We start from the raw sequence: 56,815 nt of genomic DNA, 5'->3' as shown, positions 1-56,815 counted from the left end.
TTGTCATTTATAATTGCCCTTACTTTTCCCCATTTTAAACCACTTACAAAAAAATCTCCTTTTTTAAGCATTCCAGTTGTTACAATTATACTTGCAACCGGTCCTCTACCTGTATCTATTTTTGACTCTAAAACAACACCGGTAGCTTTTGACTGAAAATCAGTTTTTAAATCTAATATTTCAGCTTGCAAAATTATTGACTCCACTAATTTGTCTAAATTTTTTTTTGTCTTGGTTGATATTTCAACCATTAAAGTATCTCCAGATAAATCTTCAGCTATTAATTCATGTTCTAATAATTGATTTTTAATTTTTTGCGGGTCAGCTTCTGGTAGATCACATTTGTTTATTGCTACTACAATTGGAACATTGGCTGCCTTAGCATGTTTAATTGATTCTACTGTTTGAGGTTTCACACCATCATCTGCTGCAACTACTAATACAACTAAATCAGTTAATTTTGATCCCCTTGCCCTCATTTCTGTAAAAGCTGCATGACCTGGAGTATCTATAAAAGTTAATTTATTTCCTTGGCTTTCTATTTGATAAGCTCCTATATGTTGAGTAATTCCACCAAATTCTCCTGAAACAACATTTGCACTTCTTAAAACATCTAGCACAGAAGTTTTTCCATGATCAACGTGTCCCATGACAGTAACAATTGGGGGTCTGTTTTTTAAATTCTCAGCCCTTGAAGCTTTTATTTTTTGAATTATTTCTTCTGCTCTTTCCTCTCTGATTGGGTTATGTCCAAATTCTTTTACTAAGTATTCAGCTGTGTCAGCCGCAAGCGTTTGATTAATCGTGACTGTAGCACCCATTTCAAACAAGTGCTTGATAACGTTGCTTGATTGTTCGGCCATTCTATTTGCTAATTCTCTTACTGTTATAGCTTCAGGTATATTAATATCTCTTTTTACAGGTTTAAGATTATCTTTACTTTGGTCTTTGTTTTGAATTTTATTTTCTTTTTCCCTTGCTCTTTTAACAGAAGCCAAGCTTCTCTCTCTAGCCTCAATCTCATCACTCAATGCTCTAGAAACTGTTAGCTTAACTTCCCTTTTTTTTGTACCTGATTTTAACTTTTTATCTTTCGTGCTTCCATCATCTTTAAGTCTTTTAGTAGCTCTTTGTTCTGCAAGTTTTCTTTTTTCAAAGTCATTAGGGTTGATTTGAAATTTCGTCGAAAGCTTTGGTTTATTGGGCCTGAATGAACTTCCTTTTTTAGAAAACTTATTTTGTGATTTTTCAATTACGACAGAATGTTTTCCTTGAGATCTTGATGTTTCAAAATTCTTAAAAGATTTTTTTGGTTTCCCAGAAATTGTTAATTTTAATTTTTTGTTTTCCATAAGTCATTACTCAATCTTTATAGGCTATTTCTCTAGCAGACATTATTAAATTATCAGCTTCCTCTTTTGATAATGCAAAGTCCTCAAGATAACCCTCTATTTTTACTTTTGAACCCCTAACAATATCATATCCACCAGTTAATTCGTCAGAAGCTAAATCAGCAAAATTCTCTAAAGTTAATATTTTCTTTTCACCTAATGTAACTAGCATTCCAGGTGTCATGCCCTTTAAGTTTATTAAAGACTCCTCAAGACCAAGTTCTTTTATTCTTTTTGAGATATCTTCTTGATCTCTCTCATAAAATTCTTTAGCTCTCTCAATTAGTGCTTTTGCTGTGTCTTCCTCAATACCTTCTATCTTGAGTAAGTTTTCAGTTGAACTATCTTTAATATCATCAATTGTTGAAAAACCTTCAGCAACAAGTAATTGTCCTAAAGTTTCATCTAACTCAAGATTTTTAACAAAATTTTCAGTTTTTTCTTTAAACTCAATCTGCCTTTTCTCTGAGTCCTCTTGATCAGTCATTATATTAATTTCGTAATTTAAAAGTTTTGTTGCCAAACGAACATTTTGACCTCTTCTTCCAATGGCTTTACTTAAATTTTCTTCAGTCAATATAACATCTAGTTTTTTCCTTTCTGTATCAACGTTGACTCTAATTACATCAGCTGGGGAAAGTGCATTTGAGACTAAAATTGCTGGATCTTCAGACCAATTCACAATATCAATTTTTTCACCTTGAAGTTCATTGACTACTGCTTGCACTCTTGAACCTCTCATTCCTACACATGCTCCAACAGGATCTAACGAGGTATCAACTGCTTTTACGCAGATTTTTGCTCTACTTCCTGGATCTCTTGAAGATGATTTTATCTCTATAAGTCCATCATATATTTCTGGGACTTCTTGTATAAATAATTTTTCCATGAACTTTGGGTGTGCTCTAGATAAAAATATTTGTTGTCCACGTTGTTCTCTTCTTACATCGAAACAATATGCTTTTACTCTATCTCCAGCTTTAATGATTTCTCTTGGAATGAGCTCACTTTTTTGAATAATAGCTTCTGTTCTTCCTAAATCGACTATAACATTGCCAAATTCCAATCTTTTTACTATTCCACTTAATATACTATCCTTTTTATCTATAAATTCATTAAATTGCCTGTCACGCTCAGCATCTCTAACATTTGAGCTAATTACCTGCTTTGCTATTTGAGCTGCTATACGACCAAAATCAAATGAGGGTAGTGGTTGTAATATTTCATCTCCAACTGATTTACCTTTGTTACTATCACTTAGGTTTACTGCATCTTCAAGTTTTATTTCAGTATTAGAATTTTCTGGATTTTCTGTAATTATTAATTTTCTAAAAATTTCTATGTTGCCACTATCTCTATCGATCAAGACTTTTATCTCATTTTCTTGACCAAATTTAGATTTTGCAGCTTTAGCAATTCCAATCTCCATTGAACTAATAATAAGTTCTTTATCAATCGACTTCTCTAATGCAACAGCTTCTGCAATCCTTAATAATTCAAGTTTATCAGCTCTTTTATTTAACATATTTTTGTTTACTCCAAAAAAAAATGGGCATGAGCCCATTTTGTAAAGATCAATAATGTAAGAGGAATATAGTAAAGTTTTTTTTTAATTCAACAAAAACTATTTTGAAAAAATGCTTGTTTTATCTGTTTTTTCCCAAGAAAATGAGCCATTACTTTCTGGTGCTCTACCAAAATGACCGTAAGCAGAAGTTTTTTCGTAAATGGGTTTGTTAAGATTTAACATCTCTCTAATACCTCTAGGACTTAAATCAAAACTCTCCTTAATTTTTCTCACAACAAAATTATTTTTTTCTAAACTGTTATCAAACAAGTTTACATAAATGGACAAAGGTTTCGATACTCCAATTGCATAAGCAAGCTGAATCAAACATTTATCTGCAATTTTTGATGCAACAATATTTTTTGCAATATATCTTGCTGCATAAGCGGCTGATCTATCAACTTTTGTTGGATCTTTTCCAGAAAAAGCACCACCACCATGAGGTGCTGCCCCACCATATGTATCAACTATAATTTTTCTACCTGTTAAACCACAATCACCATCTGGGCCACCAATAACAAAATTACCTGTTGGATTAACATAAAACTCATCCTCATTAAAATCATTAAGAAAATTTTCAGGTATAGATTTTAATAAATAAGGTCTAAGTAAATCTCTAACTTGTGATTGATTTATATCAGCTGAATGTTGAGAAGAAATAACAACTGATTTTACTTTTGAGGGTTTGCCATCAACATATTCAAATGTTACTTGACTCTTAGAATCTGGTTCAATATTTTTTAGTTTTCCTGATTTTCTATCCTCAGCCATTAATCTTAAAATCTTGTGAGAATAATGAATTGGTGCTGGCATTAATTCTTCAGTTTCATCACACGCATAACCAAACATAATACCCTGGTCTCCAGCTCCCTCATCTTTATTTCCGCTCGAGTCAACACCCATGGCAATATCAGCAGATTGAGAATGTAAATGACTTTCAATTTTAGTTGCTTCTCTCCAGGTAAACCCCTCTTGGTCATAACCAATATCTTTAATACAGGCTCTAACTTTTTCAATTAATTCATCTTTTTTAATTTCTGGTCCTCTAACCTCACCTGCTAAAACAACTTTATTAGTAGTGGTTAACGTTTCACAGGCTACTCTAGAATACGGATCTCCAGATATATAAGTATCAACAACCATATCTGAAATTCTATCAGATACTTTATCTGGGTGTCCTTCAGAAACAGATTCGCTAGTAAAAAGATAGTTTTTTGAATCACTCATTTCCAATTCTATTAAATGAAAATATTAAAAAAATATACAATAAAATTACTATTGCAAAAATTTTATTTCCATATTTTGAAAATATTGTTGGCTCTATTTTTTTTGTTTGAGATAAATCAGCAAAACCGGATTGATTTAAATCGACTTGTTTTTCAACAACTCCCAAGGGATTAACTATTGCGGCTATTCCGTTATTAGCAGATCTTAAAACATATTTGCCACTTTCAATGGCTCTATAAATACTATGCACAAAATGTTGATGGGGACCTATAGACTGACCAAACCAACCATCTTCGGAAATATTTACAATAAAATCAAAATCTCTATTATTAAAAATATTTCCGCTATAAATTATTTCATAACAAATAAGTGGTAATAGTCTTACCGAAAAATTAGTGTTATTAACTTCTATAATATTTCTTTTTTCTCCTTTTGAATAAGATTGATAATTATTAGTAATAGTCTTTAATCCTATAAGGCTCAGCATTTTTTCAAAGGGTAAAAACTCACCAAAGGGAACTAGATTAACTTTGTTGTATGAATTTAATATTTCAAAATTGTGATTATAAATTGTTAATGAATTATAATATCTAATAATTTGACCTTCTTTTTTGATATCATTGATCCCAATTGATAGTATATGATTTTGATTAAATTCATTCTCAAATAAAAATTTATATTCCCTTAGTTGGTTTTTTGAAATGTCTGGCAATATACCCTCAGGCCAAATAAAAATCGTTTTTTTATTTTTTTGTGGAGAACTGATTTTAATGAGATCATTGATTACTGAAATAGGATCGGTATCGTTATAAAATCTATCAATACTAACATTTGAGCTTATAACTCTTAGTTTGTAATCTAATTTATTAGCCTTAATATTATTGAAATTTTCTAATCGTTGAGATCCAAAGAAATAAAAAGATAAAGTTATTATGAAAAATAAAATACAAACAATAATTTCTTTTTTGTTATCTCTTAAAATTAAAAATGAAGTACTAGTAAAAAGAGAGATACAAAAAAGATTAAAACTATAAGTGCCAATAATCGAGTTAATACTTAAAATTTCAATATAATTAGAAAAACTATAAGCAATTAAATTCCATGGAAACCCAGTCAAAATAGTTCCTCTTATGAATTCAATTGTTCCAAATATTAAAGAAAAAAGAAAAAAAGAGCTTAAATTTTTCTTTGGCTTAAGGATTAAAAATAAAAATGAAGCTAAACCATAAAATAAAGCTAAAAAAGCTGGGACTAAAACTATACTAAAAGGGATCAAAAACTTAAAACTTTCATCAAAAGTTAATGATATCGAAATCCAGTAAAGATTACTTGTAAAATATCCAAGTCCAAATAACCAACCATAGAGGAAAAATAACTTTTTATTTTTACTTACCTCAAAGATTTTTATCAAAAGAATATAGAGTAAACTAAAAGTTAAAAAATTAATTAGTATATAATTAAATGGAGGTAAGCTTAATGACGAAAAGGAACCTAGTAAAATTAAAATAATTGATTCAATAAAAAGTTTTTTTTTCAAATTAATTTATTTTAGATTTTACATGCTTATATATAAAGTTTTCTTCTCTTAACATTTTAAAATAATCTTTATTCTTTTTGTGGTCAAATCCTAAAAGGTGAAGAAAACCATGAATAAAAATTTTAATGGTTTTTTGTTTAAATAACTCTAAATCCTGAGATTTAGGCTTATCTAAATAATTATAACTAATTATAATATCTCCCAAATACATATTTTTATTTTTTGGAAGTTTAATTTTTTTATTGAATGGAAAAGATAAAATATCGGTAGATTTATTTTTATTTCTAAAATTTTTATTTAATTTTTTAATATTTTTATTATTAGAAAGTAGTAAGCTAAATAATACTTTTTTGTTTGAAAATTGGTATTTCTTTGGAAAAGCCCTACATATTTTTTTGAAAAAAATATCTTTATTTTTCAGTCTTTTTGACCAAGCCTTCTCTTCAGAGAAGACACTAACTTTAATCATTATTTGAATATGCTTTTACTATTTTTGATACAAGTGGATGTCTAACAACATCTGAGTGATCAAAATCAACTATTGATATCTCTTTTAAATGTCCAAGTAATTCTTTTGATCTTACCAGTCCCGACATATTTTTGTTAGGTAGATCAATTTGGGTTGGATCTCCGTTAACTACAATTTTTGAATTTTCACCAATACGAGTAAGAAACATTTTGATCTGAGTATCGGTTGCATTTTGTGCTTCATCTAAAATTGCAAAGGAATTTTTAAGAGTTCGACCTCTCATAAAAGCTAATGGTGCTATTTCTATATCTCCAATTTCAATCATTCTTTGGATTTTTTCGAAATCAAACAAGTCATATAAAGAGTCATATAACGGTCTTAAATAAGGGTCTACTTTCTCTTTCATATCACCAGGCAAGAATCCTAAACGCTCTCCAGCTTCAACAGCAGGTCTTGATAAAATTATTCTTTCAATTTTTTTCTCCAAAAGCATAGTCAAACCAACTGCAACAGCTAAAAACGTTTTACCTGTTCCTGCTGGTCCAGCAGAAATTACAATATCACTTTGTCTTAAAGCTCTAACATAATTCTTTTGTTTCTCTGATCTAGGAATTATTGATTTTTTAGGAGTTTTAATTATATCAGTTACATTATTGTTTTTTATTTTTTCATTAATCATAAATTTGTCTACCGAAGAAAGTATATCTTTATTTTCGATATTACCATTATTAATAAATTGATTAACTAAAAATTGGATCGCATTCTTTACTTTTTCATTTGTTTCAGGGTCCGATTTTATAAGAATAGAATTTCCTCTTGAGTACAAACTACATTTTGTGATTTTCTCAAGTTCCTGTAAATTTTTATTAAATTCCCCAGCAATACCCATTAACAAATCGTTATCATGAAATATTACACTTAAAGAGTTATTATCCGAGTAAACAAACTTTATTGCCTGATCAATATTTTTTTTTGTTATTCCGCTCAAATTTATGCAACTTTCTGATTAGAATTATCTACAATTTCACCAAATAAAGTACTTCTGTTACTTTTACTAATTTTTACTTGCACAATTTTTCCAATATCACTTTTCTTACCATCAAAGATTACTGATGTCATGTGCTTAGATCTTCCAAATGTTTTAGTTTTATCTTCTGTGAAATTTTCAACTAATACTTCCACAATACTGTTTTCTAAAGACTTGTTTTTTTGGATCTGATTTTCAAACAATTCATTTTGAATTATTTCTAACCTTTCAAATGAAGTTTTTTTATCAATTAAATTTAGATTTTCTGAAACAGTTCCAGGTCTAGGGCTAAAAATATACGAGTAAGAGTTTATAAACTTTACTTTTTTTATAAGATTTAAAGTATCTTCAAAGTCCTGATTTTCTTCCCCAGGGTAAGCAATTATAAAATCACTTGAAAATTCTATTTTTGAATTAATTTCTTTAAGCTTATTAAATGTCTCGATGTAATTCTCAATAGTATGATTTCTATTCATCAATTTTAATATTCTATTCGATCCACTTTGCACTGGTAAATGTACAAGTGGCATAAGTTTATTTGAACTTTTATAAACTTCAATCAGGTCATTGGTCATATCCTTTGGATGAGATGTTGTGTATCTTACTCTTTTAATTTCATTTAATTTTTCAATACTTAATATTAAATCTGATAAACGAAACCCATTACTTTCATAAGCATTAACATTTTGGCCTAACAAAGTTATTTCTCTTACACCGTTGTCTGCTAAATATTTTGCTTCGTCCAAAATTTGACTAGGTGGCCTTGAATACTCTGGTCCTCTAGTGTAAGGAACTACACAAAAATGACAAAACTTATCACAGCCTTCTTGAATTGTTAAAAAAGATGAAACTTTTTCTACTTTAGTTTTTATTTTACTCAAGTATTCAAATTTTGTAACCGCATCAAACTCTGTTTCTTCAAGTTTCCTTTTTTTTTCAACATAATTTAAAATTGTATCATTAATTTTATGGTAAGCTTGAGGACCTATTACCAAATCAATGAAAGGCTCTCTTTTTAGCATTTCTTGATTTTCTGCTTGAGCAACGCATCCTACAATAATAACTAAAGGTTTTTTTTTAAATCTAAAAATTTTTTTTACTCTACCTATTTCAGAATAGACTTTTTCTTTAGCTTTATCCCTTATATGACATGTGTTTAACAAATAACAATTAGCATCCTCGTATTTTTCTGTCTTTTCATAACCAATTTTTTTAACAGTATCTAATATTCTATTAGAGTCATACTCATTCATTTGACATCCAAAAGTTTTAATGAAAATTTTTTGACTCATTTATTGAGGCTTTTTTTTAACCCCATATAATTCTAATTTATGATCTACTAATTTATAACCATATTTTTCAGCAACTTTTTTTTGAAGTTTCTCAATCTCATCATCAACAAATTCTATAATCTCACCTGTTTTGATATCTATCAAATGATCATGATGGCTCTCGATCATTGCTTCATATCTTGCCTTTCCACCTTTAAAATCGTGTTTTGTTAAGATACCAGCCTCTTCGAATAGTTTTACTGTTCTATAAACTGTAGCTATACTTATTTTTGGATCAACTTTCGAAACACGACTATAAAGTTCATCTACATCAGGATGATCTGACTCTCCATACTCTGACTTTGACTCCGAAATTATTTTTGCAATAATTTTTCTTTGTTCTGTTAGTTTAACACCTTTAGCTAAACACTTTTGTTCAATTGTATCTGCAGTGTCTGTCATACCTAATTTTAACTTATATAATAAGGTTTAATCAAATTTTTTTTGAGGCTAAATTTACTGCAAAGATGCGGTATATTTTCATACTTTATATTCGTTTCATTCTCAAAGTCCTCAAAACTAAAACAATAATAATCAATTTTTTTAATCATATGAATTGCTTTAATTGTCGATAAAGAATTTCTGATACCTGCAAAACTACCAGGGCCTCTATTTATATAAATTAATCCAATATCACTAATCTCTAAATTATTATTTTTTAAAAAATCAGTGAGTAAAACAAACAGTTTTTCATAATTATTTTTGCTATTTTCATGAGTAACACTATAATTATTATTATTAATGATCATAAAAAAAATATTATCCTTTGCAGCATCTATAATTAATTTATTCATTTTTTTAATTATATTGACTTTTAACTCAAACGCACAAGAAAATATTAAATATTTTTCTAATGATGAGGGTGTATTGTCAATTATGTATCATCGATTTAATGAGTTTAAATATCCATCAACTAATATATCAATGGATATTTTCAAGAAACATGTCGAACTTATTTTAGATGCTAATTTAAACTTTTATCATCCAAAAGATTTTGAAAATGAGTTTGATATTCCAAAAAAAGAAAAAAAGATTCTACTTACTATTGATGATGCATTTCAATCCTTTTACGATAATGCCTGGCCTTACTTGAAAAAAAATAAAATTCCATTTGTATTATTTGTCTCTACTGAACCTGTTGGAAATAATGGATACATGAATTGGGATCAAATTAAAGAAATTGAACGTAGTGAATTTGGTGTTATTGGACACCACTCGCACTCCCATGATTATTTAATCGATAAATCACAGGAGATTTTTTTAAATGATATAAAAACATCAAATCTTATTTTTAAAGAAAAATTAGGATATGTACCGACTTTATTTTCTTACCCATTTGGAGAATATTCAGGATTTATGAGAGATTATATATCTCAAAATTTCAAAATTGCATTTGGACAACATTCGGGAATTATCGACGTAAATAAAAATAAATTTGAACTTCCGAGGTTTCCAATTAATGAAAAATACGGAGAAATTAAAAGATTTAAATCGATAATAAATTATTATCCACTCGAATATAAAAAATTGGAGCCTGTGGAAAAAAAATTATCAAAAGAAAATAATCCACCTAAATTTAAAGTTAATTTTTTTGATGATCAAAAAAATATTGAAAATATTAATTGCTACTCAAATGAAGGAGATAAATGGATGAAATCAAATATTAAACTTGTTGAAAAAGAGCTTACAATAAAATTTAGGGAACCATTCTTGCCAAGAAGAGGTCGTATTAATTGTTCTGTAAATGATAATGGTAAATGGAGATGGTTTGGTACACAGTTTATTATTAGATAATAAATTTTAAATTAAACTTTCTAACTCAATACTTGAGGGTAACAATTTTGCATCATCAAAATCTTTTAAATTATTTTGTTGAATAATCTTTTGTAAAACTTTCACATACTCATTTCCTGTTTCAGCATATTTATCCAAATAACTTGACAAAATCATGCTGTCCAGTGGTTGTCCTAAATCTCTTAATTTAGCTCTGGCTAATCTAAAATCTTCATAACTGGAATGAGTATTTATATTTCTCTGATAAGCTCTTACAGATGCTTGCAAAACATTAAATTTCATCACCTTGTGGCCTTCACTTTTTTCAGCATCTTTTGGTTTTAATCCCTCGCCTGACCAAGTCCATTGACCAAATAATGCATTTCCTTGTTGAGCAAATCTTGAAGTTCCCCATCCTGTTTCCTTAGCAGCTTGAGCAAGTGCTAATGAAACTGGAACTATATCCATTCTTCTTTTTAATATTGATAAATCTTTTGAGGGTATACCATATTGTTTATATTTTTTTTCTAACCATCTTTTCTCTGAGCTCGAGTTATTATTCTTATTAATTATACTAAATAATCTTTTTCTATCTAATTTAATATTTTTATTTTCCTCTAAAATTAGTGGTAATACTATTTGTATAAAAAACTCTTTCCTCTTTTTAACGCTTTCGATCATTTTTATTTCAGCAGGAAGTAAAGTTAAAGCTATAGGCTTGACTAATTTTTTTTTTCTTACATCATCAAGCTTATAATCTGTATCTTCAAAAAGTTGTTTAATCGTTGAAGCATCTAATCTTACTGTATCTGTTTCTTGATCATTTAAACTATAAATATCGATTAATAGATCATCCTCATTAAGTGTTTGGGAATTTGATGAATTTGAGGATTTTTTATTAAGAGTGTATGCAAGTATTGCTTTTGAATTATTTTGAATTCCAGCCGAACTTTCAATTTTATTGCTGGTAAAATTAACAATAATCGGCAAAGAATAAAAAAATAAGATAACAAGTACACTACTTAGAATAATTCTTGGTAGCGAACTTAGGTTATTTTCATCAAAAACTCTAAATGGTTTTATTCTATTTTTTTTAAAGATTTTTCTCATATATTAAACAGCTTCAACTTTTTTAACCTCTGGCAAATAATGACATAAGAGATTTTGAACACCTTGTTTTAAAGTCATTGTTGAACTAGGACATCCAGAACAGCTCCCTTGTAATTGAACTTTAACAACTCCATCTTTAAACTCTTTAAATTTAATATCTCCTCCGTCTCTTGCAATTGCTGGACGAATTTTCTCCTCAAGTAATTGGATTATTCTTTTCTCAATTTCATCAAAACTATCATTTTGTTCGTTTAGATCTTTATTTATGACATATTCTTTTCCTGATGCATAAAATTCATTAATATGTGAAACCACTATATGCTTGATATCGTCCCAAGAATTTTCATCACGTTTATTAACTGAAATGAAATCTTTACTTAAAAAAATTCCCTCTACACCATTTACTGAAAGAATATTTCTAATTAGCTCATTATTTACATTGTCATTTTTATTTACTTCAAATGATCCTGCACTTGAAACAACCTTGCCTGGTATAAATTTTAAAGAATTAGGATTTGGTGTAATCTCAGTCTGAACAAACATAAATTATATATAAGCAATATTTTTAAAAATGGTACCGCTTTATGAAAATATCCTCAAAAACCTACGATTTCATGAATTTTTTTTATTTTTTTTGAGGCAATTTCATTAGCTTTCTCGTATCCATCTTTAAGTATTTTTTCTAAAAAAACTTTATCATCTAATAGCTCTTTAATTTTTAATGAGATTGGATTAATTTCATTAACAACTATTTCTGATAATTTTTCTTTAAATTCTGAAAAATTTTTTCCAGCAAATTCATCAATCGTTTTTTGGAGTGTATTATTCATCAAACTTGAATAAATACCAATTAAATTTTTAGCCTCAGGTCTTTTGTCTAACTCTTCAATTTTACTAGGTAAAGGTAAAGTATCAGTTTTTGCTTTTTTAATTTTATTTATTATTTGATCTTTATCATCAGTTAAGTTTATTCTACTCAAGTCTGATACCTCTGATTTACTCATCTTTTTAAGACCATCCTTTAAACTCATAATTCTAGAAAATTCTTTTTTAATTAAAGGTTCAGGGACTATAAAAAAATTTTCGATTTTATAATCATTGTTAAATTTTTGAGCTATATCACGACATAACTCCAAGTGTTGTTTTTGGTCATCTCCAACGGGTACATGAGTTGAGTCATATAATAAAATATCAGCTGCCATTAAAACAGGATACGAATAAAGACCGATACTTGCTTTTTCTTTATCCTTGCCAGCTTTTTCCTTAAATTGAGTCATCCTATTTAGCCATCCCATTCTGGCAACACAGCTTAAAATCCACGCTGCCTCTGAGTGAGCGCTCACTTGAGATTGATTAAAAATTATACTTTTTTTAGGATCTATTCCACTAGCAACAAATGTAGCTACTGTCTCATGTATATTTGATTTTAAATCTTTTGGATTTTGGCTTACTGTTATTGCATGAAGGTCAACTACACAAAAGATACACTCATTTTGAATATCGTTATTTAAATCAACAAAGTTTTTTATGGCTCCTAAATAATTTCCTAAATGAAGATTTCCCGTAGGTTGAACACCGGAGAAAATTTTTTTTTTCATATTCTAATACTTTAATTTAATATCTTGGTAATTAAAAGCTTTGATAAAATATGACACTGCGAAATAAAAAATTATTGTGAATAAAACACATAATAATAAATAAGCAGACTTGAAGAAATAGGCATAACTCAATTGATTTTCAAATAATAAGATCAAGTATTGAAAGAAAATACCCATTATAATTGATGCAAAAATTATCTTAACAAATTGTTTAAAAAAAGTTTTGTTAAATTCAAATAAGTTATTATTTTTTAAATAAATAAATAATATTAAAGAATTAAACCATGAAGATATGGTCGTTGCTATAGGAATTATTATAAAACCAATATCTTTAAAAAAGTAAACACTTATTAAAATATTTAGCAAAACAGAAACTAAGGAAATATAAAATGGAGTTTTAGTATCTTGATTTGCAAAAAAAAATGTCGAAAAAACTTTTATTAATGCGAATGCTGGGAGTCCTAGACCAAAATAATAAAGTGCTTTTGATGCATTGAGAACAGATTCCATTGTAAAAGAACCATATCCAAATAGAGCTGAGATTATTTGTTCAGATCCTATAACCAACGCTACAGATGCAGGTATGCTTAAAAACATACTTAGCTCTAATGCTTTATTTTGAATTAATAATATTTTTTTCTTTTTTTTTTGATGAACATGCTTTGAAAGCTGAGGTAAAACAACAATGCCAATGGCTATTCCGGCTATAGCTAAATTAATCTGATATATCCTATCTGCATAATATAAGTATGATACAGCACTTGCCTGGAATGAAGCTATAATTGTTCCAACCAAAATATTTATTTGGGTAACTCCTGAAGAAAAAATACTAGGTAATAATTTTTTAAAAAAAATTTTTACTTTATTAGTAATTTTAAATTTAAGATCAAAATCTATAACATAATATTTTTTTACAAATCTATATAAAAAAATTAATTGCAATAATCCGGCCAAAGAAATTCCATAAGAAAGATAATAAATTAATTCATCACCTAAATATCTTCCAAATAATAAAATGAATATTAAAACTAAATTTAATACAATTGGCGCTGCTGAAGCAGCAGCAAATTTATTATGTGAATTCAAAATTGCACCAAAAAAAGAGGATAAACTTACGAATAATAAAAAAGGGAAGGTAATTCTTGTTAAAGTAGTTGCTAATTCAAATTTTTTAATATCTTCAACGAAGCCTGGGGCTATTAATCCTACAAAAATTGGCATGAAAATTTCAATTATGAGAACTAAAAAAAATAAAACTAAGAATAATAAATTAAAGACATCGTTGGCAAATTTATTTGATCTTGATTTATTTTTAACTAGTTCAGACATGTAGCTAGGCACAAAAGCTGAGTTGAAAGTTCCCTCAGCAAAAAGTCTTCTAAAAGTGTTCGGTATTCTAAATGCTACAAAAAAAGCATCCGCCAAAAAACTTGTTCCAAGAAAAATTGCTATTAAAACATCTCTCAAATATCCAAGTAATCTGCTGATAATAGTATAGAAACCAAAAGTCCCTGTTGACTTAACTAAATTCATAAATCATATTAGTCTTAAATTTACCTCATTTGTACACCTAATTAAGCTAAATGAAAAAAACTAAAATTGATCATTATACAGATAAAGAAGCTTTAGATTATCACCGTCATAATAAGCCAGGGAAGATTGAAATCTCATCCTCAAAAAACATGACTACAAAAAGAGACCTCGCTTTAGCTTATTCGCCAGGGGTAGCGGCACCAGTAAAAGCCATAAGTGAAAACCCAGAAACTGCGTTTGATTACACAAGTAAAGGAAACCTTGTTGCAGTAATAAGTAATGGTACCGCAATTTTAGGTATGGGTAACTTAGGAGCCTTAGCCTCAAAACCTGTTATGGAAGGAAAAGCAGTATTATTTAAAAGGTTTGCTGATATCGACTCAATAGATCTTGAAATTGATTCACAAGATCATAACGAGATAATCAATAGTATTAAAAATTTTGCTCCAAGTTTTGGGGGCATTAACTTAGAGGACATTGCAGCTCCCGATTGTTTTGTTATCGAGGAAAAACTAAAAGAAATTTTAGATATCCCTGTCTTTCATGACGATCAACATGGTACAGCGATTATAACTACAGCTGCATTAATTAATGCACTTGATATTACCAAAAAAAAAATTGACGAAGTAAAAATAGTTGTAAATGGTGCAGGAGCATCAGCAATGGCATGTGCAAATTTATTTAAAAAAACTGGTGTTCCTCAAAAAAATATTACCATGGTTGATAGAACGGGGGTGATTTACAGTGGAAGAGAAAATTTAAACCAGTGGAAATCAGCCCATGCTATTGAAACCAAACATCGAACTTTAAAAGATGCAATAAATAATGCAGATGTTTTTTTGGGTTTATCAGCAAAAGGTGCTTTGACAAAAGATATGGTTAAAACAATGGCGAAAAATCCTATCATATTTGCATGTGCAAATCCTGATCCAGAAATCAAACCAGAGGAAGTTGCAGAGGTAAGAAATGATGTCATCATGGCTACTGGAAGATCAGACTATCCAAACCAGGTAAATAATTTGATTGGCTTTCCTTACATTTTTAGAGGTGCATTAGATGTAAGATCCAAAACTATAAACGAGGAGATGAAAATTGCTGCAGCTCACGCGATCGCTAACCTAGCAAAAGAAGAGGTCCCAGATGAGGTTGTTGCTGCGATGGGAGGTGAAAGACCACATTATGGAAAAGATTATATAATTCCCTCAACATTTGACCCAAGACTAATAAGCGTAATTCCAGCTGCTGTAGCTAAAGCAGCGATAGATACTGGTGTTGCTAGAATTAATATAAAAGATTTTGATGACTACAAAGATCAATTAAGACAAAGATTAGACCCAACAGTTACGATCATGCAGGGAGTAAATACTTATATAAGGAAAAAACCAAAAAAAGTAATCTTTGCGGATGGTGAGGATGAAAATATGCTTAAAGCAGCAATAGCATTTAAAAACTCAAACTTAGGAATACCAATTTTAGTCGGCAAAGAAGATTTGATTAAAGATCAACTTAAAAAGATAGGTTACAGCGAAAATTTTGACATAGAAATTATTAATTCAAAAGATGATAAGAAAAGAGAGAAGTATACAAAATATCTTTTTGAAAAACTTCAAAGAAACAAAGGTATGCTAGAGCGTGATTGTGATCGTTTAGTAAGAAATGATAGAGTTGTTTGGTCATCTTGTATGGTAGCATGTAAGGATGCTGATGCAATGGTGACTGGAAATACTAGAAGATATTCTTCATCACTAGAAAAGATAACTCAAGTTGTAGATCCTAGAGCTGGGGAAATTATGTTCGGTCTTAACTTGATAGTTAATAGAGGAAAAACAATTTTTATATGTGATACCTCTGTCATTGAATATCCTGATGCAAATCAATTAGCAGAAATGGCTAAATCAGCTGCTAGAGTGGTTAGATTATTTGGATTTGATCCGAAAATCGCTTTCTTATCTCATTCTACTTTTGGAGAGCCAGCTACTGACAGAACAAAAAGGCTAAGCGATGCAGTTGAAATTTTAAAGAAAGATAAAGTTGATTTTAAATTTGATGGAGAAATGCAGCCAGACGTTGCGCTGGAAGAATTATATAAAGAACTTTATCCATTTTCAGAAATTGTAGGAAACTCAAATGTCTTGATAATGCCTAGCCAGCATAGTGCAGCCATTTCATACAAAATGATAAAATCAATGAGTAGAGCAAAAGTTATTGGACCTTTGTTAATTGGTTTGGGCCTTCCAATAGAGATTGCTCCTTTAAGAACTTCAACATCGGAAATTATTAATCTAGCATCTATTGCAGCATATTCTTCAGATGTAATTGATTATAAAAAAGATTAATTTTTTTGAATTCTTAAATCATCAACAATTAAAATACTTGCTATTACATCTTCAACATCTAAGATTTCTTTAGCCTCATTTACTACTAATTCTTTTTCATCAGATGTTAAAGCTATACCGTAAATATATATTTTTTTTTTATAGGTATCTATCTGGTAATTTGTTGCTTTTATTTCTTTATTCAAAATTAAAGCTGTCCTTAGTTGGGACGTAATCAAAATGTCTTTTGCAGATTGTTGAAAGTTAAATTTCTCCTTAATTTTTATATCATTTCTCACGGACCTGACTCCCTCTGTTTCCCAGGCCAATTTTGTTATTTGAAGTTTTTCTTCAGGGTCATCAACTTTACCGGTTAAAAATATTCTTCCATCAAGAACTTTTGATTTTATTGATAAAAAATATTTTTTATCCATTATTATTAATCTTGCTGATAAATTTTTTTGCATTATAGAGTCGTCAATTTGTGTTCCTAAAGATCGAGGATCTAAAGCAACTGATACTCCAGTACCAAAAATTCCCTTTGAGGAAACACCAACACATCCTGATAAAAAAAAAGTAATCAACAATAATATTGAAATTTTAAACTTCATTTTTTATTTTAAGACAAAAATTGTAAATTTTTTTTTTAGGAACGTTGCTGTTTTGAGAAATTACATTTACAATTTCTTTTATGCTTAGTTTATTAATCATTCCTTTTATATTGTTCTTATCTGATTCACTTAACAAAAGAGAATCTTTTTTTACCTTTTTTCTTTCAGATATCACAATAGTTAGCTCACCTTTTAAATCTTCATCGAAAGTCTTTAGATCATCCACCTTATATCTCAAATATTCTTCGTAAAATTTAGTCATTTCTCTACAAATCAAAATATCTCTCTCTGAAAAACTAGCTTTAATAAATGGAATAGCTTTATTTATTTTTCTTGATGAAATAAAAAAAACAATACTGGTGTCTAGTTGTGATAAAGATTTAAGATCATTTTTAATTTCTTTCAATTTTGATGGAAAAAAACCATAAAAAAAATATTTTTCAGAAAAACCACTAATTGATATAGCTGTACTGACCGCTGAAGGTCCTGGTAATGGATAAATATCAATTCTTTCTTTAACACATTGTCTTACTAATATGGCTCCTGGATCGGATATTCCTGGAGTGCCAGCATCAGATATCAGAGAGACAATTTTATCATTTCTCAAATGATTAATAATTTGAGGTAAATTTTTCTTTTCATTAAATTTGTGATTGGGTAACAATTTTGATTTAACACCGAACCTTTCCATCAATTTTCTCGAAATTCGAGTATCTTCACATAGAATAAAATCGGACTTTTTTAAAATTTCTATTGCTCGATAAGTAATATCTCCTAAATTTCCAATTGGAGTGGGTATTATATATAGACCTTTTTTAATTTGTTTGTTTTCAAATTTAAGATTTACAGTCATAATTATACAATACTAAAATTGTATAAATCATTAAATGAATAAATTTTTAAAAATTCTTTTTTCTGTATTTTTTTTGGTTTTATTATTTGGAACATCTATTTCATATTCTGAAGAAACAAAAATTAAGATTGGGGTATTAGCACCACTATCAGGAGAAAATGCGTCTTTAGGAAAGCAAATACTTAATTCAATAAGGATGGCTTTAATAGATATAAAAAATAATAATATAGAGATATATCCTAAAGACACCAGATCGGATCCTGAAATAACATTACGCTCAGCTTTAGAATTTGAGAAAATGGGTATATCACTGGTAATAGGTCCAGTTTTTCATAGAAATATATTATTTTTAAATAAAGTAAAAAGTATTACTTTTTTATCTTTAACAAACAAAACTTTAGATCTTCATCAAAATGTGATTAGCAGCGGAATAAACTCTTCTTCACAATTAAAAACTATTAAAAAATTTTTAGAGAAAAGTGAGATAAAAAAAACAATTTTTTTAATTCCAAATTTAAATTATGACTTAGAGATAAAAAAAGGAATTAGAGAGTCTAAGATAAAATTTTTTAAACGATACAACTATGATATTGACCCTACTAAGTTAACAAAACAAATAGAAAAAATCACAAACTATGGAATAAGAAAACAAAACTTATTAGATGAAATATTAAGGGTTGAAAAATCCGATGAACCAAATAAAGAAAAGATTATAGAAAATCTTGAAAAAAAATACACTCTTGGAAAAGTAAAGTTTGATTCTATTATAATTGCAGATTTTGATGAAAGTTTAAAAAGCGTTGTCACTTCATTGCTATATACAGATGTATCACCAAAAAATAAATTTATAATTACCTTAAATCAGTGGTTTGATGAAAGTTTACTAAAAGAAAAAAATTTACAACCAATTTATTATCCCTCTATTAACAAACAAAATTTAGATGATTTTACTAATAAATTTTTTAAAAAATTTAATTATAAACCAAGTTATCTATCTTTACTGAGCTATGATTTAATAGGATTAATATATTACCTATCATTAAAAAATGAAACTTTAGAAATAAGCAAATCATTCAAAACTCAAAATACATTTAAAGGAAAAATAGGAGTTTTTGAAATTAAAGATAATAAGATTAACCATCAATTAAATTTTTATGAAATTAATGATGGTAAACTTAAAGAAATTTTTTAATTTTTTTAAATGCAATTGATCTATGGTCAATTTTATATTTACTAGATAACTTCATTTCACCAAAAGTTTGTTTCTTTTTTTTGGGAATAAAAATTGGATCATATCCAAAACCATTTTTGCCTCTAATTTTATTTGAAATATAACCATCAATTTTTCCAACTACACTTGCAATTGTTTTGTCTAGATAACAAATCGACAATGCGCAAACAAATCTTGCTTTGATCCTTTTAGCTTTCCAATCTTTATCTTTCTTACTTAATTCTCTGTACACTCTTTTAATTGCTTTGCTAAAATCTCCTTTAGATCCCGCCCATCTGGCTGAAAAAATTCCAGGTTTTTTATTCAAGCAATCTATTTCAAGACCAGAGTCATCAGCAATACAAACTAAATTAGATTTTTTTGAGAAATACTTAGATTTAATTATTGAGTTTTCTTTAAATGTTTTTCCATTTTCAGCGGGGCTTTTAAGCTTAAAATCTGATGTAGAAAAAATTTTAATTGATTTTGGCAGTAAACCCTTAATTTCTTTAAGTTTTCCTTTGTTATTTGTGCCAATTAAAATTTTTGATATTTTTTTTTTTAACATCTAGAAATTCCTAAATTTCTTACCATATAAGCATCTATGGAAAAAGATCAAAAAGAAAATATTAAAAAAGAAAATCTAGCTAAAGAGGAAAATAATCAATCTCCTAAACCTCAGGATCAAACGAATGATCATAACAAAAAAGAGGAAGATGAAAAAAAAGAATTAACACCAGAAGAAAAGATTTTAGAGCTCGAAGATAAATTAGCTAGAACATTTGCTGAAATGGAAAATCAAAGAAGAAGGTTTGAGAAAGAGAAGGAGGATGCTTTTGAGTACGGTGGTTTTTCATTTGCTAAAGAAGCGCTTAGCCTTATAGATAATCTTGAAAGATCAAAAAATATTTTAGAGAGTGATGAGAAGTTGAAAGACTCTGAAGCACTTAAAAAAACTTTAGATCATTTTGATATAATTCATAAAGATTTAATATCCATATTTAACAAAAATGACATTAAGCAGATTGATAGTTTAAATAAAAAATTAGATCCAAACTTTCATCAAGCAATGATGGAAATTGAGGATGATACAAAAGAGCCAGGAACTATAATTCAAGAAATTCAAAAAGGTTTCACAATTAAAGATCGATTACTAAGACCCTCTTTAGTTGGCGTAGCTAAGAAAACTCAAAAAAAAACAGCTAAAACAGAGGAAACTAAAGAGAATTCGGAGACCAAATAATGATTAGAACAGCTTGTAGAATTGAAAATAACACTTATATGACGAGGAGAATTAATAATTATGAGTAAAATTATTGGAATAGATTTAGGAACTACTAACTCTTGTGTAGCTATAATGGAAGGTAGCCAAGCAAAAGTTTTAGAAAATGCAGAAGGTGCAAGGACAACACCATCTGTTGTAGCCTTTACTGAGGAAAAAGAAAAATTAATAGGACAGCCAGCTAAGAGACAAGCTGTAACTAATCCTGAAAATACTATTTTTGCAGTTAAAAGATTAATTGGAAGAAACTTTGATGACCCAACTGTTAAAAAAGATATAGAAGCAGCTCCATTCAAGATTGTTAATTCAGAAAAAGGAGATGCGTGGATAGAGTCTAAAGGAGAAAAATACTCTCCATCTCAAATTTCAGCTTTTATTTTACAAAAAATGAAAGAAACAGCAGAAAAATATTTAGGCCAAGCTGTTACAAAAGCTGTGATTACTGTGCCTGCCTACTTTAATGACGCTCAAAGGCAAGCAACAAAAGATGCTGGTAAAATTGCAGGTCTAGAAGTTTTAAGAATTATAAATGAACCAACTGCTGCATCATTAGCTTATGGTTTAGATAAAAAACAAAATAAAAAAATTGCAGTTTATGACCTAGGTGGCGGAACATTTGATGTTTCGATACTTGAACTTGGTGATGGAGTTTTTGAAGTTAAATCAACTAACGGAGACACATTTTTAGGTGGTGAAGATTTTGATAATTCTGTAGTGGAATATTTAATTGCGGAGTTTAAAAAAGATAATGGGATAGATTTAAAATCAGATAAGCTTGCTCTTCAAAGATTAAAAGAAGCCGCTGAGAAAGCTAAAATTGAATTATCTTCAGCTGAACAAACTGATATAAATTTACCGTTTATCACGGCTGACAAAACAGGTCCAAAACATATCAATTTAAAACTTACAAGAGCAAAATTAGAAGCACTAGTTGAAGATCTTATAGCAAGAACAATGCCACCTTGTAAAACAGCATTAAAAGATGCTGGTATCACAGCAAATGAAATTGACGAAGTTGTAATGGTTGGTGGAATGACAAGAATGCCAAAAGTAATTGAGGAAGTTAAGAATTTCTTTGGAAAAGAACCCAATAAAAGTGTTAACCCTGACGAAGTTGTGGCTATGGGTGCTGCAATTCAAGCAGGTGTTCTTCAAGGAGATGTGAAAGATGTATTATTATTAGATGTAACACCTCTCTCTCTTGGAATTGAAACTTTAGGTGGAGTGTCTACAAAGTTAATTGAAAAAAATACAACAATACCTACAAAAAAAAGCCAAGTATTTTCAACTGCTGAAGATAATCAACCTGCTGTTTCTATTAGGGTATTACAAGGTGAAAGAGAGATGGCGGCTGATAATAAAATTTTAGGAAACTTTGAGCTTGTTGGAATTGCGCCAGCTCCTAGAGGTGTTCCTCAAATTGAAGTTACATTTGATATCGATGCAAATGGTATTGTTAATGTTTCAGCAAAAGACAAGGGTACTGGTAAAGAACAGAAAATTCAAATTCAAGCTTCAGGTGGTTTAAGTGATGAAGAAATTGAAAAAATGGTAAAAGATGCTGAAGCCAATAAAGATGCTGACAAAAAGAAAAGAGAGTCGGTAGATGTTAGAAATCAAGCAGACACCTTAATACACTCTACGGACAAAAATCTTAAAGAACACGGTTCTAAGGTATCTGAAGCTGACAAAAAAGCTATTGAAGATGCTTCAAGTCAACTGAAAGAAGCTCTTAAAGGTGAAAACACAGACGATATCAAGAAGAAAACTGAGGCATTAGTTCAAGCTTCGATGAAACTTGGAGAGGCAATATATAAATCACAACAAAATACAAAACCAGATTCTAATAAAGATGATGGTAAAGATGATAAAGGAAAAAAAGATGATAATGTTGTTGATGCTGATTTTGAGGAAGTAAAAGACGAGAATAAAGAAAAGAGCGCTTAACATACATTTATCTGTCCGGGGTATTAAATGGCAAAAAGAGATTATTATGACGTCCTCGGCGTAAATAAAAGCGCATCCCCTGAAGAGTTAAAATCTGCATATAGAAAGTTAGCTGTAAAATATCATCCAGATAAAAATCCAGGCGACAAGGGAGCTGAGGAAAAATTTAAAGAAGCAAGTGAAGCCTACGGCATTCTATCCGATAAATCTAAAAAAGAAAATTACGATAATTTTGGTCATGCTGCCTTTGAAAATGGTGGCGGTGGACAAAGTGGATTTGGAGGTTTTGGGGGTTTTAGTGGTGCAGATTTTTCAGACATATTTGAGGATTTTTTTGGCGACTTTGGTGGTGGAAGAAGAAGTTCTAGAGGAAGAAACTCAAATAATAGAGGCTCAGATCTAAGATATGATTTATCGATTACTTTAGAAGAAGCTTACGCGGGAAAAAAGCAAAATATACAATTTTCGACGTCGGAAAAATGTAACACATGTAAGGGAAATGGATCTAAGCCTGGATCTAGCCCTGACAGATGTACTTACTGTGGAGGAAACGGTAGAGTTAGATCTAATCAAGGTTTTTTTACAGTTCAACAAACCTGTCCTCAATGTGCTGGAAGCGGAGAGGAAATAACCAATCCTTGCTCAGACTGTAATGGACAAGGAAATACTCAAACCTCAAAAAAAGTATCTGTCACAATACCAAAAGGGGTTGATGATGGAACAAGAATTAGACTTGCTGGGAAAGGTGAAGCAGGAACTAGAGGGGGTGCTAGTGGTGATTTATATTTATTTATTAATGTAAAATCTCACGAGTTATTTAAAAGATCAGATGTAAACTTATTCTTTGAATTTCCAATTTCAATAGCAGATGCAGCACTTGGTACAACAATAGAAATACCAACAATAGATGGTAAAAAAGCAAAAATAAAAATACCTGATGGAACTCAAGATGGTAAACAATTTAGGTTGAAAGGCAAAGGAATGCCTTTTATGCGTAGAGGAGATTTTGGGGATTTGTATGTGCAAATTAAAACTGAAGTTCCAGTATATTTAAACAAAGAACAAAGAAGTCTTTTAGAAAAATTCAGGGAAATAGAAAACGATAAATCTAATCCAAGTATCAAAAAATTTTTTCAAAAAGCAAAAGATTTTTGGAAAAGTTAATAAATTCAACTTTAGTTCATCAAAAAAAAAATTTAAGTTGAAATAATTAATACCTAGTTTAATAAATAAATATGATTATCTGGATTGCCTCATATCCAAAAAGTGGAAATACTTGGGTTAGATCTTTTATAACGGCTTATTATTTTTGCGAAAACGGAATTTTTGATATTAATAAACTAAATTTAATAGAAGATTATCCAAATAAACAATTTTTTAAAGAAAAGGTCAAACAAGGTGAAATTCATAAACACTGGGAAACTTCACAAAAAGATATTCGTGACCAAAAAAAAGTGAAGTTTTTAAAAACGCACAATTCTTTAATTACTGCTTTTGGAAACGACTTTACAAAGCCAGAATACACCTTGGGAGTTATTTATGTCATTAGAGATCCAAGAAATGTAATCACTTCAGTAAAAAATCATAATGATTTTGGCTCATATGACCAAGCACTCAAGTTTATGCAAGATGAAAATAAAGTATTAGAAGACTATCCACATCTAAAAAACTATGCAAAAACAAATATTGTCAACTCTTGGAGAATTAACTACCGATCTTGGCTAAGTAATAAGTCTTTTAGAAGAGTTACAATTAGATACGAGGATATGGTTAAAAATCCAACTCAAACTTTTGAAAAACTAGTTGTTTTTGTTAATACCTTAATGAGATTTGATAATAAAATTGATCAAAAAAAACTTAATAATGCTGTTGATACGACTAACTTTAAAAGTTTACAAAACATAGAAAATGCGGGTAAGTTTGGTGAAAACGTATATTCTTTAAAAGACAATAGAAAAATTAAATTCTTTTATCAAGGGCCAGAAAATGACTGGAAGAAAAATCTTGATGAAAACATGATAAAAAAAATGAATGAATATTACCGAGATGATTTAAAATTCTTTCAATATGAAAACTAAAAAAATAAATTTAACAATTACAGGATGTCTGGGTAGAATGGGACAGCAATTAATCAAATCTGCAAGTAAAGATAAAAGATTTAAAATTAACAGTCTCACAGAAAATAAGTTACAAAGAAAAAAAATCATTGGTATTTTACCAAAATTAAATAGTTCTGAAGCCTTTAAGAAAAGTGACGTTATAATAGATTTCACAATTCCAAAATGTACACTTGAAGTTCTTAATATTGCTGCCAAACAAAAAAAAAGAGTGATAATTGGGACTACAGGTTTTTCTTTAAAAGAGGAAAATATAATAAAAAAAATTTCAAAAAAAATTCCAATTCTCAAAGCTGGAAATATGAGTCTTGGCATTAATCTTTTGATGTATTTAACTGAGATTGCATCAAAATCTCTAGGTAATAATTTTCTAAGTAAAGTTTTTGAAGCTCATCATAAATTTAAAAAAGATCATCCTTCTGGTACAGCATTAATGTTAGGTCAGGGCATCGCAATAGGAAAAAACAAAAATTTCTATGGAATTATGGGTAAAAAATATCTTAATAAAAAGAAATTTCCTTATGGAAAAAGAATAAATTTTAATTCAGTTAGAAAAGGTAAAATTATTGGTGAACATGAGGTTTTATTTTCCAGTGGAAAAGAGATAATAAGACTTAATCATGAAGCATTTGATAGAGCACTTTACTCTGAAGGTGCGCTAACAGCTGCTAGTTGGTTAATAAGAAAAAAACCTGGTTTATATTCAATGAGAGACTTAATGAATTTCAAATAATGAATGAAATTCAAAGAGCAAAAATAATACTTAAGATACTAAATAAAACATATCCAAGTATAAAAGTTCCACTCAAAAGTCGGAATGTATTCACTCTTTTAATATCTGTTCTTCTTTCTGCTCAATGTACAGATGTAAATGTAAATAATGTGACTAAAAATATTTATCCAAAATATCATAAACCAGAACACTTTGTTAAATTAGGAAGAAAAAAAATAGAAACTTTAATTAAAAAAATCGGTATTTTTAGGATTAAAGCAAAGAGTATTTACAATTTGTCAAAAATACTGGTCAGAGATTATAAGGGCAAGGTACCCAAAACTTTTGAGGAACTTGAAAAATTACCAGGCGTAGGACATAAAACTGCTAGCGTAGTGATGTCCCAAGGTTTTGGTCATCCTGCTTTTCCTATTGATACCCACATCCATAGATTAGCCCAGAGATGGGGGTTAACAAATGGAAAAAATGTTGTTCAAACAGAAAATGATTTAAAAAGATTGTTTCCTAAAAAATATTGGAACAAATTACATTTACAAATAATTTATTACGGTAGAGAATATTGTAAGGCAAGAGATTGTTATGGATTAAGTTGTAAAATTTGTACTTCTTGCTATCCTAATCGAAAAAAACCATTTTTTGCAAAAAAACCTTAATGAAAATATTAGGAATTGGAAATGCTATTGTTGATGTGCTCTGTAAAGTATCAGATGAATTTTTATTAGAACATTCATTAACAAAGAGCACTATGAAGTTAATAGATGAAGGAGAATTTAAAAAATTACTTACATCACTAAAAATTGAGGAAACTATTTCAGGCGGATCTGTTGCTAATTCAATAGTTGGCTTATCTCAATTAGGAAATCAAGTGGGATTTATTGGAAAAGTTAGCGACGACGAACTTGGTCAAAAATATGAAAATGGTTTAAAAAAAGAAAAAGTAAAATATTTATATAAAAAAAAACAAGAAGAAATACCTACTGGATCTTGTTTAATTTTAATAACACCTGACTCTGAAAGAACAATGTGCACATTTCTTGGTACCGCTGGTAAGATTAATGATAATGATATTAAAGAAGAAGATGTAAAAAATTCAGAGATGGTTTTTTTGGAAGGTTATTTATGGGATGAAGGTGATCCAAAGAAAGCTTTTGATAAAGCTATCGTTCATTCAAAAAAAGCTGCTATGTCACTATCAGATCTTTTTTGTGTAGAAAGACATAAGCCACATTTTTTGGAATTAGTTAAAAATAAATTGGATATTATTTTTGCAAACGAACAAGAAATATTATCTTTAATTGACGCAAAAACATTTGAGGAAGCCGTATCATTCTCAAAAGAAATTAAAAAAAATATGATAATTACTAGGGGTGAAAAAGGTGCAGTTTCAATAAACAAGGATCAAGTTGTGGAGGTAAATGCCCAATTTAATTTAAATATAAAAGATTTAACTGGAGCTGGGGATTTATTTGCTGCAGGATATCTTCATGGTGTAATTAACCAATTAAATGTTAAAGAGTGTTTGATCAAAGGAACGGAATTATCCTCAAAGATTATTCAAAAAATAGGTGCGAGAATTTAATAACTAATCTATCGAATAACCATTACTAGTATTTAAGATAAAATTTTCATTTCCAAAAGTTTCTTTCATTTTTTTCCTTAATCTGTAAATATGTGTTTCAACAGTATGTGTTTCTAGATCTGGTGAATAATCCCAGACCATTTTTTGCAATTCTTTAATCGTTACATTTTTTTTGTCTTTGATAAAGATTATTAAATTTGTTTCTCTTTCTGTTAAATTTAAACTTTTATTTCCATGAGAAATTTTTCTAGAGTTTAAATCTAGATTATATTCACCAATATTTATATATGATTGATCTGAAAATTTATTTTTTAAAAAATTTATATTAATCATTTCAATAAGCTTTTCGAATTTAATTGGTATATTTTCCAAGATTAAACTATTCTTAATTCCTTCAATTTTTTTTTTTGAAATAATCAAATAGTTATTTTTGGGATCATACTTTAGATCTTTTAAATCCTTACTGTTAAATTGAGTAATCTCAAAATTTAAGCCTTCGCTGATTTCATTTAATATTTGGTATAAAATTTGATATTCATATATTATTAAAATTCGAGAGTTCATTTTTTTAAAATATGATAATTATTGTCAAAAATAAAGACACACTTTTAATTGATGATTTTAAATTTAAGTGTTGTATTGGAAAAAAGGGATTTTCTAATAAAAAGGTTGAGGGTGATTTAACAACTCCAAAAGGGATATTCAATTTAGGAAATATTTATTACAGGTCAGATAGAGTACAAAAACCTTTTTCAAAACTAAAATCAATATCTATTAAAAAAAATATGGGATGGTGCGATGACCCTAACAGCAAATTTTATAATAAATTAATAAAGATAAAAAAAAATCTTAAAATAAGTCACGAGAAATTATACCGTAAAGATCATAAGTATGATTTTTTTATTTTAATAAAATATAATTATAAAAATCCAATAAAACTAAAAGGAAGTGCTATTTTTTTACATTTAACAAAAAATTACTTACCAACAAAGGGATGTATTGCATTGTGTAAAAAAGATTTTTTAATTCTAGCCAAGTTGATAAATAAAAAGATAAGAATTAAAATTAATTAGTTCTTCTTCCAAATATACCTGTACCAATTCTTAAATATGTTGATCCATACTCTAAAGCACCCAAATAATCATTGGTCATACCCATACTAATTTCAGGAAGTTTAATTTTACTATTTAAATTAAATAATTCTTTAAAGAATAACTTTGGATCTTGATTGTCTGGTGGAATACACATGGTTCCTACAATATCTAGTTTCAATGATAAACAACTTTTGTAAAACACTTCTAAATCATTAGGCTCTATTCCAGATTTTTGTTTTTCACCACCTAAATTAATCTGAATAAACATTTTAATTTTTTTATTTTTTTTATGAATTTCATTTGCTAATTTATTTGCAAGCTTGAGATTATCCAAAGAGTGAATGTAATCGAAGATATCAACTGCAAACTTAGCTTTGTTTGTTTGCAACTTTCCTAACATGTGTAATTTTACGTTCTTATATTTTTCTTTAAGTTTGGGCCACTTTAATAAAGCCTCTTGAACTTTATTTTCACCAAAATCAAGATGGCCATAATCTAATAAAGGCAAAATATCTTGCTCTTTAAAAGTTTTTGATACAGCAATCACTTTTGGATTATATTGATCTAAGGATAATGAATTAATTTTATTCTTAATTTTATTATTTATTTCAATTAAATTGCTTTCAGTATGATGCATATAAATAACTTAAAAAAATACTACTTTATAAATGAGTTTGATTACACTCACTTAATAAATTTAAATAAAAATATATCTTTTATATGGAGAAATAAAGATAAAGAAACCTCAATAAAGACTTTAATTGAATTACGTGATTTCTGTAAAAAAAATCAAAGATGTTTTTATATCAGTAATGATATCAAATTGGCTAGAAAATTGGATGCAGATGGAGTTTATATCTCGTCTTCTAACAAAAATTTAAACCTAAAAACTACCACTTCAAAAAAAAAATTTAGGATTTTAGGATCAGCACATAATCTTAAAGAAATAAAAATAAAAGAATTACAAAAAACTGAGGAAATTTTTTTATCTCCTTTATTTAAAAAAAAAACAAATCAACAATTAAATATTTTTAGATATTTAAAACTAAGAGCGACTACAAAAATGAATGATATTTCTTTGGGTGGTATTAACAATAAAAATTTAAAAAAGCTTAATATGATTAAACCTTTTGGTTTTGCAGGGATTTCTTATTTTGAATAAAAAAAAAGGCCCCTATTTCTAGGGGCCTTAATATAAATTAACTAATCAGATGATTAGAATGCAAACGAGATATTAAAGATAGAAGCTTCAACATCAGCTGCTGAAGTTGATCCACCTTTATTCTCAAGTTTGTTGAAACCACCAGCCATTGAGATAGATCCCATTGTGTATGATGCCATAACTCCTGAGTTTTTCTCATCTTCTGCAGTACCGTCAAACTCGATGCTTTGTTGACCAGCTGATACAGATAACTGATCATTAACAGCTATTGATATACCAACATGTGTTGCATCTTGGTCAGTTGATCCAGTTGCTTCGTAGTCTACTTTTGTCATTTGGTAAGCAGCAGTCATTGAACCCATAGTGTATTTAATACCTAGAGTGTCGTTTTCTGCTTCATCACCGTCATCAAAGTAACCAGCGCTTAATTCTAAACCATCCATTAAGCCGCTGTAAACGATTGCAAGACCAGTTTCTGCTGTTTTACCAGCTGCTGGTTCTGGGTTGTAAGATGCTGACAATGCTGCATTACCTACAGTTATGTCATAACCCCACTGACCAGATTGGTTGTTACCTGAAGCATCAATCAAACCACTGTCAGTAGCGTCTGTTGCTTCGTATACTGGTGTGTAAGCAGTTGGAACGATGTCTTTAAGTTTATCAACACCACTTCCTGAGCTTGATGCACCTGAGAATGATAATGTACCCATATCACCCATACCTAGTTTTAGATTGTAGTCATCATAGTTACCACCATCTAACTCATAGTAAACTGATACAGTCATACCATTGTCTAAGTCTCCACCACCATTAAACTTAACGCTATCTCCCATAGCCCATGGGTTAACGTCTGAGTTGGTGCTAAGACCTGTGTAAGATAAAGATGCAGAACCACTTACGCTCATTTCGCCAGCAACAGAAGCTGTTGAAACAAGAGTAGTAGCTAAAGCAGTTAATCCTACTTTTTTTAAGTTGTTCATAAATATACTCCTTTTTTATAATTAATTATAAACAGGGTATATTTAGCAAAAAACAGCCATTTAATTATATATTTGTGTAATTTTAACAATAAATTTTTATCAGTGTTGTATTTTTGCATCACTTTTTGCATGTATTTTAGGGCTTTAAGAGTAATATAATCATAATCTAATTTTAAACATCAGATTTTATGTTAATAAGGTTTATGCTCAAAATGATTGTTTTCAAGAGGAATATTTTAATTTTATTTTCAATATTGATCCTCATAACACAAACTGGTTGCGAGGCTATAAAGCCAAAAAAAGTAAGTGCTAAAGACTTTCCTCCAGATCCAAGAAAAAGAGTGGAAAAAAATATGAATGAGGGACGTGGTTTTAGAATAATGGGTGGCTCTCAAAAGGGAACAAACTATGAGTTTGCTAGTGCAAATCCTTTGTGGCGTGCAACACTTGATACTTTAGATTTTATGCCTTTGGCTTCTGCTAATTATAGTGGTGGTATAGTAATCACTGATTGGTACAGTGAAAATAATTCTCCTAATGAGTCTGTTAAAATTTCTGTTAGATTTTTAACAAATGAAATAAGATCAGATGCTTTAGACATAAATGTTTATCTAAAAAAATGTTCCGACAATTTAACTAATTGCTCAATTAGTAAAAATAATAATGATTTAGTTGCAGATCTTAACTTGAGCATACTTAAAAAAGCTACAAAATATCAAAAAGAAATCATTGATAAAAATAAAAAAGAGAACCCCTATATAATCGGAGAACCTAAACAAGGTGATAGTAGGAAAAAAAATTAAATTATAGTAAATTTAAATTATTCAATAATAGTGGAAAGATATAATTTCAAGCTAGTCGAAGACAAATGGCAAAGATTTTGGGATAAAAATAAATCTTTTAAATCAGAAATAGATAAAAATAAAAAAAAATTTTATTGTTTGGAAATGTTTCCTTATCCATCGGGAAAAATCCACATGGGTCATGTCAGGAATTATACTATCGGAGATGTACTCTCTAGATACAAAACTTTAAAAGGTTTCAATGTTCTACACCCAATGGGATGGGACTCATTTGGAATGCCGGCTGAAAATGCAGCAAAACAGAACAATCTAAACCCTAAAACTTGGACAGAAACAAACATTAAAGTTATGAAGTCTCAATTGAAAATGTTGGGTCTATCAATTGACTGGGATAGAGAAATTTCAACATGTTCACCAGAATACTTCAAACATCAACAAAAAATATTTTTAGATCTTTATGATAAAGGTTTAGTTTATAGAAAGGAAAGCTATGTCAATTGGGATCCAATTGACAAAACTGTGCTTGCTAATGAGCAAGTTATAGATGGAAAAGGTTGGAGATCCGGTGCGATAGTTGAAAGAAAAAAATTAAATCAATGGTTTTTTAAAATTTCTCATTTTTCTGAGGAACTATTAAATAGTTTGGAAACTTTAAAGAATTGGCCAGATAAAGTTAAAACAATGCAAAAAAATTGGATTGGTAAATCATATGGGTGTGAAATTGACTTTAAAATTGAAGGTTCAGAAAACATAAAGTCAATAAAATGCTACACAACAAGACCAGATACTCTTTTTGGATTTTCCTTTTTAGCATTATCAGTTGATCATCCCCTTTCCAAATATTATGAAGATAATGATGATTTTCAGAAGTTTAAAAAAGAATGTTCAAAAACAGGAACAACAGAAGAGTCTATTGCACAAGCAACAAAAATAGGATTTAAAACCGAACTTACTGCTATTAACCCATTTGAAAAAGGTTCAAAAGTTCCTGTTTTTTTCGCTAATTTTGTTTTAATGGACTATGGTTTTGGTGCAGTGTTTGGCTGTCCAGCCCACGACCAGCGAGACTTTGATTTTGCAAAAAAATATGATCTTGAAATAAAAACAGTCGTTAGACCTATTGATAAAGATGACACTTATAAAGTTGGCAATGAAGCTTATTCTGGTACTGGTGTAATTATAAACTCTAAATTTTTAAATAATTTAAATGTTCCAGATGAATCTATAAATGAAGCAATAAAAATTCTTGAAGATAAAAAATTAGGTAAAAGAAAAACTAATTTTAGATTAAAAGATTGGGGAATATCAAGACAAAGGTATTGGGGATGTCCTATTCCGATAGCATACGATGAAAATAATAATGTAGTAAAAGTTCCAGAAGATCACTTACCAGTTAAACTTCCAGAAGATATAAATCTTAATACTAACGGCAATCCGCTTGATAGCCAAGAAAAGTGGAAAGAAGTTGAGATAAATGGAAAAAAATGTAAACGTGAAACAGATACATTGGATACTTTTGTAGACTCCTCTTGGTATTATTTAAGATTTTGCTCTGCACAAAATATTAAAGAGCCATTTAATAAAAACGAATTAGATTACTGGATGCCTGTTGATCAATATATTGGTGGTGTTGAACACGCAATATTACATCTTCTTTATTCACGTTTTTTTATGAGAGCTATAAGTTTAGATAATAAAGATACGACATTAGAAGAACCGTTTGAAGGTTTATTTACTCAAGGTATGGTTTGTCACGAAACTTATAAAGATAAAGATAATAATTGGATTTATCCCGATGATGTTTTCAGCAAAGATGGCAAAAACTATTTCCTAAATAATAACCCAACTGAAAAAGTCACTGTTGGTCCATCAGAGTCGATGTCAAAATCAAAAAAAAATACTATTGATCCTGAAAAAATTATTAAGATGTATGGAGCTGATGCTGTTAGATTATTCATTTTGTCTGACAGCCCTCCAGAAAAAGACATACAATGGTCTGATACAGGTATAAGTGCATCTTTCAAATTTCTTCAAAAATTATGGTCATTAAACGAAAAAGTTATCAACAATAAAAAGAAATTTTCAAACTTTGATAATGAACTGGAAAAATTTACAAACCAAATAATTAAAAAATTAAGTGACGACTTAAACAGATTTGGTTTTAATGTCACTATTGCCTCAATTCACAAAATTCACTCTTTTTTAAATCAACACACAAATAAAGAAGACTGGGGAAGCAATTTTCACAAAAATTATATAAATATTTTAAAGGTTATTAATCCGATAATTCCACATTTTTCAAATGAATGTCTTGAGAAACTAAAAATATCAACTGAAGCTATAGAGTGGCCTGAAGTAGATCAGAAATATCTCGAGCAGGAAATATTCAATATCGTTACTCAAATAAACGGTAAAAAAAGAAAAGTTTTCTCGATCAGTAAATCAGTTGATAAAAAAACATTGATTGAAAATATCAAAAAGGACGAACAAATTAAAAAATACCTTGATAATAAACAAATTATAAAAACAATATATATAGAAAATAAATTAATTAACTTTATTATCAACTAATGACAAAAAATTTTAAATATTTTTTTATTTTTTTATTTTTACTGAGCTGCGGCTACACTCCAGTTTATCAAATTAAGAAAGATTCAAACTTTAAAATAGACAACATAAACTTTTCAGGTAACAAAAATATTGGCAGAAAAATAATTAGAAATTTAGAAAATTTGGAAGCAAATGATGCAAAAAATATTTTTGATCTTGATCTTAATACTTCAAAACAAGAGAGTATTGTTAGTAAAGATAAAAAAGGTAATGCCACTAGTTATAAATTAGTTTTAACTGTTAACACGTATTTCACTAACAAAATTAACAACAAAAATTATCAAAAAAAATTCACAAAAGAGACAACTTTTAATTCCAAGAGTAACAAATTTGAACTTGATCAATTAAAAGTTAATCTTGAAAAAAATATGATTTCTCAAATTTTACAAGATATAAATATCTTTTTAGGTATCATCGCAAATGATATCTAAATTTTACGAGATAGAAAAATTAAAGAGTAAAACTAATTATTTTTTATTTTATGGCGAGAATGAAGGTCAAAAACAGGATGTAATTCAAGCTAATTTTAGTCAATTTACAAAAAAAAACACCTATAAATATACTGAAAAAGATATAATTGACAATAAACAAGTATTTTTTGAAAATATTTATTCCAAGTCCTTTTTTGAAAATGAAAAGTTAATTTTGATATCTGATGTCTCTGACAAAATATTAAATTTAATAGAAGAAGTAATTACATCAAACATAAATGATGTTGTTATTATTTTGATCGCCAAAAGATTGGATAAAAAATCCAAACTTAGGAATTATTTTGAAAAAGAAAAGATGGCACTAATTGTTCCTTTTTACGAAGATACTCCACAAACTCTTTTATCTATCGCAAAAAAAATTTTGTTTGAAAATAAGATTAATTTATCTTCTGAGAACATAAATTTAATCATTGAAAGATCACAAGGAGATAGAATTAATCTTAAAAATGAATTACAAAAAATTATTAATTTAAGTCAAAACAATAAAAAATTAGAATTAGAAGATATTTTAAAATTAACAAACCTCAGTGAAAATTACAGTGCTGGAGAGCTAGTAGATAATTGTCTAAGCAAAAATAAAAAAAGAACTCTCAATATTCTTAATGAAAATATCCCATCTAGTGAGGATAATATTTTAATTGTAAGAACTTTTTTAAATAAGTTAAAAAGACTAAGAAAGTTAAGACTTAATTTAAAAGAAAATAATAATGTTGATCAAGTAATTAACTCATTTAAACCTCCAATATTCTGGAAAGATAAAAATATAATCAAACAACAAATCAAAATATGGGAATTGAAAGATATTGAGAATTTTATTGTAGATCTAAACAATACAGAGAGTTTAATTAAAAAAAATCCTCAGATTTCTAATCAAATCATAAATAATATGATTTTAGATAAAGTTGAAAATACTAATATCCAGATTTAATTATATCAATAATCTTGTTTAATTGATCAAGCTCTTTGTAATAAAATGATATTGTGCCTTTATTGTTTTTATTATTTTTAATGGAAACACTTAGCCCAATTTTTTCGGATATAGAGTTTTCTAAATCTCGGATATTTGAATCAACTTTGCTGGAGGTATTTCTTTTAGTTTTTCTAAATATTTTAACTAAATTTTCTGCTTGTCTTACAGATAATTTTTTTTCAATAAATTTATTTGCTAGAAAAATAGCGTTATCCAGCCCTACTAATATCTTTGCATGACCAGCGGTAATTTTCTTTTGCTCTACGAAATCAAGAACCTCTTTTGGTAAATTAAGTAACCTTAATGAGTTAGAAATATAACTTCTACTTTTGCCGATAAATTTGGATACCTTATCCTGATCATACGCAAATTCATCTATTAATCTTTTATAACCCTGAGCCTCTTCTAAAGGATTTAAATCATGTCTTTGTACGTTTTCTACAATTGCAAATTCTAAAGATTTAAGATCGTCTGCATCTGTAACAACGACCGGAATATCATGTAGTCCTGCTTTCTGAGCTGCTAACCATCTTCTTTCTCCAGCTATAATCTCATATTTGGAATTGTTCGTATTAGATTTTCTAACTATAATTGGCTGAATAACACCCCGTTCTTTTATTGAATTAACTAAATCATTTAAGTTTTCTTCATCAAAATTTTTTCTTGGTTGATATTTATTCGGAACTATCTCGGCTAAACTTAGATTATTTGTTTTATTCTCAACCTTAGTTTCACCGATTAAGGAAGATAATCCTCTACCAAGTCCTTTTTTTATTTTATTCATTATGCTGCACTCCCAACTTTATTTTCTTGTGCCATGAACTCGTCTGTAAAATTATAATATGACTTACTTCCTGGGCAATTCTTGTCATATATTAATACTGGGATTCCGTGCGATGGTGCTTCAGATAATCTTACATTTCGAGGTATTACAGTTTGGTAAACTTTGTCTTTAAAATAATCTCTCGCTTCTTGTTCAACCTGTGATGAAAGTTTATTTCTTCGATCATACATTGTTAAAAGTATGCCTTGGATCTCCAATTGGGGATTCAAGTTAACTTTAATTCTCTCAATAGTCTTCATAAGCTGTGTAAGTCCTTCTAAAGCAAAAAATTCTGTTTGTAATGGCACAAGCAGTGAGTTAGATGATACTAAAGCCATTACTGTTAGAAGACTCAAAGAAGGAGGACAATCTATGAGGATATAATCATATAATCCTCTAGAATCATTTAAATACGCGGTTAATTTAGCCTTAAGTATAAAGGCTCTATCACTATCACCAGCAGTCTCAACCTCCAATCCGGACAGATCTACATTCGATGATATTAAATCAAGATTTTGAAAGTTTGTTTTTTTAATAACGTTCGAAATCGTCATTGTCCCATTGAGAATTCCATAAATTGTTTGATCAGATTGAGAGGTGTTTGATAATCCTAATCCTGTAGTAGCATTCCCTTGAGGGTCTAAATCAATTACTAAAATTTTTTTACCAAGTTGAGATAAAGCGGACGCTAAATTAATTACAGTTGTTGTTTTTCCAACCCCACCCTTTTGATTTATAATTGAAATTATTTTCATGAAATTTTTTTTTTAATTTTTTTGATGTTCAATATAAACGAGTCGTTGCTCGTTAAACTTTTTTTTTCTTCGTATTCTAAATCCCACTCTTGAAGAGTTTCATTAAGAATTTTTCTCCCACTACTTCCCATAAAAAAAATAATATTTTTATATTTTTTAAAATTTTCATTAACCAAGTTTAAAATGACAGGCATTGGCTTAAATGCCCTGGACATAATTGTTCCTGTTTCAATATTTTTAAGTGAAAAAATATCTTTCTGAATTATTTTTGTATTTAAATTTAATTTTTTTGAAACTTCTCTTAGGAAAACACATTTGTGGTAACTTTTTTCATAGAGGTTTACTTTCATGTTATTTTTTATTTTTTTCATCACTATAGCTACAATTAATCCAGGCATTCCTCCTCCTGATCCTAAATCTGAGGTTGTATTGCTATTTAAATCAACAAAATCAATAATTTGTGCTGAATCGATTATATGTCGCTCTCTTATAGCCTCTTTTTCATCGGTTTTTTTGCTTATAATGTTAATTTCTTGATTTTTTTCCTGTATCATCGAGATTAAGTTCTCGAGCTCATTACAAGTTTCACGTGAAACATTCAAATTGGAGATCTTGGAATAAGAATTTAAAATTATGTTGTCCATTAAGCTATATGCTTAATAGACTTTCTTTTGACGTGTGACAACAAAATATATACAGCTGCAGGAGTTATTCCATCGATTCTTAAGGCCTGTCCCATGGTTTTAGGCCTTATTTCCTTGAATTTAGCTTTTACCTCGTTAGAAAGGCCTGAAAATTGATCATAATTAATATTATCTGGTATTGCTAAATTCTCATCTCGTTTAAAAGCTAAAATATCGGCTTTTTGTTTCTTTAAATATCCTCTGTAATGAGAGTTAATCTCAATCTGCTCATCAATTTCATTCCCATAATCAGCGATTTCAGGCCAAATATCCCTTATTTTTATCATATCAACACTTTTTTGGGTAAGAATTTCCTCTGCTGATCTAAAAACACCGTCTTTAGCTATTTTTATTCCAAATTTATCTGCCTTAGAGGGTGAAATATTTAAATTAGACATTTGAAGAGATATTTTACTTAATTTATTAAATTTGTCCTCAAATAGTTGTTTTCTATTTTCTGCTATTAAACCGATTTTAATTCCTTTATGAGTAAGCCTTAAGTCTGCATTATCTGATCTAAGACTTAGTCTATACTCTGCTCGAGATGTAAACATTCTATAAGGCTCTGCAACACCTTTGGTAACCAAGTCATCTATCATAACGCCAATGTATGCGTCTGATCTATCTAAAATAAAAGGTTCCATATTCTTTAAAGATAGAGCAGCATTAATTCCTGCTATAAGACCTTGAGCAGCTGCTTCCTCATAACCTGTAGTTCCATTTATTTGACCAGCGAGATAAAGATTTTTTATTTTTTTTGTCTCCAATGTTAAAAAAAGCTCTCTTGGATCAATATAATCATATTCTATAGCATATCCTGGTCTAATTACTTTTACATTCTCTAAACCACTGATATTGTTGAGTATTTCATATTGTACAACCTCAGGTAGAGATGTAGATATGCCATTAGGGTAGATTGTATGATCATTTAGACCCTCAGGCTCAAGAAATATTTGATGTCTTGTCTTATCAGCGAATTTTACTATTTTGTCTTCAATAGAGGGACAATATCTAGGACCAACTCCTTGTATGCTTCCGGAATACATTGCACTTTTAGATAAATTCTTTTCTATTATTTTATGAACCTTTTCGTTTGTATAAGTCATAGAACAAGAAACTTGTTTGTTTAAATTTTTTTTGGTCAGAAAAGAAAAAAAATATGGATCTTCATCGGCAAACTGTTTTTCCAAATTTTCAAAATTAATTGTTCTAGAATCTAATCTAGGAGGTGTGCCTGTTTTTAATCTTCCAATTTTGAAATTATACTTTTCTAATTGTTCGCTTAGACCTGTGCTCGGTTTTTCATTAAATCGTCCTGCAGGTGTTCTTTCATCACCTATATGTATCAAACCATTCAAAAAAGTGCCTGTTGTTAAGATTAACTTGTTACAACTCACTTTATTACCTTTAAGTGTTATAAACCCACTTATTTGGTTATTTTTAAAAATAAACTTTATTACAGGATCTGAAAAAATGCTTAAATTACAGTAGTTTACAAGTTTTTCTTGCATATATTTACGATATAATGATCTGTCAGATTGAGTTCGGGGTCCTCGAACTGCAGGTCCTCTACTTCTATTTAATAATCTAAATTGTATTCCAGACTTGTCTGCTACCTCTCCCATAACACCATCTAAAGCATCAATTTCTCTAACTAGGTGACCTTTACCTAAACCACCTATAGCTGGATTGCATGACATTTCTCCGATTGTATTTTTGTTATGTGTAAACAAAGCGGTATTTACACCAAGTCTTGCTGAGGCCGTTGCAGCTTCACAACCAGCATGGCCACCGCCGATAACAACTACATCGAATTGGAAATCTTTTTTCATGGACTAAATTTATATTCGATTAGAATATTTACAAGATTTGTGTTTTTTTTCTTAAAAAAGTGTTGTTTATCAACGAAAATCAATAAAAAACTTCAAAAAAACCCTGTAAAACTGTTGTTATTTTCCAATGCAAAAATCGTTGAAAATACTGCCTAATATCTCTTCTACATCGACTTTACCGACAATCATACCTAATTGTCTTGTAGCTAACCTTAGATCTTCTGCAGCTTTATCAAAATCTTTTTTTTCATTTTTGTCTGAAAAATTTTTCAAGTGTTCAACACACTGTATCAAATGTTGTCTATGCCTTTCTCTGGTAATTAAAATATCTTCCTCTGATATAAATTTATTTTCAAAGTGTTTTTTTATTTTAGAAATTAATTTATCTATATTTAGATTGTCTTTTAGTGAAATTAAAACATGACTAAATTTAGAAATTTCAGAATCTAATTTTTCTTTTAACAGATCTGATTTGTTAATGACTAAAATCGCGTCTTTTTTTAATAAATCATTCAAAAAACCGCTTAAATCAATGTTTTTGGCATCCACCACTACTAGTTTTAGATCAGCATTTTCAGCTTTTTTTAATGATAATTTTATTCCTTTTTTTTCGATTTCGTCCTTGGAGTCTCTTATGCCCGCTGTATCTGAAATTATAACTGGATAACCATCTATATTTAAATGTGTTTCAACAACGTCTCTTGTGGTGCCAGCAATTTCAGAGACTATTGCAACTTCCCTGTTTGACAAATTATTTAATAGACTAGACTTACCTGCATTAGTTGGACCTACAATTGCAATTTTAAAACCTTCACGAATTATCTCACCAACTTTTTGATCGTTTAAAATTTTCTTAATCTCATGTAAGACGTTCCATGAATCCTCTTTTATCTTTTTTAAATTTTCTTCTGGCAAATCCTCATCGGGAAAATCTATTTTAGCCTCAACAAATGACAAAATTTTCAATAATTTTTCTCTCAACTCATTAAATTTTTCTGAAGATTTTCCTTTCATTATTTTTACTGCTTGCAATCTTTGAATTTCGGTTTCTGCCGAGATCAAATCAGCTATACTCTCTGCTTTTAGCAAACTTATTTTTCCATTTAGAAAAGCTAGCTTTGTAAACTCACCAGGGTCCGCTAGCCGACAACTTTTTACATTTGAGAGAGTATTTAAAAGCGCTTCCACGACAGCTTTGCCGCCATGAATATGTATTTCGACCATATCTTCACCTGTGTAGCTCTGAGGGCCGGGAAACCATAAAATTAGCCCCTCATCAATAAGCTCAGAAGTGTTGATATTGTTTATTTTTCGAAGGGTAGCCACTCTCGGAGATGGCAATTCATGCTTAGTTAGAGATTTTAACACGTTTGAGGAATCTGGACCTGAAATTCTCACAACAGCTACGCCAGAAATGCCTGGTCCACTAGATAATGCATAAATTGTCATATAATTTGGTTTTTTATTTTATATAATTATAAACTTTTATGATTATTTGGGTAGCATCATATCCGAAGAGTGGAAATACATGGGTCAGGTCTATAATTTCTTCTTTAGTCTATACAAAAGATGGAATATTTGATTTTCCTAGTATAAAAAAAATTGAACAATATCCACAAAGACGGTTTTTAGAGTATTTCACACAAGATTATAATAATATTCACGAAATCAAAAAGCATTGGATTACATCTCAAGAGAGAATAAATCTAGACGCTAAAATTAAATTTTTCAAAACACATCATTTAAACTGTAAAGTTGACAATTATCCTTTTACTAATAAAGGATGTACACGAGCTACAATTTACATTGTTAGAGATCCTAGAAATCTTATTGACTCCATATCAAATCACTTCAGTAAATCTATTGAAGAATCCAAAAAATTTCTTCTCACATCGAAAATTCTTTCTCCTGATAAAGAAATTGAGTTAAGAGGCGGAAACGTAATTACATATATTGGCTCTTGGAAGGAACATTATAGGTTTTGGACGAACGATAATGAAAATTTGTTAATAATTAAATACGAGGACTTAGTAAAAAATATACATCAAGAGATTGATAAAATTATTGCATTTCTTAAAAATTTCATCACTTTTGAGGTGTCTGATACCAAAAAAGAAAATATTATAAAATCAACCTCTTTTGAAGCATTAAAAAAAATTGAAGATAATGGTGATTTTACAGAGAACGTTTTCGTTAAAGGAAAGAGTGAAAAAGTAAAATTCTTTAACAAAGGACCCAGCAATGTTTGGCAAAATACACTGCCAAAAAACATTCAAAAAGAGTTAGAAACTGAGCTTAATAGTGAATTAAAAGAACTTGGCTATCTTTAAATTAGCTAGGTTTGTTCATTGAATTGAAGAAATCAGAATTATTTTTAGTATCTTTTAATTTAGAACTAATGAACTCTATTGCATCCATTGTCCCCATCGGAGCAATTATTCTTCTTAATACATTCATTTTTTGAAGATCATTTTTATCAAATAACAATTCTTCTCTTCTAGTTCCTGATTTTGTTATATCAATAGCAGGGTAAATCCTTTTATCTGCAATTTTTCTATCTAACACGGTTTCGCTATTTCCAGTTCCCTTAAATTCCTCAAAAATAACTTCATCCATTCTACTTCCAGTATCTATCAAAGCCGTAGATATGATAGTTAAAGATCCGCCTTCCTCTATATTTCTTGCTGCACCAAAAAATCTTTTAGGTCTTTGTAGTGCGTTAGCATCTACACCACCAGTTAAAACCTTACCAGAGCTTGGTATTACAGCATTATAGGCTCGACCTAGTCTTGTTATAGAGTCGAGTAGTATCACGACATCTTTCTTGTGCTCAGTAAGTCTTTTTGCTTTTTCTATTACCATTTCAGCTACTGCAACGTGTCTCTGTGCAGGTTCATCAAAAGTTGAACTAATAACTTCACCTTTGACAGTTCTTTGCATGTCCGTCACTTCTTCTGGACGTTCATCAATCAATAATACGATCAGATAACACTCTGGATAATTTTTAGCAATTGAGTTTGCTATGCTTTGTAAAATCATAGTCTTCCCTGCCTTAGGCGGAGAAATAATTATCGATCTTTGACCTTTTCCGATTGGGCTAACAAGATCTATTAATCTTGGTGTTAAATCTTGTTTTTTGTCTGGTTTTGCTGCCTCAACTTCCATAACTAATTGTTTATCTGGGTATAAAGGAGTTAAGTTATCAAATGCTATTTTGTGTCTAGACTTATCAGGTTCTTCGAAATTTATCTTACTTACTTGTAAAAGAGCAAAATATCTCTCGCCTTCTTTGGGTGCTCTAACTGGCCCTTCTACTGTATCTCCAGTTCTTAATCCAAATTTTCTTATTTGGCTTGGACTGACATAAATATCATCGGGCCCTGGAAGATAGTTTGATTCCATTGCTCTTAAAAAACCGAATCCATCTTGAAGTAACTGCAAAACACCTGCCCCTGTAATCTCCTCTTTTTCAGCAACTTTTTTTAAAATGGCAAAAAGAATTTCTTGTTTTCTTAATGTACTTGCATTCTCAATACCAAGCTCCTCTGCTTGTGTAATAAGTTGTTCAGATGATTTGAGTTTTAGTTCTTGTATGTTCATGATTAAAAATTATTAAGGACTTAATAATAAACTGAATATATATGCTATTTGTAAATATTCAACCCTAGATAGGCTTAAAAATCACTACAAATATGATTAAAATAAGCAATAATGTCGGTATTTCATTTATAAATCGATAAAATTTATGTGAATGTGTATTAACGTCTAATTTAAACTGTCCTAAAATTCGACCAAGATAAAAATGATAAATTGTTAAAATAACGACAAATATCAATTTCAAAATCATCCAGGTTTGTCCAAGTTGTTCAAATCCTATTTCATGGATTAATAATAAACCAAATAGCCAAGATAATACCATCGCTGGTGTCATGATATAAAAAAATAGTTTTCTTTCCATTACCTTGAATACGTCTGATATAACTGGTTGAGTGTTGTTTTGAGAATGGTAAACAAAAATTCTTGGAAGATATAACAATCCAGCCATCCAAGAAATAACAGATATTAAATGTAATGATTTAAAAAGTAAGTAAGTGTTCATTAATCAGATATTTTTTTGAATTAGAGATTTTAATAAGATTATGTGATCATCATTATCATTCAAACATGGCACCATATCAAAATTTTCTCCACCAGATTCTAAAAAACTCTCTTTTCCTTGAATTTGTATTTCCTCTAAAGTTTCTACACAATCTGAGGAAAATCCTGGACATATAGCTAAAACATTTTTTTTACCCTCTTTAGGTAAACTCTCTAAAGTTTTGTCTGTATAAGGTTGAAGCCACTTCTCGGGGCCAAATCTAGACTGGAATGTTGTCTTAATCTCAACTGAAGTAAATTTTTCTGATATCAGTCTCGTTGTTTTATGACAATAACAATGATAAGGGTCACCTTTATCAAAATATTTTTGTGGTATTCCATGATAAGAAGCTAATATCAAATCCGGCTTCCAATTTATTTCTTTAATTTTCTTATTCAAAGAATTTACAAGTGCTTCTATGTATAAAGGGTTAGATTCATAATGTGGCACTATTTTTAATGAAGGTTGCCATCTCATCTTCATAAGAGTTCTGTATACTTCATCACAGACGGTTGCGGTAGTTGCTGCTGCGTATTGAGGATAAAGGGGTAGAATTATTAAATTTTCGCAGCCCATTTCATGAAGAGTTGCAATTTTACTTCTTATGCTTGGATTTCCATATCTCATTGCGTAATCTATTATGAGGTTTTTTTCTGAAATTGTGCTTGAGAGCTTCTCCGCTTGTTTTTGGGTATAATACAAAAGTGGTGAAATGTTTTTATCTTTCATCCAAATTTCTTTGTAGGCTTTTGCTGTTTTAGAAGGTCGAAAAGTTAATATAAAAACATTTAAAATAAACTGCCAAATTATCGGGTTAACCTCGATTACTCTTCTGTCTGATAAAAATTCTTTAAGATATTTTCTTATGTCTAGCCAACTTGTTGAGTCGGGCGTTCCCAAATTTATTATTAAAGCTCCAGTTTTACCAAAATTTACTGGTGGGTGTTCGTTTTTATTTTCCATTAATAATCTTTCACAGTTTTCACTAAATAATCCATCATATTTGGATCTGTTTCTGGCAAAATACCATGTCCCAAATTAAATATATATGGGTGATCTTTAAATATATCTAAATATTTTATTGCCTCTTTTTTTAAATTTTCTTTGTCAGAAAGTAAAACTTTTGGATCCATTCCGCCTTGCACAGGAATTTTAATTTCTTTATTAATTTTTATTGGATCGACCTCATAGTCAATACAAATTGTATCTGGTTTAACAATTTCACAATAATCTTTATAATTTTTTATTCCTCTCGGAAAACAGATAACAGGCACGTTTAACGATTTAACATAGTTAACCAAGCTTAATGTAGGATTATATATATAATAAGTTAAATCTTTTTCTTTTAATAGGCCAGCCCAACTATCAAAAATCTGAATTATTTGAGCCCCGTTATCAATTTGATTTTTAATATGTATTTTTAAAAATTTGTCTAAAATTTTTAAAACTTTATCAATTAAATACTTATCTTCATAAAAATTATCATTCAAATTTAATTTTGGTGATTTTTTATTTAACATGTAAACCAATAAGGTCCAAGGTGCTCCTATAAAACCTATGGTAGTTTTATTTTTAGTGTGTTGAGAATTACTAACTAATTCGATTAATTTATAAATAGGTGAAAGTTTTTCAACAAAGTCAGCTTCTTTAACATCAGATATTTTTTCTAAGTCAAGATTGCCAAGCAATGGACCTATATTTTTTTTAAATTCAACATTTTGATTTAAACCGTATGGTAACATTAAAATATCAGAGAAAATTATTGCTGCATCTAAATTAAATCTTTTCAAGGGTTGCAAAGTAATCTCACTAGATAATTTTTCATTAAGACAAAGTTTGATAAAATCTGGATTTTGTTTTCTTATTTCTCTAAATTCGGGCAAATACCTTCCTGCTTGTCTCATAATCCAAATCGGATTAATATTACTTTTTTTATTTACTATTACTTCCTCGATTGGAGACATATTAATAATTAAATATAATTGGTAGTAATGTTAGTATAACTTGTGAATATTGGTGATTAAATTTAGTGAACATTTTATAAACAATTTATTAACATTTAAGACTTAAATTTTATTAAATATATACGTAAAATTGAAGCTTATTAACTAAATACATTAAATGATCATTAAAGATTTTAACGTGTTTGATATTGTTAATAAAAGTATTGTTTTACAACGTAAATTTAAAATTATGAAAAATGTCCAATATGATAAATATAATACAAATTTATACACATTTTATACATGAGTAATTTATACCAAATTTATTTAATATCAGATGCAACTGGTGAAACTCTAGATCGTATATTTATAGCTATTAAAGCACAATTTAAAAATATAAATTACAAAGTACACACTTATTCCTTTACTAGAACAGAAAACCAGATTTTAAAAATTTTAGAAAACGCAGAGCAAGAAAAAAACTCAATAATTTTATATTCGATCGTTGATAGCAACTTAGCAAAATATCTTGCTAAAAATAGTGATATGAAAAAAATCCCATGCTTTGGAGTGTTGGGTGATCTAATATTAAGTTTTTCTAAACTTTTAAACCAAAAAGCCTCACACCAACCAAGTGGTCAATATGCTCTAGATGAAGACTACTATAAAAGAATTGAGGCGATTCAATTTACAATGAATCATGATGACGGTAATCTTGTAAAAGAAATAAAACAATCTGATGTAATCTTATTAGGAGTTAGTAGAACAAGCAAAACTCCTACAGCTATTTTTTTAGCAAATAAAGGCCTAAAAACATCCAACATTCCCTTAATAACAGAAGATTCTATTCCAGAGATTTTAAAAAAAAATCCAAAAACTTCATGTGTTGTGGGATTAAACACCGAACCAGAAAGGTTAGTAGAAATAAGAAAAAACAGAATGAACTCTCTTAAGGAAAATACCAATAAACTTTACACTGATTTAGAACAGATAAAAAAGGAAGTGGACATGGCAAAAAATACCTTTAAAAAATATAAATGGCCATCAATTGATGTAACTAGAAAATCTGTAGAAGAAACGGCAGCTTCAGTAATTAAAATATACGAAATTTTTAAAGAAAATGCTTAAAATTATTCTTGCTTCTCAAAGCAAAGTTAGAAAGAAAATTCTTGATGAATACAATATTTTGAATGAAGTTAGACCATCAAATGTTGATGAAGATGTTGTAAAGTCGAGTTTATTAAAAGAAGAAGCTTCACCAGAGATAATATCCAAAAATTTAGCTGAATTAAAAGCCAACAAGATAAGCGGGAAATATAGTGATAATTTAGTTTTAGGCGCTGATAGTGTCATCGATTTAAACGGAGAACTAATATCAAAACCGGACAATAGAGAAGAAGCTTTAGAAATTTTAAGAAAACTTAATGGCAAAAAACATTATTTAATTAGTTCAGTATGTATCTCTAAAAATGGATCTATGGTATGGAATCATACAGATAGGGCAACTTTGACAATGAAAAAAATGAAAGATGATGAGCTTAAAAATTACCTAGCCAAAATTTCTGATGAGGCTTTATATGCTTATAATGTTTATCAAATAGAGGGTGAGGGAAGAGATTTATTCTCAAGTATCGATGGAAATGAAAATACAATAATGGGACTTCCAATTGAAAAAATTAAAAAATATTTAGATAATTATAAATGAAAAAATATCTTGTAATTGGAAATCCTATCGAACATTCACTTTCACCTAAATTACACAACTATTGGTTTGAAAAAAATAATATTGATGCAAATTATGACAGAAGAAAAATAGATAAGAACGAAATTCAAGAGATTATTAATGAAATTAAGGATAATAAATTAGATGGAATAAACGTTACTGTTCCTTTTAAAACCGATGTCATTCCTTTTTTAGATACGCTTAGTGAAGAAGCTCAGATTACTCAATCTGTTAATACCATTTATATGCATGATAAAAAACTAGTAGGTCACAATACCGATATTAAAGGTTTTGAATTAAGTCTAAAAGATACTCAATTTGATTTAAATAATAAATCAATATTTATTTTAGGAGCTGGAGGTGTAGTGCCTTCTATAATTTATGCTTTAGAAAAATTGGGTGTTTCTAAAATATCAGTAAGCAATAGAACAAAGGAAAAGGCTAAAGACTTAAAGAAAAATTTTCCAAACATAGGCTTAGTTGACTGGGGGGACCAAGCAGAATTTGATATGATTATTAATGCTACCAGTTTGGGTTTAAGCAAAGAAGATGAAATAGGTTTAAATTTTAAAAATATGAATAAAGAAAAGCTATTTTATGATGTTATTTATAATCCAAAAGAGACAAATTTTTTAAAAACTGGGAAAAGCTTAGGCTGTCAGGTTTCTAATGGTAAAATGATGTTTATTTATCAGGCTTTTGAAGCATTTAAACTATGGCACAAAGTTAAACCAAAAATTGATGACGAATTAAAGAATTTTTTAGATTTATGAAAAGAATAGGTATTTTAGGCGATATAGGATCTGGTAAATCTTATATAGCTAAATGTTTTGGTTTTCCTGTATTTAATGCAGATTTAGAAGTTGCAAAAATCTATAAAGAAAACAAAAAGGTTTTTCAAAAATTAAAAAAAGAACTTCCGCTTTATTTCGATTCTTTTCCGATTAAAAAAAAAGAAATTATTGATGCAATTCTATCTAACAAGAGGAATTTAAAAAAGATTATTAAGATTGTTCATTATGAAGTTAGAAAAAAAATGAATAATTTTTTAAAAAGAAACAAAGATAAGAAAATTGTAGTCTTAGATATTCCTCTTTTATTGGAAAATAAGATTAATAAAAAAAACGATATATTGATTTTTGTTGAGTCTAAGAAATCAGAAACCTTCAGAAGATTAAAGAAAAGGAAAAATTTCAACATGAAAATACTAAATAATTTTCAAAAGATTCAACTTTCACTTGATTTAAAAAGAAAGAAGTCTCAATTTATAATAAAGAACAATTTTAAGAAAAATTCTGTTAAAACAAGAGTAAAAGAGATTATAGAAAATTTAATATGAGGGAGATTGTTTTAGACACAGAGACAACTGGTATTTCAGTTAAAGAGGGACACAGGATTGTAGAAATCGGATGTATTGAATTAGATAATTTAATACCAACAAAAAATAAGTTTCACTGCTACTTAAATCCAGAAAGAAAAGTTTCTGAAAAAGCTTTTGAAGTACATGGATACTCAGATAGTTTTTTATCTGATAAAATGAAATTTAAAGAAGTAGCTGATGATTTTCTTAAATTTATTAAAGATAAAAGATTGATAATTCATAACGCAGAATTTGATTTATCTCATTTAAATAATGAACTTAAAATTCTTGGAAAAGAAAAAATTGATAATGAGATAGTAGACACGCTATTGTTAGCTAGAAATAAATTTCCAGGCTCCCAAATTAGTTTGGATGCTTTATGTAAAAGATATAGGATAGATAATTCCAAAAGGGTCCAACATACTGCGCTTATCGACTGTGATTTGCTAGCTAAAGTTTATATAAATTTGATAGACCAAAAAGAACCAACTTTAGATTTTAAAAATAAAGAGGAAGAGGTTTCAAAATTAAATACTGAAAAAGTTATCTACTCTAAAAAGGTTATTAAACCGTCGCCTGAAGAGCTTAAAAATCATCAAATTTATCTTAAGACTTCTCTTAAAAAAAACTTTTATTAATTAAATCTTTCTAAATAAAGTTTTGTAAAATCAATCTTTTTTTCTAATTTGATGTTAGGATATCCAGAATTATGCATCATATCTAAAAATGATTTTTCTAAATCTGGATAAACTGAATTAGGAACATCACATAGAACAATTTTTTCTAGATCTTTTTTTTCTTTAATGGTTTCATCAATTTTTACCGCTGCTGCGTAAACAATCTCAAAATGAGATTTTTTAACTTGTGTATCTTTGTGTTGAAATTTTAATGTTATATTTACCTCGATCATTTTATTTTTAAGGGCTATTGATTTGATATCGATATCTAATTGATATTTACCCATGTTATTTCCTGCGGATATGTAAGTTTCAACATCTGGTGTTTCACTAGACATATCTTTTATGTATTTTGCTAAAATTTTAAATTTTTCTGTCATTGTCATCTTCTATATCTTCAAATTCTCCCTCAATAAAATTACTTTTTTTCGTCTCTTTATTTTCAAATTTTTTGTTTAATCTTCCTAATATTAACCTTCGTGTTATTGGGATGATTAAAAGAAAGCCAACCAAGTCAGTTGCAAATCCTGGTATGATCAACAGAACAGCTGCAAATGCTATCGCTGCACCAGAAATTAATTCGTGGGCGGGAATTTGATTTTTAATTATTTGTGTCATTCCAGACCTTAGAGTGTTAATTCCTTCGTATCTGGCATAGTACACTCCCACAACTGCAGTAAAAAATACCAGAAATATAGTAGTAAAAGCACCTATTTGAGACCCGATTTTTATAAAAAGGTAAATCTCTACAATTGGGATTAAAATAACAGCTAAAAGTACTGTGTTCATTTGTCTTTAATGTAATTGTTAGTTGAAATTAATCAACATAGTAATTAAGTTCAAATTATGAATTATAGTTTTGAATATATAGATATTATTTTATTGGCAATGATTGCTGGTTTCATCTTTTTAAGACTCAGAGGAATCCTAGGAAAAAGAACAGGTTTTGAGGGAAAAGCTTCACCTCAGTTTGAGGAAATTATGAAAAATATAAATCCTGAAATGAAGATAAACAAAAAAAATGATTTCGATGAAAATGCCAAAAAAGACTTCTTAAAGGGTGCTAAAATAGCATACGAAACGATCATTACAGACTTTGGTGATAGTGACAACAAACTGACTACAAGCAAACCTTTGTTAAGCAATAAAATTTATGATCAATTTAACACGGCGCTTAAAGAAAGAGGTAAAAGAGGCCATCTTGCAGAAATTACTTTTATTGGAGTAAATTCTGCAAACATTAAAGAGCATAAGTTTTTAGGAAAAATTTTACAGGTAACCGTAGAATTTGTAGGTGAAGTAATAACTTGTATCAGGGATAAAGATAAAAAAATTGTTTCTGGAGACCCAGAAAAAATTAAGAAGATTTATGATACTTGGGTATTTTCAAGAGATACAAGTACTAATAATCCAAATTGGCAGTTAGTAGATACTCTTTCCTAATTGAACAGTAATATTTCAGATAAAGACAAAAAAGATTGGAAAGACTTTCTAGAAAAGAAAGAGAGATTACCAAATAAAGATTTAGAAAAAAAAGAGAATAAATTTCATATTACTAAATCATTAGATCTTCATGGTTACACACTTGATGAAGCAAACAAAAAAGTTGAAAGTTTTATAACTGATTGTTTTGATCAAAAGGTATCTAAAGTTATAATAGTTACAGGTAAAGGACTACATTCTCAAAATGATAAAGACCCATATATTTCAAAGAAATTTGGTATTTTAAAAAATTCTGTTCCTGATTTTATTAAAAATAATTCTAGCTTAATGAAAAAAATAAAAACTATAACTGATGCCGAAATTGAAGATGGTGGCAGTGGGGCTTTTTATATTTTTTTAAAAAAGAAATTATAAAATAAATTTTGATAGATCTGTATCTTTGACAAGATTATCAAGATTTTTGTTTATATATTCTTTATTTATTGAGATTTTTTCACCAGATCTGTCAGTTGCAGTGAAACTAATTTCATCAAGAATTTTCTCTATTATTGTATGTAATCTTCTAGCACCTATATTCTCAACAGTTGCATTTACCTCGGAAGCAATATTAGCGATTGCATCAATTCCATCTTCAGTAAACTCGAGTTCAACATTTTCAGTTTTTAATAAAGCCACATACTGTTTAATTAAACTAAAATCTGGTTCTTTAAGAATTCTTTTGAAATCCTCACTTGATAAAGCCTCTAGCTCAACTCTGATTGGTAGTCTACCTTGTAACTCAGGAAGTAAATCAGAAGGCTTGGCTAATTGAAAAGCACCAGATGCTATAAATAATATATGGTCAGTTTTAATAGGTCCATATTTTGTATTAACCGTTGTTCCCTCAATTAAAGGTAATAAATCTCTCTGCACACCTTCTCTAGATACATCTCCACCAACCCTGTCTGTTCTTCCAGAAATTTTGTCTATTTCATCTAAGAAAACTATCCCATTGTTTTCTGTGGAGATTTTTGCAGCTTTAATTATTTTATCTTGTTCAATTAATTTATCAGACTCGTCATTTATCAAAATTTCATGAGATTCTTTTACTGTCATTTTTTTCTTTTTTTCCTGCTTGCCCATAGACTTTCCAAGCATCTCTCCAATATTAATCATTCCTACATTAGCACCAGGCATTCCAGGAATTTCAAATGATGTACTATTACCACCACTTCCACTAACAGCTATTTCTATCTCGTTATTATCTAGATCACCATCTCTAAGTCTTTTTCTAAAACTTTCTCTTGTAGCCGTACTTGCTTTTTTACCAACTAAAGCGTCTAATACTTTTTCCTCAGCTAATTTTTGAGCTTTTGCGTAGACCTCTTTTCTTTTTTTAACTTTTTCCATTGAAATTGCTATTTCAATTAAATCCCTGACAATTTGTTCTACATCTCTTCCAACATAACCCACCTCAGTAAATCTAGTTGCTTCAACTTTTACAAAAGGAGCTTCTGCTAGTTTTGAAAGTCTTCTTGAAATCTCTGTTTTTCCAACACCCGTTGGACCAATCATTAAAATATTTTTAGGTAAAACTTCATTTCTCATTTCACCTTTTAAAGCTTGTCTTCTCCATCTGTTTCGCAAAGCAACAGCAACTGCTCTTTTAGCTTTATTTTGACCGACAACAAACCTGTCTAATTCGGAAACAATTTCTCTTGGTGACAAGGAGCTAACCAATGAAGCTTCCTCTTTTTGTTGATCTCCTTTAGGATGTAATTGAGTTACGTTTGATTTATCCATTATATTTTTTCAACTTTGACATTTTCATTTGTAAATACGCAGATATCGGCTGCAACTTTTATAGCTTTTTTTGCAACTTCTTCTGCTGAAATATTACTTTCCATTAAGACTTTTCCTGCAGCTAAAGCATAATTACCACCAGAGCCAATACCAATAACATCTCCTTCAGGCTCTAGAACGTCACCAGTACCTGAAATTATATAACTATTGTTCTTGTCACCTACAGCCATTAGTGCTTCTAATCTTCTTAGATATTTATCAGTTCTCCAATCTTTAGCTAATTCGACAGCAGCTCTAGATAAATTACCTGCATGCTTTTCTAATTTTCCCTCTAATCTCTCAAACAATGTTAAAGCATCAGCTGTTGATCCAGCAAAACCAGCTACAACATCTCTCTTTTCAATTTTTCTGACTTTTGAGGCAGTGCTTTTTACTACAGTATTGCCCATACTTACTTGCCCGTCACCAGCTACTACCACTTCGTTGTTTTTTCTAACTAACACAATCGTTGTCATAGCTTATAAATGGATACTAAATTTGATACTTCAAGCCCAGGTTTAGTATTATTGCCATAATTGAATAATATATGTATACCTGTTTTTAATTATGAAGCGTAAAGGCAAAATAAGCCGGAAAACAAAAGAAACAAGCATTAGTGTTGATTTAAATATTGACGGTAAAGGTAAATACAAAATTGACACAGGAATAGGTTTTTTAAACCACATGCTTGAACAACTATCTAAGCATTCCTCAATAGACATGAGTATAAAAGCTAAAGGAGATACACATATTGATTTACACCACACAACTGAAGATACAGGAATTGCTATTGGTGAAGCTTTAAAAAAAGCTTTGAAAAAATCTGTTGGAATCAGAAGGTATGCTCATGCGATGATCCCAATGGATGAAACTCTATCACGTGTTGCAATTGATATTTCAAATAGACCTTATTTAATTTGGAAAGTTAATTTAAAAGTAGAAAAGCTCGGAGAGATGGATACAGAACTTTTTAAAGAATGGTTTCAAGCGTTTTCTCAAGCTGCTGGTATTACTCTACACGTTGAAAATATTTATGGGGACAATAGTCACCACATTATTGAGTCTTGCTATAAAGGATTAGCAAGGTCTCTAAGAACTGCATTAGAAATAGATCCACGGAATAAAAAAACTATTCCCTCTACAAAAGGTTCTTTATAAGTTTAATGAACGTCACAATTGTTGATTATAAATCGGGCAATATAAGCTCGGTAATAAACTCTTTTAAAGAAGTTGCAAAAGATAAAGTAACTATCGAGGTTACCTCAGATTTGAATAAGATAAAATCAAGTGACAAAGTAGTTTTACCAGGGCAGGGCTCATTTAAAAGTTGTGTAGATGCCTTGAATAAAATTAAAGGTCTCACAGATACTTTAAATGAATTTGCAATAACTAATAAAAAACCTCTACTTGGAATTTGTGTTGGTTTGCAGATGTTTGCAGATGTTGGTTATGAAGAAACTGAAACTAAAGGCTTAGGATGGATTTCAGGAAAAGTTTCAAAAATAGATAATCAAAATGGAATATTTAAACTTCCTCATATCGGTTGGAATCAAATCAATATTGTCAAAGATAGTAAAATTTTTAAAGATATAGAAAATAATTCTCATATGTATTTTGTTCATAGTTATGAATTTGTACCAAATGATAAAAAAGTGATTTCAGCTACAACAGATTATTCATCAAATATTGTTTGTTCTGTTGAAAAAGAAAATATCTTTGGAACCCAATTTCACCCCGAAAAGAGCGATAAGATAGGACTTAAAATAATTAGTAATTTTATAAACTTATAAAATGATTTGTATTAAAACAGATATTCCGAGTGAATTAAATGAAATAGATGATGAATTAAAAGCAATTTATCATAGCAAGGATACTGTTTGTTTTTATATATTTAAATCGCGAGATCTAAGAAATGAGTTTATAGAAAAAACCAAAGGTATGAATAAAATAGAAAGAGAAGAAATTTATAAGGAATATTCAAAATGAAAATATTTCCAGCTATAGATATTAAAGACAAAAAGTGTGTAAGATTAGTTAAAGGAGATTTTGATAATAAAACTGAATATGAAATGTCTCCAGTTGATCAAGCAGGAAAATTTAAAGATCATGGATTTAAAAATTTACACATAGTTGATTTAGATGGTGCTTTAAATGGTGAAACAGTAAATTTAGATATTATTCAGGATATAGTTGGTAAATATAATTTAAAAGTTGAAGTAGGTGGTGGTATTAGAAGTATTGATAGTATTCAAAAATATATTGATGTTGGTGTTGAGAAAGTAATTTTGGGGAGCGCTGCTATTAAAGACAAAAATTTTTTAAAAGAATCATGTGAAAAATTTCAAGATCATATTGCCTTAGGTTTAGATGCCAAAGATGGATATTTGTCAGTATCTGGATGGAAAGAAAATTCTAACCAACTGACTTTAGAGTTTTTAAAAGAAGTCAACGACTATGGTGTTAGTAGATTGATTTATACTGATATAGATAGAGATGGTATGAAACAAAGCCCAAATTTTGAGGAAACATCAAAAGTTGCAGAAATGTCGAAATGTCCAGTGATTATATCTGGCGGAGTTTCATCAATAGATGATATCAAGAAAGCAAAGAAGTTAGAAAATGTTGAGGGTATAATCGTTGGTAAAGCTATTTATGATGGTGATATAGGATTAAAAGAATTAGTAAAAGAAGATGCTTAAAAATAGAATAATACCTTGTTTAGATGTAAAAAATGGTCGTGTTGTTAAGGGTATTAACTTTGTTGATCTAAAAGATGCGGGTGATCCTGTAGAACAAGCCAAAATTTATAGCGATGGTGGAGCAGACGAAATTTGCTTTTTAGATATTACTGCCTCAAATGAAAATAGAAATACTATTTATGATGTAGTCGAGAAAACTTCAAAAAAATGTTTTGTACCACTAACTGTAGGAGGTGGTGTTAGAACTGTTGAAGATATTAACAAATTACTTAATTGTGGGGCTGATAAAGTTTCCATTAACACTGCGGCAGTTGAAAATTCAAAAGTAGTTGTAGATAGTTCAAAAAAATTTGGGTCTCAATGTATTGTAGTTGCAATCGATGCTAAAAAAAATGGAGATAAGTGGGAAGTGTTTACTCACGGAGGAAGAAATAATAGTGGTATTGATGCATTGGAGTATGCTGAGCAAATGGAAAAAAATGGTGCAGGGGAATTATTAGTAACTTCTATGGACAGAGATGGAACTCAAGTAGGTTATGATATTGATCTAATGTCAAAAATTTCATCTAAAGTAAATATTCCAGTTATTGCATCTGGCGGCGTGGGAAATTTAGATCACCTAGTGGATGGAATTAAATTAGGTAAAGCGAGTGCAGTTTTGGCAGCTTCAATATTTCACTATGGAAAATACTCGGTAAAAGAAGCCAAGGATTATTTGGACTCAAAAGGAATACCTGTTAGAATTTAATATGCTTAATACTTTAGAAAGCTTATTTAATCTTGCAAGAGAGCGGAAAAAAACTCCAGTAGATGGTTCTTACACTAATAAATTACTTAGCGATAAATCATTGAGCAAAGAAAAGATCCTAGAGGAAATCAATGAACTTATTGAGGCAGTAGAAAAAAATTCAAATAAAATTCATGAAGCAGCTGATGTTTTTTATCATTTGATAATGTATCTAGAAGCAAATGATGTGAAAATTGAGGATGTAATGGAAGAACTCAATAAAAGAAAAAAATGAGTTACGATGATAATAATATATTTGCTAAAATCTTAAGAGGGGAAATTCCCTGTAAAAAGATTTACGAGGATGATCACGTTTTATCATTTCATGATATTAACCCACAAAAAAAGATCCATGCGCTGGTCATACCTAAAGGAAAATATATTGACTTTGATGATTTTAGTCAAAAAGCTTCTCCAGAGGAAATGGTGGGTTTATTAAAGGGTATTAGTCTTGTTGCAAAAAAACTTGGTATATCAGTTGACACCGGAAAAGGTTATCGCGCTTTAGCTAATATATCTGAACACGGTGGTCAAGAAGTACCTCATTTACATTTTCACCTTTTTGGAGGTGAAAAAGTTGGAAAGATGGTGGAGTGAGCACTAAAGTTGAAAGAAATTACTTAGAAATCAATTCACTTAAAGACTTAAAAAAATCTAAATTCTCTCCAGAAGACTGTTTAATTGATCTTAGTGATCCAGCAGATTTTCAAATAAATAAGTTTTTCTATAAAAGTATTGGCAAAGAACATCGATGGACAGATCGGTTAGTTTGGACAGATAAACAATGGATCGAATATATTTCTGATCAAAA

The 56,815-nt window shown here is 29.2% G+C and carries 64 protein-coding genes (2 of these 64 only partly in view); 32 read left to right on the top strand and 32 right to left on the bottom strand.

The window, feature by feature from the left end:
• The 9 genes from infB to B5L73_RS00605 form a co-directional block, all read right to left on the bottom strand.
• Positions 1–1,352, bottom strand: the 5' portion of a protein-coding gene (gene infB / locus B5L73_RS00645; RefSeq protein WP_085146799.1) for a translation initiation factor IF-2. 820 nt of this gene lie to the left of the window's left edge; 1,352 of the gene's 2,172 nt are visible here — the first part of the coding sequence; it begins with the start codon at positions 1,350–1,352; its stop codon lies beyond the left edge, outside the window.
• A gap of 10 nt (positions 1,353–1,362) precedes the next feature.
• Positions 1,363–2,916: a transcription termination factor NusA gene (gene nusA / locus B5L73_RS00640; RefSeq protein WP_232309665.1), complete on the bottom strand. Its 1,554-nt coding sequence runs from the start codon at positions 2,914–2,916 to the stop codon at positions 1,363–1,365.
• 99 nt (positions 2,917–3,015) lie between these two features.
• Complete coding sequence (metK, locus tag B5L73_RS00635; protein ID WP_085146795.1) at positions 3,016–4,185, bottom strand: methionine adenosyltransferase; 1,170 nt, start codon at positions 4,183–4,185, stop codon at positions 3,016–3,018.
• Positions 4,178–5,722, bottom strand: a complete 1,545-nt coding sequence (lnt, locus tag B5L73_RS00630) for an apolipoprotein N-acyltransferase (RefSeq protein WP_085146793.1) — start codon at positions 5,720–5,722, stop codon at positions 4,178–4,180. Before lnt ends, metK begins: the two co-directional genes overlap by 8 nt.
• Before the next feature lies 1 nt (position 5,723).
• The gene (ybeY, locus tag B5L73_RS00625; RefSeq protein WP_085146791.1) at positions 5,724–6,191 is read right to left on the bottom strand and encodes an rRNA maturation RNase YbeY; all 468 of its coding nucleotides are present in this window, start codon (positions 6,189–6,191) and stop codon (positions 5,724–5,726) included.
• On the bottom strand, positions 6,184–7,179 hold the full coding sequence (locus B5L73_RS00620) for a PhoH family protein (RefSeq protein ID WP_085146789.1): 996 nt from the start codon (positions 7,177–7,179) through the stop codon (positions 6,184–6,186). The genes ybeY and B5L73_RS00620 overlap by 8 nt, the downstream gene beginning before the upstream one ends.
• A gap of 2 nt (positions 7,180–7,181) precedes the next feature.
• Positions 7,182–8,510 carry a tRNA (N6-isopentenyl adenosine(37)-C2)-methylthiotransferase MiaB gene (gene miaB, locus B5L73_RS00615; protein WP_085146787.1) on the bottom strand — a complete coding sequence of 443 codons (1,329 nt, stop codon included), beginning with the start codon at positions 8,508–8,510 and terminating at the stop codon, positions 7,182–7,184.
• Positions 8,511–8,951 (bottom strand): Fur family transcriptional regulator, encoded by a 441-nt coding sequence (locus B5L73_RS00610; RefSeq protein ID WP_085146785.1) that lies wholly within the window; start codon positions 8,949–8,951, stop codon positions 8,511–8,513.
• An 8-nt stretch (positions 8,952–8,959) separates the two neighbouring features.
• On the bottom strand, positions 8,960–9,298 hold the full coding sequence (locus tag B5L73_RS00605) for a peptidase M22 (RefSeq protein ID WP_232309664.1): 339 nt from the start codon (positions 9,296–9,298) through the stop codon (positions 8,960–8,962).
• Here B5L73_RS00605 and B5L73_RS00600 point away from each other — a divergent pair.
• On the top strand, positions 9,291–10,343 hold the full coding sequence (locus B5L73_RS00600) for a polysaccharide deacetylase family protein (RefSeq protein WP_232309663.1): 1,053 nt from the start codon (positions 9,291–9,293) through the stop codon (positions 10,341–10,343). The two genes, B5L73_RS00605 and B5L73_RS00600, sit on opposite strands and share 8 nt — an antisense overlap.
• A 6-nt stretch (positions 10,344–10,349) precedes the next feature.
• Here the strand turns inward: B5L73_RS00600 and B5L73_RS00595 are convergent, their stop codons facing one another.
• The 4 genes from B5L73_RS00595 to murJ are packed head-to-tail and all read right to left on the bottom strand — an operon-like array spanning position 10,350 to position 14,563.
• Positions 10,350–11,432, bottom strand: a complete 1,083-nt coding sequence (locus B5L73_RS00595; RefSeq protein ID WP_085146781.1) for a glucosaminidase domain-containing protein — start codon at positions 11,430–11,432, stop codon at positions 10,350–10,352.
• A gap of 3 nt (positions 11,433–11,435) precedes the next feature.
• On the bottom strand, positions 11,436–11,975 hold the full coding sequence (locus tag B5L73_RS00590) for a NifU family protein (RefSeq protein WP_085146779.1): 540 nt from the start codon (positions 11,973–11,975) through the stop codon (positions 11,436–11,438).
• 53 nt (positions 11,976–12,028) lie between these two features.
• A complete protein-coding gene (gene trpS, locus B5L73_RS00585; RefSeq protein ID WP_085146777.1) occupies positions 12,029–13,030 on the bottom strand; it encodes a tryptophan--tRNA ligase in 1,002 nt (333 codons plus the stop codon).
• Between the two features lie 3 nt (positions 13,031–13,033).
• Positions 13,034–14,563, bottom strand: a complete 1,530-nt coding sequence (gene murJ, locus B5L73_RS00580; RefSeq protein WP_085146775.1) for a murein biosynthesis integral membrane protein MurJ — start codon at positions 14,561–14,563, stop codon at positions 13,034–13,036.
• A gap of 50 nt (positions 14,564–14,613) precedes the next feature.
• Between murJ and B5L73_RS06530 the strand changes: the two genes are divergently transcribed.
• A complete protein-coding gene (locus tag B5L73_RS06530) occupies positions 14,614–16,899 on the top strand; it encodes an NADP-dependent malic enzyme (protein WP_085146773.1) in 2,286 nt (761 codons plus the stop codon).
• Here B5L73_RS06530 and B5L73_RS00570 read toward each other — a convergent pair.
• Together B5L73_RS00570 and rsmI are read right to left on the bottom strand one after the other, a co-directional pair.
• Positions 16,896–17,489 (bottom strand): BON domain-containing protein, encoded by a 594-nt coding sequence (locus B5L73_RS00570; RefSeq protein ID WP_085146771.1) that lies wholly within the window; start codon positions 17,487–17,489, stop codon positions 16,896–16,898. The genes B5L73_RS06530 and B5L73_RS00570 overlap by 4 nt on opposite strands.
• Complete coding sequence (gene rsmI, locus B5L73_RS00565; protein ID WP_085146769.1) at positions 17,479–18,342, bottom strand: 16S rRNA (cytidine(1402)-2'-O)-methyltransferase; 864 nt, start codon at positions 18,340–18,342, stop codon at positions 17,479–17,481. The genes B5L73_RS00570 and rsmI overlap by 11 nt, the downstream gene beginning before the upstream one ends.
• 34 nt (positions 18,343–18,376) lie before the next feature.
• On the opposite strand from rsmI, the gene B5L73_RS00560 reads away from it, so the two are divergent.
• Positions 18,377–19,534, top strand: a complete 1,158-nt coding sequence (locus B5L73_RS00560) for an ABC transporter substrate-binding protein (RefSeq protein ID WP_085146767.1) — start codon at positions 18,377–18,379, stop codon at positions 19,532–19,534.
• Here B5L73_RS00560 and rdgB read toward each other — a convergent pair.
• Positions 19,518–20,120 carry an RdgB/HAM1 family non-canonical purine NTP pyrophosphatase gene (gene rdgB, locus B5L73_RS00555; RefSeq protein WP_085146766.1) on the bottom strand — a complete coding sequence of 201 codons (603 nt, stop codon included), beginning with the start codon at positions 20,118–20,120 and terminating at the stop codon, positions 19,518–19,520. The two genes, B5L73_RS00560 and rdgB, sit on opposite strands and share 17 nt — an antisense overlap.
• A gap of 36 nt (positions 20,121–20,156) precedes the next feature.
• On the opposite strand from rdgB, the gene B5L73_RS00550 reads away from it, so the two are divergent.
• The 7 genes from B5L73_RS00550 (at position 20,157) to B5L73_RS00520 (ending at position 27,210) form a co-directional block, all read left to right on the top strand.
• On the top strand, positions 20,157–20,795 hold the full coding sequence (locus B5L73_RS00550) for a nucleotide exchange factor GrpE (RefSeq protein WP_085146764.1): 639 nt from the start codon (positions 20,157–20,159) through the stop codon (positions 20,793–20,795).
• A gap of 60 nt (positions 20,796–20,855) precedes the next feature.
• Entirely contained in the window at positions 20,856–22,781 is a 1,926-nt protein-coding gene (dnaK, locus tag B5L73_RS00545; RefSeq protein WP_085146762.1) for a molecular chaperone DnaK, read from the top strand.
• Between the two features lie 27 nt (positions 22,782–22,808).
• On the top strand, positions 22,809–23,945 hold the full coding sequence (dnaJ, locus tag B5L73_RS00540) for a molecular chaperone DnaJ (RefSeq protein WP_085146760.1): 1,137 nt from the start codon (positions 22,809–22,811) through the stop codon (positions 23,943–23,945).
• Positions 23,946–24,016: 71 nt separating this feature from the next.
• Positions 24,017–24,859, top strand: a complete 843-nt coding sequence (locus B5L73_RS00535) for a sulfotransferase domain-containing protein (RefSeq protein WP_085146758.1) — start codon at positions 24,017–24,019, stop codon at positions 24,857–24,859.
• The gene (dapB, locus tag B5L73_RS00530; protein WP_085146756.1) at positions 24,849–25,631 is read left to right on the top strand and encodes a 4-hydroxy-tetrahydrodipicolinate reductase; all 783 of its coding nucleotides are present in this window, start codon (positions 24,849–24,851) and stop codon (positions 25,629–25,631) included. Before B5L73_RS00535 ends, dapB begins: the two co-directional genes overlap by 11 nt.
• Complete coding sequence (gene nth / locus B5L73_RS00525) at positions 25,631–26,284, top strand: endonuclease III (protein WP_085149545.1); 654 nt, start codon at positions 25,631–25,633, stop codon at positions 26,282–26,284. Before dapB ends, nth begins: the two co-directional genes overlap by 1 nt.
• Complete coding sequence (locus tag B5L73_RS00520; RefSeq protein WP_085146754.1) at positions 26,284–27,210, top strand: adenosine kinase; 927 nt, start codon at positions 26,284–26,286, stop codon at positions 27,208–27,210. The genes nth and B5L73_RS00520 overlap by 1 nt, the downstream gene beginning before the upstream one ends.
• Before the next feature lie 3 nt (positions 27,211–27,213).
• Here the strand turns inward: B5L73_RS00520 and B5L73_RS00515 are convergent, their stop codons facing one another.
• Positions 27,214–27,774 (bottom strand): winged helix-turn-helix domain-containing protein, encoded by a 561-nt coding sequence (locus B5L73_RS00515; RefSeq protein ID WP_085146751.1) that lies wholly within the window; start codon positions 27,772–27,774, stop codon positions 27,214–27,216.
• 11 nt (positions 27,775–27,785) lie between these two features.
• Here B5L73_RS00515 and B5L73_RS00510 point away from each other — a divergent pair, with 11 nt between their 5' ends.
• Positions 27,786–28,283 carry a L,D-transpeptidase family protein gene (locus B5L73_RS00510; RefSeq protein ID WP_085146749.1) on the top strand — a complete coding sequence of 166 codons (498 nt, stop codon included), beginning with the start codon at positions 27,786–27,788 and terminating at the stop codon, positions 28,281–28,283.
• On the opposite strand, the gene B5L73_RS00505 is transcribed toward B5L73_RS00510, so the two are convergent.
• On the bottom strand, positions 28,276–28,941 hold the full coding sequence (locus B5L73_RS00505; RefSeq protein ID WP_085146747.1) for a YggS family pyridoxal phosphate-dependent enzyme: 666 nt from the start codon (positions 28,939–28,941) through the stop codon (positions 28,276–28,278). The two genes, B5L73_RS00510 and B5L73_RS00505, sit on opposite strands and share 8 nt — an antisense overlap.
• Between B5L73_RS00505 and B5L73_RS00500 the strand changes: the two genes are divergently transcribed.
• Positions 28,933–29,466 (top strand): thiamine phosphate synthase, encoded by a 534-nt coding sequence (locus B5L73_RS00500; RefSeq protein WP_085146745.1) that lies wholly within the window; start codon positions 28,933–28,935, stop codon positions 29,464–29,466. The two genes, B5L73_RS00505 and B5L73_RS00500, sit on opposite strands and share 9 nt — an antisense overlap.
• Before the next feature lie 53 nt (positions 29,467–29,519).
• On the opposite strand, the gene B5L73_RS00495 is transcribed toward B5L73_RS00500, so the two are convergent.
• A complete protein-coding gene (locus tag B5L73_RS00495; RefSeq protein ID WP_085146743.1) occupies positions 29,520–30,446 on the bottom strand; it encodes a hypothetical protein in 927 nt (308 codons plus the stop codon).
• Between the two features lie 203 nt (positions 30,447–30,649).
• Here B5L73_RS00495 and B5L73_RS00490 point away from each other — a divergent pair, with 203 nt between their 5' ends.
• Genes B5L73_RS00490 through holA form a run of 4 tightly spaced genes read left to right on the top strand, consistent with a single transcriptional unit; the run spans position 30,650 to position 35,278 of the window.
• On the top strand, positions 30,650–31,249 hold the full coding sequence (locus B5L73_RS00490; protein WP_085146741.1) for a DUF3576 domain-containing protein: 600 nt from the start codon (positions 30,650–30,652) through the stop codon (positions 31,247–31,249).
• Between the two features lie 30 nt (positions 31,250–31,279).
• Positions 31,280–33,820 (top strand): leucine--tRNA ligase, encoded by a 2,541-nt coding sequence (leuS, locus tag B5L73_RS00485; protein ID WP_085146739.1) that lies wholly within the window; start codon positions 31,280–31,282, stop codon positions 33,818–33,820.
• Positions 33,820–34,290, top strand: a complete 471-nt coding sequence (locus B5L73_RS00480; RefSeq protein WP_085146737.1) for a hypothetical protein — start codon at positions 33,820–33,822, stop codon at positions 34,288–34,290. Before leuS ends, B5L73_RS00480 begins: the two co-directional genes overlap by 1 nt.
• On the top strand, positions 34,280–35,278 hold the full coding sequence (gene holA / locus B5L73_RS00475; RefSeq protein ID WP_085146735.1) for a DNA polymerase III subunit delta: 999 nt from the start codon (positions 34,280–34,282) through the stop codon (positions 35,276–35,278). Before B5L73_RS00480 ends, holA begins: the two co-directional genes overlap by 11 nt.
• Here the strand turns inward: holA and B5L73_RS00470 are convergent.
• The 5 genes from B5L73_RS00470 to mnmE all read right to left on the bottom strand — a co-directional run bounded on the left by B5L73_RS00470 (position 35,262) and on the right by mnmE (position 40,862).
• Complete coding sequence (locus B5L73_RS00470) at positions 35,262–36,104, bottom strand: ParB/RepB/Spo0J family partition protein (protein ID WP_085146733.1); 843 nt, start codon at positions 36,102–36,104, stop codon at positions 35,262–35,264. The genes holA and B5L73_RS00470 overlap by 17 nt on opposite strands.
• On the bottom strand, positions 36,104–36,898 hold the full coding sequence (locus B5L73_RS00465; protein WP_085146731.1) for a ParA family protein: 795 nt from the start codon (positions 36,896–36,898) through the stop codon (positions 36,104–36,106). Before B5L73_RS00465 ends, B5L73_RS00470 begins: the two co-directional genes overlap by 1 nt.
• A complete protein-coding gene (locus tag B5L73_RS00460; RefSeq protein ID WP_085146729.1) occupies positions 36,895–37,542 on the bottom strand; it encodes a 16S rRNA (guanine(527)-N(7))-methyltransferase RsmG in 648 nt (215 codons plus the stop codon). Before B5L73_RS00460 ends, B5L73_RS00465 begins: the two co-directional genes overlap by 4 nt.
• Positions 37,542–39,413 carry a tRNA uridine-5-carboxymethylaminomethyl(34) synthesis enzyme MnmG gene (gene mnmG, locus B5L73_RS00455; RefSeq protein ID WP_085146726.1) on the bottom strand — a complete coding sequence of 624 codons (1,872 nt, stop codon included), beginning with the start codon at positions 39,411–39,413 and terminating at the stop codon, positions 37,542–37,544. The genes B5L73_RS00460 and mnmG overlap by 1 nt, the downstream gene beginning before the upstream one ends.
• A gap of 117 nt (positions 39,414–39,530) precedes the next feature.
• The gene (gene mnmE, locus B5L73_RS00450) at positions 39,531–40,862 is read right to left on the bottom strand and encodes a tRNA uridine-5-carboxymethylaminomethyl(34) synthesis GTPase MnmE (protein WP_085146724.1); all 1,332 of its coding nucleotides are present in this window, start codon (positions 40,860–40,862) and stop codon (positions 39,531–39,533) included.
• Between the two features lie 38 nt (positions 40,863–40,900).
• Between mnmE and B5L73_RS00445 the strand changes: the two genes are divergently transcribed.
• Positions 40,901–41,743, top strand: coding sequence for a sulfotransferase domain-containing protein (locus B5L73_RS00445; protein ID WP_085146722.1), 843 nt, complete (start codon positions 40,901–40,903; stop codon positions 41,741–41,743).
• Position 41,744: 1 nt separating this feature from the next.
• Here the strand turns inward: B5L73_RS00445 and rho are convergent, their stop codons facing one another.
• From rho to hemE, 4 genes are all read right to left on the bottom strand, one after another.
• On the bottom strand, positions 41,745–43,013 hold the full coding sequence (gene rho / locus B5L73_RS00440) for a transcription termination factor Rho (RefSeq protein WP_085146720.1): 1,269 nt from the start codon (positions 43,011–43,013) through the stop codon (positions 41,745–41,747).
• A gap of 64 nt (positions 43,014–43,077) precedes the next feature.
• A complete protein-coding gene (hemJ, locus tag B5L73_RS00435) occupies positions 43,078–43,512 on the bottom strand; it encodes a protoporphyrinogen oxidase HemJ (RefSeq protein WP_085146718.1) in 435 nt (144 codons plus the stop codon).
• A gap of 3 nt (positions 43,513–43,515) precedes the next feature.
• A complete protein-coding gene (gene hemH / locus B5L73_RS00430) occupies positions 43,516–44,514 on the bottom strand; it encodes a ferrochelatase (protein ID WP_085146717.1) in 999 nt (332 codons plus the stop codon).
• Positions 44,514–45,515: a uroporphyrinogen decarboxylase gene (hemE, locus tag B5L73_RS00425; protein ID WP_085146715.1), complete on the bottom strand. Its 1,002-nt coding sequence runs from the start codon at positions 45,513–45,515 to the stop codon at positions 44,514–44,516. The genes hemH and hemE overlap by 1 nt, the downstream gene beginning before the upstream one ends.
• Positions 45,516–45,797: 282 nt before the next feature.
• Here hemE and B5L73_RS00420 point away from each other — a divergent pair, with 282 nt between their 5' ends.
• Genes B5L73_RS00420 through dnaQ form a run of 5 tightly spaced genes read left to right on the top strand, consistent with a single transcriptional unit; the run spans position 45,798 to position 49,215 of the window.
• Positions 45,798–46,622 carry a pyruvate, water dikinase regulatory protein gene (locus B5L73_RS00420; RefSeq protein WP_085146713.1) on the top strand — a complete coding sequence of 275 codons (825 nt, stop codon included), beginning with the start codon at positions 45,798–45,800 and terminating at the stop codon, positions 46,620–46,622.
• On the top strand, positions 46,615–47,199 hold the full coding sequence (locus tag B5L73_RS00415; protein WP_085146711.1) for a Maf family protein: 585 nt from the start codon (positions 46,615–46,617) through the stop codon (positions 47,197–47,199). The genes B5L73_RS00420 and B5L73_RS00415 overlap by 8 nt, the downstream gene beginning before the upstream one ends.
• Positions 47,196–47,990, top strand: coding sequence for a shikimate dehydrogenase (gene aroE / locus B5L73_RS00410; protein WP_085146709.1), 795 nt, complete (start codon positions 47,196–47,198; stop codon positions 47,988–47,990). Before B5L73_RS00415 ends, aroE begins: the two co-directional genes overlap by 4 nt.
• Entirely contained in the window at positions 47,987–48,556 is a 570-nt protein-coding gene (coaE, locus tag B5L73_RS00405; protein WP_085146707.1) for a dephospho-CoA kinase, read from the top strand. Before aroE ends, coaE begins: the two co-directional genes overlap by 4 nt.
• The gene (gene dnaQ, locus B5L73_RS00400; protein ID WP_085146705.1) at positions 48,553–49,215 is read left to right on the top strand and encodes a DNA polymerase III subunit epsilon; all 663 of its coding nucleotides are present in this window, start codon (positions 48,553–48,555) and stop codon (positions 49,213–49,215) included. Before coaE ends, dnaQ begins: the two co-directional genes overlap by 4 nt.
• On the opposite strand, the gene B5L73_RS00395 is transcribed toward dnaQ, so the two are convergent.
• Both B5L73_RS00395 and B5L73_RS00390 read right to left on the bottom strand, forming a co-directional pair.
• Entirely contained in the window at positions 49,212–49,634 is a 423-nt protein-coding gene (locus B5L73_RS00395; RefSeq protein WP_085146703.1) for a protein-export chaperone SecB, read from the bottom strand. The genes dnaQ and B5L73_RS00395 overlap by 4 nt on opposite strands.
• Positions 49,618–50,043: an FxsA family protein gene (locus B5L73_RS00390; RefSeq protein WP_085146701.1), complete on the bottom strand. Its 426-nt coding sequence runs from the start codon at positions 50,041–50,043 to the stop codon at positions 49,618–49,620. Before B5L73_RS00390 ends, B5L73_RS00395 begins: the two co-directional genes overlap by 17 nt.
• Positions 50,044–50,100: 57 nt before the next feature.
• On the opposite strand from B5L73_RS00390, the gene B5L73_RS00385 reads away from it, so the two are divergent.
• Positions 50,101–50,697 (top strand): Tim44/TimA family putative adaptor protein, encoded by a 597-nt coding sequence (locus B5L73_RS00385; RefSeq protein WP_085146699.1) that lies wholly within the window; start codon positions 50,101–50,103, stop codon positions 50,695–50,697.
• On the top strand, positions 50,698–51,111 hold the full coding sequence (locus B5L73_RS00380) for a Smr/MutS family protein (RefSeq protein WP_085146697.1): 414 nt from the start codon (positions 50,698–50,700) through the stop codon (positions 51,109–51,111).
• On the opposite strand, the gene hslU is transcribed toward B5L73_RS00380, so the two are convergent.
• Complete coding sequence (hslU, locus tag B5L73_RS00375; protein WP_085146695.1) at positions 51,106–52,479, bottom strand: ATP-dependent protease ATPase subunit HslU; 1,374 nt, start codon at positions 52,477–52,479, stop codon at positions 51,106–51,108. The two genes, B5L73_RS00380 and hslU, sit on opposite strands and share 6 nt — an antisense overlap.
• Positions 52,479–52,994 (bottom strand): ATP-dependent protease subunit HslV, encoded by a 516-nt coding sequence (gene hslV / locus B5L73_RS00370; protein WP_085146693.1) that lies wholly within the window; start codon positions 52,992–52,994, stop codon positions 52,479–52,481. Before hslV ends, hslU begins: the two co-directional genes overlap by 1 nt.
• 91 nt (positions 52,995–53,085) lie before the next feature.
• On the opposite strand from hslV, the gene hisB reads away from it, so the two are divergent.
• The 8 genes in view from hisB to B5L73_RS00330 are tightly spaced (at most 5 nt apart) and all read left to right on the top strand, a layout consistent with a single transcriptional unit that may run on beyond the window.
• Complete coding sequence (gene hisB, locus B5L73_RS00365) at positions 53,086–53,676, top strand: imidazoleglycerol-phosphate dehydratase HisB (protein ID WP_085146686.1); 591 nt, start codon at positions 53,086–53,088, stop codon at positions 53,674–53,676.
• Positions 53,677–53,681: 5 nt separating this feature from the next.
• A complete protein-coding gene (hisH, locus tag B5L73_RS00360; RefSeq protein ID WP_085146684.1) occupies positions 53,682–54,308 on the top strand; it encodes an imidazole glycerol phosphate synthase subunit HisH in 627 nt (208 codons plus the stop codon).
• 1 nt (position 54,309) lies between these two features.
• A complete protein-coding gene (locus B5L73_RS00355) occupies positions 54,310–54,504 on the top strand; it encodes a hypothetical protein (RefSeq protein ID WP_085146682.1) in 195 nt (64 codons plus the stop codon).
• On the top strand, positions 54,501–55,217 hold the full coding sequence (gene hisA, locus B5L73_RS00350; RefSeq protein WP_085146680.1) for a 1-(5-phosphoribosyl)-5-[(5-phosphoribosylamino)methylideneamino]imidazole-4-carboxamide isomerase: 717 nt from the start codon (positions 54,501–54,503) through the stop codon (positions 55,215–55,217). The genes B5L73_RS00355 and hisA overlap by 4 nt, the downstream gene beginning before the upstream one ends.
• Complete coding sequence (gene hisF / locus B5L73_RS00345; protein WP_085146678.1) at positions 55,210–55,965, top strand: imidazole glycerol phosphate synthase subunit HisF; 756 nt, start codon at positions 55,210–55,212, stop codon at positions 55,963–55,965. The genes hisA and hisF overlap by 8 nt, the downstream gene beginning before the upstream one ends.
• A 1-nt stretch (position 55,966) precedes the next feature.
• Positions 55,967–56,239 carry a phosphoribosyl-ATP diphosphatase gene (hisE, locus tag B5L73_RS00340; RefSeq protein ID WP_085146676.1) on the top strand — a complete coding sequence of 91 codons (273 nt, stop codon included), beginning with the start codon at positions 55,967–55,969 and terminating at the stop codon, positions 56,237–56,239.
• Positions 56,236–56,601 carry a histidine triad nucleotide-binding protein gene (locus tag B5L73_RS00335; RefSeq protein WP_085146673.1) on the top strand — a complete coding sequence of 122 codons (366 nt, stop codon included), beginning with the start codon at positions 56,236–56,238 and terminating at the stop codon, positions 56,599–56,601. Before hisE ends, B5L73_RS00335 begins: the two co-directional genes overlap by 4 nt.
• Positions 56,598–56,815, top strand: partial view of a GNAT family N-acetyltransferase gene (locus B5L73_RS00330; protein ID WP_085146671.1) — the 5' portion only. It continues 286 nt past the right edge of the window; 218 of the gene's 504 nt are visible here — the first part of the coding sequence; it begins with the start codon at positions 56,598–56,600; its stop codon lies beyond the right edge, outside the window. Before B5L73_RS00335 ends, B5L73_RS00330 begins: the two co-directional genes overlap by 4 nt.

Source organism: Candidatus Pelagibacter sp. RS39 (assembly GCF_002101315.1).
GTDB lineage: Bacteria > Pseudomonadota > Alphaproteobacteria > Pelagibacterales > Pelagibacteraceae > Pelagibacter.
Note: the sequence above shows the minus strand (reverse complement) of the source record. Positions and strands in the feature narration are given on the sequence as shown.

Bases quoted from the DNA above. Each gene is read 5' to 3' on its own strand.
- B5L73_RS00445 (WP_085146722.1), top strand. From the start codon at position 40,901: ATGATTATTTGGGTAGCATCATATCCGAAGAGTGGAAATACATGGGTC.
- hisA (WP_085146680.1), top strand. From the start codon at position 54,501: ATGAAAATATTTCCAGCTATAGATATTAAAGACAAAAAGTGTGTAAGA.
- dnaJ (WP_085146760.1), top strand. From the start codon at position 22,809: ATGGCAAAAAGAGATTATTATGACGTCCTCGGCGTAAATAAAAGCGCA.
- B5L73_RS00480 (WP_085146737.1), top strand. From the start codon at position 33,820: ATGACAAAAAATTTTAAATATTTTTTTATTTTTTTATTTTTACTGAGC.
- B5L73_RS06530 (WP_085146773.1), top strand. From the start codon at position 14,614: ATGAAAAAAACTAAAATTGATCATTATACAGATAAAGAAGCTTTAGAT.
- rdgB (WP_085146766.1), bottom strand. From the start codon at position 20,120: ATGTTAAAAAAAAAAATATCAAAAATTTTAATTGGCACAAATAACAAA.
- B5L73_RS00515 (WP_085146751.1), bottom strand. From the start codon at position 27,774: ATGAACTCTCGAATTTTAATAATATATGAATATCAAATTTTATACCAA.
- hslV (WP_085146693.1), bottom strand. From the start codon at position 52,994: ATGACAACGATTGTGTTAGTTAGAAAAAACAACGAAGTGGTAGTAGCT.
- trpS (WP_085146777.1), bottom strand. From the start codon at position 13,030: ATGAAAAAAAAAATTTTCTCCGGTGTTCAACCTACGGGAAATCTTCAT.
- miaB (WP_085146787.1), bottom strand. From the start codon at position 8,510: ATGAGTCAAAAAATTTTCATTAAAACTTTTGGATGTCAAATGAATGAG.
- rho (WP_085146720.1), bottom strand. From the start codon at position 43,013: ATGAACATACAAGAACTAAAACTCAAATCATCTGAACAACTTATTACA.
- B5L73_RS00465 (WP_085146731.1), bottom strand. From the start codon at position 36,898: ATGAAAATAATTTCAATTATAAATCAAAAGGGTGGGGTTGGAAAAACA.
- B5L73_RS00335 (WP_085146673.1), top strand. From the start codon at position 56,236: ATGAGTTACGATGATAATAATATATTTGCTAAAATCTTAAGAGGGGAA.
- B5L73_RS00490 (WP_085146741.1), top strand. From the start codon at position 30,650: ATGCTCAAAATGATTGTTTTCAAGAGGAATATTTTAATTTTATTTTCA.
- metK (WP_085146795.1), bottom strand. From the start codon at position 4,185: ATGAGTGATTCAAAAAACTATCTTTTTACTAGCGAATCTGTTTCTGAA.
- nusA (WP_232309665.1), bottom strand. From the start codon at position 2,916: ATGTTAAATAAAAGAGCTGATAAACTTGAATTATTAAGGATTGCAGAA.
- B5L73_RS00500 (WP_085146745.1), top strand. From the start codon at position 28,933: ATGATGCATATAAATAACTTAAAAAAATACTACTTTATAAATGAGTTT.
- hemH (WP_085146717.1), bottom strand. From the start codon at position 44,514: ATGGAAAATAAAAACGAACACCCACCAGTAAATTTTGGTAAAACTGGA.
- B5L73_RS00355 (WP_085146682.1), top strand. From the start codon at position 54,310: ATGATTTGTATTAAAACAGATATTCCGAGTGAATTAAATGAAATAGAT.
- B5L73_RS00570 (WP_085146771.1), bottom strand. From the start codon at position 17,489: ATGAAGTTTAAAATTTCAATATTATTGTTGATTACTTTTTTTTTATCA.
- nth (WP_085149545.1), top strand. From the start codon at position 25,631: ATGAATGAAATTCAAAGAGCAAAAATAATACTTAAGATACTAAATAAA.
- hisB (WP_085146686.1), top strand. From the start codon at position 53,086: ATGAAGCGTAAAGGCAAAATAAGCCGGAAAACAAAAGAAACAAGCATT.
- B5L73_RS00610 (WP_085146785.1), bottom strand. From the start codon at position 8,951: ATGACAGACACTGCAGATACAATTGAACAAAAGTGTTTAGCTAAAGGT.
- B5L73_RS00395 (WP_085146703.1), bottom strand. From the start codon at position 49,634: ATGACAGAAAAATTTAAAATTTTAGCAAAATACATAAAAGATATGTCT.
- ybeY (WP_085146791.1), bottom strand. From the start codon at position 6,191: ATGATTAAAGTTAGTGTCTTCTCTGAAGAGAAGGCTTGGTCAAAAAGA.
- rsmI (WP_085146769.1), bottom strand. From the start codon at position 18,342: ATGACTGTAAATCTTAAATTTGAAAACAAACAAATTAAAAAAGGTCTA.
- B5L73_RS00535 (WP_085146758.1), top strand. From the start codon at position 24,017: ATGATTATCTGGATTGCCTCATATCCAAAAAGTGGAAATACTTGGGTT.
- B5L73_RS00505 (WP_085146747.1), bottom strand. From the start codon at position 28,941: ATGCATCATACTGAAAGCAATTTAATTGAAATAAATAATAAAATTAAG.
- hisF (WP_085146678.1), top strand. From the start codon at position 55,210: ATGCTTAAAAATAGAATAATACCTTGTTTAGATGTAAAAAATGGTCGT.
- B5L73_RS00495 (WP_085146743.1), bottom strand. From the start codon at position 30,446: ATGAACAACTTAAAAAAAGTAGGATTAACTGCTTTAGCTACTACTCTT.
- dnaQ (WP_085146705.1), top strand. From the start codon at position 48,553: ATGAGGGAGATTGTTTTAGACACAGAGACAACTGGTATTTCAGTTAAA.
- B5L73_RS00420 (WP_085146713.1), top strand. From the start codon at position 45,798: ATGAGTAATTTATACCAAATTTATTTAATATCAGATGCAACTGGTGAA.
- B5L73_RS00510 (WP_085146749.1), top strand. From the start codon at position 27,786: ATGATAATTATTGTCAAAAATAAAGACACACTTTTAATTGATGATTTT.
- B5L73_RS00590 (WP_085146779.1), bottom strand. From the start codon at position 11,975: ATGTTTGTTCAGACTGAGATTACACCAAATCCTAATTCTTTAAAATTT.
- B5L73_RS00600 (WP_232309663.1), top strand. From the start codon at position 9,291: ATGATCATAAAAAAAATATTATCCTTTGCAGCATCTATAATTAATTTA.
- mnmG (WP_085146726.1), bottom strand. From the start codon at position 39,413: ATGAAAAAAGATTTCCAATTCGATGTAGTTGTTATCGGCGGTGGCCAT.
- hemE (WP_085146715.1), bottom strand. From the start codon at position 45,515: ATGTCTCCAATCGAGGAAGTAATAGTAAATAAAAAAAGTAATATTAAT.
- hslU (WP_085146695.1), bottom strand. From the start codon at position 52,479: ATGGATAAATCAAACGTAACTCAATTACATCCTAAAGGAGATCAACAA.
- B5L73_RS00605 (WP_232309664.1), bottom strand. From the start codon at position 9,298: ATGATCATTAATAATAATAATTATAGTGTTACTCATGAAAATAGCAAA.
- B5L73_RS00595 (WP_085146781.1), bottom strand. From the start codon at position 11,432: ATGAGAAAAATCTTTAAAAAAAATAGAATAAAACCATTTAGAGTTTTT.
- dnaK (WP_085146762.1), top strand. From the start codon at position 20,856: ATGAGTAAAATTATTGGAATAGATTTAGGAACTACTAACTCTTGTGTA.
- murJ (WP_085146775.1), bottom strand. From the start codon at position 14,563: ATGAATTTAGTTAAGTCAACAGGGACTTTTGGTTTCTATACTATTATC.
- B5L73_RS00385 (WP_085146699.1), top strand. From the start codon at position 50,101: ATGAATTATAGTTTTGAATATATAGATATTATTTTATTGGCAATGATT.
- B5L73_RS00470 (WP_085146733.1), bottom strand. From the start codon at position 36,104: ATGAATAAAATAAAAAAAGGACTTGGTAGAGGATTATCTTCCTTAATC.
- B5L73_RS00550 (WP_085146764.1), top strand. From the start codon at position 20,157: ATGGAAAAAGATCAAAAAGAAAATATTAAAAAAGAAAATCTAGCTAAA.
- coaE (WP_085146707.1), top strand. From the start codon at position 47,987: ATGAAAAGAATAGGTATTTTAGGCGATATAGGATCTGGTAAATCTTAT.
- hisH (WP_085146684.1), top strand. From the start codon at position 53,682: ATGAACGTCACAATTGTTGATTATAAATCGGGCAATATAAGCTCGGTA.
- hemJ (WP_085146718.1), bottom strand. From the start codon at position 43,512: ATGAACACTTACTTACTTTTTAAATCATTACATTTAATATCTGTTATT.
- B5L73_RS00520 (WP_085146754.1), top strand. From the start codon at position 26,284: ATGAAAATATTAGGAATTGGAAATGCTATTGTTGATGTGCTCTGTAAA.
- mnmE (WP_085146724.1), bottom strand. From the start codon at position 40,862: ATGACAATTTATGCATTATCTAGTGGACCAGGCATTTCTGGCGTAGCT.
- B5L73_RS00460 (WP_085146729.1), bottom strand. From the start codon at position 37,542: ATGGACAACATAATTTTAAATTCTTATTCCAAGATCTCCAATTTGAAT.
- holA (WP_085146735.1), top strand. From the start codon at position 34,280: ATGATATCTAAATTTTACGAGATAGAAAAATTAAAGAGTAAAACTAAT.
- aroE (WP_085146709.1), top strand. From the start codon at position 47,196: ATGAAAAAATATCTTGTAATTGGAAATCCTATCGAACATTCACTTTCA.
- hisE (WP_085146676.1), top strand. From the start codon at position 55,967: ATGCTTAATACTTTAGAAAGCTTATTTAATCTTGCAAGAGAGCGGAAA.
- B5L73_RS00560 (WP_085146767.1), top strand. From the start codon at position 18,377: ATGAATAAATTTTTAAAAATTCTTTTTTCTGTATTTTTTTTGGTTTTA.
- B5L73_RS00390 (WP_085146701.1), bottom strand. From the start codon at position 50,043: ATGAACACAGTACTTTTAGCTGTTATTTTAATCCCAATTGTAGAGATT.
- dapB (WP_085146756.1), top strand. From the start codon at position 24,849: ATGAAAACTAAAAAAATAAATTTAACAATTACAGGATGTCTGGGTAGA.
- B5L73_RS00415 (WP_085146711.1), top strand. From the start codon at position 46,615: ATGCTTAAAATTATTCTTGCTTCTCAAAGCAAAGTTAGAAAGAAAATT.